Origin of the sequence: Trichococcus sp. ES5 (genome assembly GCF_900067165.1) — a bacterium.
Taxonomy (GTDB): Bacteria; Bacillota; Bacilli; order Lactobacillales; family Aerococcaceae; genus Trichococcus; species Trichococcus flocculiformis.
Map to the genome: position 1 here is coordinate 407214 of NZ_FJND01000001.1, position 57671 is coordinate 464884.

The 57671-nt window shown below is 48.0% G+C and carries 56 protein-coding genes and 2 other annotated features; of the genes, 14 read left to right on the forward strand and 42 right to left on the reverse strand.

Annotation, left to right across the window (positions count from 1 at the left end; genetic code table 11):
* The first annotated feature begins 118 nt into the window (after window positions 1-118).
* Window positions 119-1459, forward strand: coding sequence for a DUF1576 domain-containing protein (locus tag TES5_RS01845; RefSeq protein ID WP_068559125.1), 1341 nt, complete (start codon window positions 119-121; stop codon window positions 1457-1459).
* A gap of 84 nt (window positions 1460-1543) precedes the next feature.
* Here TES5_RS01845 and TES5_RS01850 read toward each other — a convergent pair whose 3' ends face one another.
* Window positions 1544-2284 (reverse strand): sulfite exporter TauE/SafE family protein, encoded by a 741-nt coding sequence (locus TES5_RS01850; protein ID WP_068559127.1) that lies wholly within the window; start codon window positions 2282-2284, stop codon window positions 1544-1546.
* 438 nt (window positions 2285-2722) lie between these two features.
* Between TES5_RS01850 and TES5_RS01855 the strand changes: the two genes are divergently transcribed.
* From TES5_RS01855 to TES5_RS01865, 3 genes are all read left to right on the forward strand, one after another.
* Window positions 2723-3880 carry an ROK family transcriptional regulator gene (locus tag TES5_RS01855; RefSeq protein ID WP_068559129.1) on the forward strand — a complete coding sequence of 386 codons (1158 nt, stop codon included), beginning with the start codon at window positions 2723-2725 and terminating at the stop codon, window positions 3878-3880.
* Between the two features lie 247 nt (window positions 3881-4127).
* On the forward strand, window positions 4128-4418 hold the full coding sequence (locus TES5_RS01860) for an MFS transporter (protein ID WP_068559131.1): 291 nt from the start codon (window positions 4128-4130) through the stop codon (window positions 4416-4418).
* 6 nt (window positions 4419-4424) lie between these two features.
* Entirely contained in the window at window positions 4425-4871 is a 447-nt protein-coding gene (locus TES5_RS01865) for an MFS transporter (protein ID WP_369813480.1), read from the forward strand.
* Between the two features lie 168 nt (window positions 4872-5039).
* On the opposite strand, the gene TES5_RS01870 is transcribed toward TES5_RS01865, so the two are convergent.
* The 12 genes from TES5_RS01870 to TES5_RS01925 all read right to left on the reverse strand — a co-directional run bounded on the left by TES5_RS01870 (window position 5040) and on the right by TES5_RS01925 (window position 15376).
* Window positions 5040-6230: a YcjF family protein gene (locus TES5_RS01870; RefSeq protein ID WP_068559136.1), complete on the reverse strand. Its 1191-nt coding sequence runs from the start codon at window positions 6228-6230 to the stop codon at window positions 5040-5042.
* 49 nt (window positions 6231-6279) lie between these two features.
* Complete coding sequence (locus tag TES5_RS01875; RefSeq protein WP_068559138.1) at window positions 6280-6885, reverse strand: TetR/AcrR family transcriptional regulator; 606 nt, start codon at window positions 6883-6885, stop codon at window positions 6280-6282.
* 211 nt (window positions 6886-7096) lie between these two features.
* On the reverse strand, window positions 7097-7795 hold the full coding sequence (locus TES5_RS01880; RefSeq protein WP_068559140.1) for a zinc metallopeptidase: 699 nt from the start codon (window positions 7793-7795) through the stop codon (window positions 7097-7099).
* 235 nt (window positions 7796-8030) lie between these two features.
* Entirely contained in the window at window positions 8031-9230 is a 1200-nt protein-coding gene (locus TES5_RS01885; protein ID WP_068559142.1) for a MalY/PatB family protein, read from the reverse strand.
* 148 nt (window positions 9231-9378) lie between these two features.
* Window positions 9379-11046 carry an FAD-dependent oxidoreductase gene (locus tag TES5_RS01890; RefSeq protein WP_068559145.1) on the reverse strand — a complete coding sequence of 556 codons (1668 nt, stop codon included), beginning with the start codon at window positions 11044-11046 and terminating at the stop codon, window positions 9379-9381.
* A gap of 31 nt (window positions 11047-11077) precedes the next feature.
* Window positions 11078-12163: an ACR3 family arsenite efflux transporter gene (gene arsB / locus TES5_RS01895; protein WP_068559146.1), complete on the reverse strand. Its 1086-nt coding sequence runs from the start codon at window positions 12161-12163 to the stop codon at window positions 11078-11080.
* A 41-nt stretch (window positions 12164-12204) separates the two neighbouring features.
* Window positions 12205-12558, reverse strand: coding sequence for an ArsR/SmtB family transcription factor (locus tag TES5_RS01900; protein WP_068559148.1), 354 nt, complete (start codon window positions 12556-12558; stop codon window positions 12205-12207).
* A 97-nt stretch (window positions 12559-12655) separates the two neighbouring features.
* Window positions 12656-13180, reverse strand: a complete 525-nt coding sequence (locus TES5_RS01905) for an arsenic metallochaperone ArsD family protein (RefSeq protein ID WP_068559150.1) — start codon at window positions 13178-13180, stop codon at window positions 12656-12658.
* A gap of 176 nt (window positions 13181-13356) precedes the next feature.
* Entirely contained in the window at window positions 13357-13590 is a 234-nt protein-coding gene (locus TES5_RS01910) for a thioredoxin family protein (protein WP_068559151.1), read from the reverse strand.
* A gap of 32 nt (window positions 13591-13622) precedes the next feature.
* Window positions 13623-14627 (reverse strand): permease, encoded by a 1005-nt coding sequence (locus tag TES5_RS01915; RefSeq protein ID WP_068559153.1) that lies wholly within the window; start codon window positions 14625-14627, stop codon window positions 13623-13625.
* A 200-nt stretch (window positions 14628-14827) separates the two neighbouring features.
* On the reverse strand, window positions 14828-15061 hold the full coding sequence (locus TES5_RS01920) for a thioredoxin family protein (protein ID WP_068559155.1): 234 nt from the start codon (window positions 15059-15061) through the stop codon (window positions 14828-14830).
* A gap of 24 nt (window positions 15062-15085) precedes the next feature.
* Window positions 15086-15376: an ArsR/SmtB family transcription factor gene (locus TES5_RS01925; protein ID WP_068559156.1), complete on the reverse strand. Its 291-nt coding sequence runs from the start codon at window positions 15374-15376 to the stop codon at window positions 15086-15088.
* A gap of 563 nt (window positions 15377-15939) precedes the next feature.
* Between TES5_RS01925 and TES5_RS01930 the strand changes: the two genes are divergently transcribed.
* A complete protein-coding gene (locus TES5_RS01930) occupies window positions 15940-17058 on the forward strand; it encodes a 5-methyltetrahydropteroyltriglutamate--homocysteine S-methyltransferase (protein ID WP_068559367.1) in 1119 nt (372 codons plus the stop codon).
* Between the two features lie 94 nt (window positions 17059-17152).
* Here the strand turns inward: TES5_RS01930 and TES5_RS01935 are convergent, their stop codons facing one another.
* Together TES5_RS01935 and TES5_RS01940 are read right to left on the reverse strand one after the other, a co-directional pair.
* A complete protein-coding gene (locus TES5_RS01935; protein WP_068559159.1) occupies window positions 17153-18475 on the reverse strand; it encodes a uracil-xanthine permease family protein in 1323 nt (440 codons plus the stop codon).
* A gap of 396 nt (window positions 18476-18871) precedes the next feature.
* Window positions 18872-19894: a serine hydrolase domain-containing protein gene (locus tag TES5_RS01940; RefSeq protein ID WP_068559161.1), complete on the reverse strand. Its 1023-nt coding sequence runs from the start codon at window positions 19892-19894 to the stop codon at window positions 18872-18874.
* Window positions 19895-20108: 214 nt separating this feature from the next.
* On the opposite strand from TES5_RS01940, the gene TES5_RS01945 reads away from it, so the two are divergent.
* Complete coding sequence (locus TES5_RS01945; RefSeq protein ID WP_068559162.1) at window positions 20109-21299, forward strand: MFS transporter; 1191 nt, start codon at window positions 20109-20111, stop codon at window positions 21297-21299.
* Between the two features lie 74 nt (window positions 21300-21373).
* On the opposite strand, the gene TES5_RS01950 is transcribed toward TES5_RS01945, so the two are convergent.
* From TES5_RS01950 to TES5_RS01960, 3 genes are all read right to left on the reverse strand, one after another.
* Entirely contained in the window at window positions 21374-24010 is a 2637-nt protein-coding gene (locus TES5_RS01950) for a cation-translocating P-type ATPase (RefSeq protein WP_068559369.1), read from the reverse strand.
* 415 nt (window positions 24011-24425) lie between these two features.
* Window positions 24426-25664 (reverse strand): peptidase U32 family protein, encoded by a 1239-nt coding sequence (locus TES5_RS01955; protein WP_068559164.1) that lies wholly within the window; start codon window positions 25662-25664, stop codon window positions 24426-24428.
* A 34-nt stretch (window positions 25665-25698) separates the two neighbouring features.
* Window positions 25699-26619: a peptidase U32 family protein gene (locus TES5_RS01960; RefSeq protein ID WP_068559166.1), complete on the reverse strand. Its 921-nt coding sequence runs from the start codon at window positions 26617-26619 to the stop codon at window positions 25699-25701.
* A 247-nt stretch (window positions 26620-26866) separates the two neighbouring features.
* Here TES5_RS01960 and TES5_RS01965 point away from each other — a divergent pair, with 247 nt between their 5' ends.
* Window positions 26867-28414, forward strand: coding sequence for a bifunctional ADP-dependent NAD(P)H-hydrate dehydratase/NAD(P)H-hydrate epimerase (locus TES5_RS01965; RefSeq protein WP_068559168.1), 1548 nt, complete (start codon window positions 26867-26869; stop codon window positions 28412-28414).
* Window positions 28415-28556: 142 nt separating this feature from the next.
* Here TES5_RS01965 and TES5_RS01970 read toward each other — a convergent pair whose 3' ends face one another.
* Window positions 28557-29162, reverse strand: a complete 606-nt coding sequence (locus TES5_RS01970) for a cob(I)yrinic acid a,c-diamide adenosyltransferase (RefSeq protein WP_068559172.1) — start codon at window positions 29160-29162, stop codon at window positions 28557-28559.
* Window positions 29163-29375: 213 nt separating this feature from the next.
* Between TES5_RS01970 and TES5_RS01975 the strand changes: the two genes are divergently transcribed.
* Window positions 29376-30662 (forward strand): AI-2E family transporter, encoded by a 1287-nt coding sequence (locus TES5_RS01975; protein ID WP_068559174.1) that lies wholly within the window; start codon window positions 29376-29378, stop codon window positions 30660-30662.
* Between the two features lie 43 nt (window positions 30663-30705).
* On the opposite strand, the gene TES5_RS01980 is transcribed toward TES5_RS01975, so the two are convergent.
* Together TES5_RS01980 and TES5_RS01985 are read right to left on the reverse strand one after the other, a co-directional pair.
* A complete protein-coding gene (locus tag TES5_RS01980) occupies window positions 30706-31701 on the reverse strand; it encodes a sodium:calcium antiporter (RefSeq protein WP_068559176.1) in 996 nt (331 codons plus the stop codon).
* A gap of 137 nt (window positions 31702-31838) precedes the next feature.
* A complete protein-coding gene (locus TES5_RS01985) occupies window positions 31839-32462 on the reverse strand; it encodes a hypothetical protein (RefSeq protein ID WP_068559177.1) in 624 nt (207 codons plus the stop codon).
* 193 nt (window positions 32463-32655) lie between these two features.
* On the opposite strand from TES5_RS01985, the gene TES5_RS15750 reads away from it, so the two are divergent.
* Window positions 32656-32805, forward strand: coding sequence for an NRDE family protein (locus TES5_RS15750; protein WP_369813481.1), 150 nt, complete (start codon window positions 32656-32658; stop codon window positions 32803-32805).
* A 50-nt stretch (window positions 32806-32855) separates the two neighbouring features.
* Here TES5_RS15750 and gpmA read toward each other — a convergent pair whose 3' ends face one another.
* The 6 genes from gpmA to trpD form a co-directional block, all read right to left on the reverse strand.
* The gene (gene gpmA / locus TES5_RS01990) at window positions 32856-33542 is read right to left on the reverse strand and encodes a 2,3-diphosphoglycerate-dependent phosphoglycerate mutase (protein ID WP_068559372.1); all 687 of its coding nucleotides are present in this window, start codon (window positions 33540-33542) and stop codon (window positions 32856-32858) included.
* 74 nt (window positions 33543-33616) lie between these two features.
* On the reverse strand, window positions 33617-34393 hold the full coding sequence (gene trpA / locus TES5_RS01995) for a tryptophan synthase subunit alpha (protein WP_068559179.1): 777 nt from the start codon (window positions 34391-34393) through the stop codon (window positions 33617-33619).
* Window positions 34386-35567, reverse strand: a complete 1182-nt coding sequence (gene trpB / locus TES5_RS02000; RefSeq protein WP_068559181.1) for a tryptophan synthase subunit beta — start codon at window positions 35565-35567, stop codon at window positions 34386-34388. Before trpB ends, trpA begins: the two co-directional genes overlap by 8 nt.
* On the reverse strand, window positions 35564-36175 hold the full coding sequence (locus TES5_RS02005; RefSeq protein ID WP_068559183.1) for a phosphoribosylanthranilate isomerase: 612 nt from the start codon (window positions 36173-36175) through the stop codon (window positions 35564-35566). The genes trpB and TES5_RS02005 overlap by 4 nt, the downstream gene beginning before the upstream one ends.
* Complete coding sequence (gene trpC / locus TES5_RS02010; protein ID WP_068559186.1) at window positions 36175-36957, reverse strand: indole-3-glycerol phosphate synthase TrpC; 783 nt, start codon at window positions 36955-36957, stop codon at window positions 36175-36177. Before trpC ends, TES5_RS02005 begins: the two co-directional genes overlap by 1 nt.
* Window positions 36954-38021: an anthranilate phosphoribosyltransferase gene (gene trpD, locus TES5_RS02015; RefSeq protein ID WP_232309255.1), complete on the reverse strand. Its 1068-nt coding sequence runs from the start codon at window positions 38019-38021 to the stop codon at window positions 36954-36956. The genes trpC and trpD overlap by 4 nt, the downstream gene beginning before the upstream one ends.
* A 51-nt stretch (window positions 38022-38072) precedes the next feature.
* Window positions 38073-38315, reverse strand: a binding site (T-box leader).
* Between the two features lie 207 nt (window positions 38316-38522).
* On the opposite strand from trpD, the gene TES5_RS02020 reads away from it, so the two are divergent.
* Window positions 38523-39005 carry a DNA-deoxyinosine glycosylase gene (locus TES5_RS02020; protein ID WP_068559188.1) on the forward strand — a complete coding sequence of 161 codons (483 nt, stop codon included), beginning with the start codon at window positions 38523-38525 and terminating at the stop codon, window positions 39003-39005.
* An 84-nt stretch (window positions 39006-39089) separates the two neighbouring features.
* Here the strand turns inward: TES5_RS02020 and TES5_RS15120 are convergent, their stop codons facing one another.
* The 4 genes from TES5_RS15120 to TES5_RS02030 all read right to left on the reverse strand — a co-directional run bounded on the left by TES5_RS15120 (window position 39090) and on the right by TES5_RS02030 (window position 42098).
* Window positions 39090-39230, reverse strand: coding sequence for a hypothetical protein (locus tag TES5_RS15120; RefSeq protein ID WP_157080382.1), 141 nt, complete (start codon window positions 39228-39230; stop codon window positions 39090-39092).
* Window positions 39231-39282: 52 nt separating this feature from the next.
* Entirely contained in the window at window positions 39283-40500 is a 1218-nt protein-coding gene (locus TES5_RS02025) for an MFS transporter (protein WP_068559190.1), read from the reverse strand.
* A 70-nt stretch (window positions 40501-40570) separates the two neighbouring features.
* On the reverse strand, window positions 40571-40702 hold the full coding sequence (locus tag TES5_RS15675) for a hypothetical protein (protein WP_255356026.1): 132 nt from the start codon (window positions 40700-40702) through the stop codon (window positions 40571-40573).
* Between the two features lie 115 nt (window positions 40703-40817).
* Window positions 40818-42098: an O-acetylhomoserine aminocarboxypropyltransferase/cysteine synthase family protein gene (locus TES5_RS02030; protein WP_068559192.1), complete on the reverse strand. Its 1281-nt coding sequence runs from the start codon at window positions 42096-42098 to the stop codon at window positions 40818-40820.
* A 153-nt stretch (window positions 42099-42251) separates the two neighbouring features.
* Window positions 42252-42495 (reverse strand) — a binding site (T-box leader).
* Between the two features lie 121 nt (window positions 42496-42616).
* Between TES5_RS02030 and TES5_RS02035 the strand changes: the two genes are divergently transcribed.
* A complete protein-coding gene (locus tag TES5_RS02035) occupies window positions 42617-42949 on the forward strand; it encodes an iron-sulfur cluster biosynthesis family protein (RefSeq protein ID WP_068559194.1) in 333 nt (110 codons plus the stop codon).
* Between the two features lie 136 nt (window positions 42950-43085).
* Here the strand turns inward: TES5_RS02035 and TES5_RS02040 are convergent, their stop codons facing one another.
* From TES5_RS02040 to TES5_RS02065, 7 genes are all read right to left on the reverse strand, one after another.
* Window positions 43086-43940, reverse strand: coding sequence for a creatininase family protein (locus TES5_RS02040; protein ID WP_068559196.1), 855 nt, complete (start codon window positions 43938-43940; stop codon window positions 43086-43088).
* Between the two features lie 24 nt (window positions 43941-43964).
* A complete protein-coding gene (locus TES5_RS02045) occupies window positions 43965-45428 on the reverse strand; it encodes an MFS transporter (protein ID WP_068559198.1) in 1464 nt (487 codons plus the stop codon).
* 182 nt (window positions 45429-45610) lie between these two features.
* Window positions 45611-45805, reverse strand: coding sequence for a hypothetical protein (locus tag TES5_RS15755; RefSeq protein WP_369813476.1), 195 nt, complete (start codon window positions 45803-45805; stop codon window positions 45611-45613).
* A 57-nt stretch (window positions 45806-45862) separates the two neighbouring features.
* Window positions 45863-47134, reverse strand: coding sequence for an MFS transporter (locus tag TES5_RS02050; protein ID WP_369813477.1), 1272 nt, complete (start codon window positions 47132-47134; stop codon window positions 45863-45865).
* Between the two features lie 948 nt (window positions 47135-48082).
* Window positions 48083-49951, reverse strand: a complete 1869-nt coding sequence (locus TES5_RS02055; protein WP_068559200.1) for an ABC transporter ATP-binding protein — start codon at window positions 49949-49951, stop codon at window positions 48083-48085.
* Window positions 49948-52164 (reverse strand): ABC transporter ATP-binding protein, encoded by a 2217-nt coding sequence (locus TES5_RS02060; protein WP_198143278.1) that lies wholly within the window; start codon window positions 52162-52164, stop codon window positions 49948-49950. Before TES5_RS02060 ends, TES5_RS02055 begins: the two co-directional genes overlap by 4 nt.
* Before the next feature lie 37 nt (window positions 52165-52201).
* Window positions 52202-52687, reverse strand: a complete 486-nt coding sequence (locus TES5_RS02065) for a MarR family winged helix-turn-helix transcriptional regulator (protein WP_068559204.1) — start codon at window positions 52685-52687, stop codon at window positions 52202-52204.
* A gap of 154 nt (window positions 52688-52841) precedes the next feature.
* On the opposite strand from TES5_RS02065, the gene TES5_RS02070 reads away from it, so the two are divergent.
* Window positions 52842-53228, forward strand: coding sequence for an MmcQ/YjbR family DNA-binding protein (locus TES5_RS02070; protein ID WP_068559206.1), 387 nt, complete (start codon window positions 52842-52844; stop codon window positions 53226-53228).
* 36 nt (window positions 53229-53264) lie between these two features.
* Here the strand turns inward: TES5_RS02070 and TES5_RS02075 are convergent, their stop codons facing one another.
* Window positions 53265-53984 (reverse strand): 16S rRNA pseudouridine(516) synthase, encoded by a 720-nt coding sequence (locus TES5_RS02075; RefSeq protein ID WP_068559208.1) that lies wholly within the window; start codon window positions 53982-53984, stop codon window positions 53265-53267.
* Between the two features lie 228 nt (window positions 53985-54212).
* Between TES5_RS02075 and TES5_RS15310 the strand changes: the two genes are divergently transcribed.
* Window positions 54213-54506, forward strand: coding sequence for an antibiotic biosynthesis monooxygenase (locus tag TES5_RS15310; protein ID WP_068559210.1), 294 nt, complete (start codon window positions 54213-54215; stop codon window positions 54504-54506).
* Between the two features lie 186 nt (window positions 54507-54692).
* Here TES5_RS15310 and TES5_RS02085 read toward each other — a convergent pair whose 3' ends face one another.
* The 3 genes from TES5_RS02085 to TES5_RS02095 all read right to left on the reverse strand — a co-directional run bounded on the left by TES5_RS02085 (window position 54693) and on the right by TES5_RS02095 (window position 56133).
* Window positions 54693-55235, reverse strand: coding sequence for a ferritin-like domain-containing protein (locus tag TES5_RS02085; RefSeq protein ID WP_068559212.1), 543 nt, complete (start codon window positions 55233-55235; stop codon window positions 54693-54695).
* A 139-nt stretch (window positions 55236-55374) separates the two neighbouring features.
* Window positions 55375-55710: a DUF1622 domain-containing protein gene (locus tag TES5_RS02090; RefSeq protein ID WP_068559213.1), complete on the reverse strand. Its 336-nt coding sequence runs from the start codon at window positions 55708-55710 to the stop codon at window positions 55375-55377.
* 45 nt (window positions 55711-55755) lie between these two features.
* On the reverse strand, window positions 55756-56133 hold the full coding sequence (locus TES5_RS02095) for an iron chaperone (RefSeq protein ID WP_068559215.1): 378 nt from the start codon (window positions 56131-56133) through the stop codon (window positions 55756-55758).
* Window positions 56134-56582: 449 nt separating this feature from the next.
* On the opposite strand from TES5_RS02095, the gene rlmN reads away from it, so the two are divergent.
* Window positions 56583-57647, forward strand: coding sequence for a dual-specificity RNA methyltransferase RlmN (rlmN, locus tag TES5_RS02100; RefSeq protein WP_068559217.1), 1065 nt, complete (start codon window positions 56583-56585; stop codon window positions 57645-57647).
* The last annotated feature ends 24 nt before the right edge of the window (window positions 57648-57671 follow it).

Consider the following 57671-nt stretch of genomic DNA (forward strand, 5'->3'; position numbering starts at 1 on the left):
ATGTAAGTTAACGTTTACATGATTTTATAAGCTTGAATTTACTTCCTTAAGACAAACAGCAATTTCCATATTTCATTTTCATTAATTAGTTTCAACACAATAAGATTGGGGGACACTTATGATACAGAAAAGACAGCCTACTATGAGTGGCGCAGAGGAACTCTCCGAGCGATTAAAATACGGTTTATTGGCCGGCTTCGCCTTATTGATGGGCGGAGTGGCTTTCTTATTCAACAGTCCAAGAGAAATTTATGAAGGCAACCTTACCATCTTGGCCTCTCCGGCTAACCTGTTGACGGACTATATGGCTTTGACGAACGTTGGATCGGCATTGTTCAACGTTTCACTCATGACGCTGCAAGCCATCTGGATCGTCCGAATGGCAGATGCAAAGATCAACGGTCCGGTCATAGCCGGTATTTTAACGATTGCGGGATTCGCTTTTTTTGGCAAAAACTTATTCAACTCCATGCCGATCAGCATCGGCGCTTTCACTTATGCAAGGGTCACAAAAGTACCGATACACAAATCTTTGCTGGCCGCCCTTTTCGGAACAGCCTTGGCACCGCTGGTCAGTGAGCTCTCCTTCAAACTAGGCATCGGTCAACCCTATGGTGTGTTTCTGGGGCTGGGCGCCGGTTTTGTTTCCGGCTTCCTGATTCCCCCACTGGCGCATCATTTCGTTACCTTCACAAGAGGATTCAGCCTCTATAACGTCGGCTTCACCTGCGGCATCATCGGAACGGTCTTCATCTCTATGATGCGCAATTTCGGCTTCGAAATCGAAACGGTAAATATCCTTGCCAGCGGCTATAACGGTCCATTTTCAGTGCTGTTGTATTCACTGTTCAGTTGCATGTTCCTGATTGGCCTGCAGATCAACGGATGGAGCTTCCATGGGCTGAAGCGCATCATGCGCCATTCGGGCCAATTGTCCACCGATTACCTGGAACTTGGCGGTTTAGGTGCGACGCTCATCAATATGGCATTGCTAGGATTCCTGGCTACGACATACATTCTGTTGATGGGTGGAGAAATCAATGGTCCGGTCCTGGGTGGCATCTTTACTGTCATAGGCTTTGGCGCTTTCGGGAAAAACGTCAAGAATGTCTTGCCGATTCTGATCGGGGTCACCCTGATGGGCAGACTTAACTATCAGGACAATCAATCAACAATCGTCCTTATTTCAGCACTGTTCGGAACAACTTTGGCACCGTTGGCCGGCCGATACGGGAACATTGCGGGCATCATCGCCGGAGCCATGCATCTGACTTTAGTCATGAATATCGGTTATCTTCATGGTGGCGTAAACCTCTACAACAATGGATTTTCGGGTGGACTCGTCGCTTCGATACTGGTCCCCATCCTTGAAGCATTCCAACTTCACCGGACCAACCAACGCGCCTTGCGCAGACCAGTCGATCCGGCTGATGAAGTTGAAGTAGATCGCACTAATTAACAGAAATATCCAGTCAGATTTTTTAATCCAGAAAAAAGAGATACCTTACGAGGGGACTAAAGTCCATTCATAAGGTGTCTCTTTTTAAATGAACAGACGCATCGCCGCAATCGCGGTCATGATCATGATGATGCGCTTGTACCACACTTCGTTTATCTTCCGGACGAATCTGATGCCCATCCAACTCCCCAATGCGATAAAAGGAATCATCAGCAACATATACCGTAGTGTTCCCCAAGTGACGGTCCGCCACATAAAGATATGGAATGGCAACTTCACAATATTCATCAGCAGAAAAAACCAAGCCGTCGTTCCGATCATCTTATTCTTGGTGAGATCTTGTGAAAGCAAATAGACATTGAAAATGGGTCCTGCGGCATTGCCTACCATCGAAGAAAAACCGCTGACAGCCCCGACCATCCAATGGAAGATTGGATTTTTTGGAAGCGGCAAAACTCTTTTGGCGATCTCTCTGTAAATCAAAAGTCCTAAGCAAATCAATACAACTATGCCCAATAAGGCTTTGAACTGCTTGTCATCAAGATAATTACCCGTGATGGCGCCTATAGCGATACCCATTACGGCGGCAGGCAACAATTTCAGCACATCCCTGAATTTTCCCTGTTTGCCGTACTGAAAGATGGCAATCAAATCCCCCAGCATCAGCATCGGCAACATGATTCCGGCTGACGCCTTCCCACCGAAAAGAATGGCAACGAGCGCCACCGCCGGAATTGTCGCGCCTTGTATGCCGGTTTTCGAAAAACCGATGATGATTGCCGCAATGATCAGCATCATCCATTCAATCCCATTTAAACCCAACATTCTGATATATGCCCCCTCCCGTGGTTCCTTTCATTTTACCGATTTTCTAATTAAATAACAATGACTCAGAGCCCACGATCCAGAAAACGCTTAACCTCTTGGCCTCCTTGAAAAAAAGTGCGCGATGTTTGGGTTAGGAGGTCATCCAAACCTCGCAATTGCCAGTGAAAAGTGTTAAAATATAACCAAAGACGTATGCCCGCAACGACTGATTCCCTCAACCATCGCTCTTTATTGAGCCCACCTTGTTTTAAACAACTATATAAACGCATTCACCTCTAAGTTTCTGACTTCTATACAAGGTACTCCTGAGTCCAAGTGACTATCCGGAACACATTTTACCTTGCTCCAAAATAGCCCATCCTTGTATTTTTTTCAGATTCGTCATCTTTTTTTGCGCCCAAACCTCAAAAAAATCTGTAAAGGGTGTGACACACCATGATCGTCAACCGCAACACCATACGGGAACAAAATGAGACCATCGTTTTGACAGCCATCATCAATCATCCCAATACTTCACGAGCGGCCATCTCTCATGATTCCGGACTCAACAAGGCAACCGTATCTGAAATTGTCAAAAAACTTCTTAAGGAAAAACTTGTCGTCGAACTCGGTACAGGTCAAAGTTCCATCGTTGGTGGGAGAAAACCGGTGTTGTTGAAGGTGAATGCAAATGGCGGATACGCGATGAGTTTGACCATTACACAAACAAAGATTTCTTCCCTCGTCTGCAATCTGCAAGGCAAGATCGTCGCCCAATATGATTTGGTCAGAAAAGTTGAGGCCAGCAATATCATCGACAGCATCGAAGAAGTCGTTCTCTATCATAGGAAGAACCTCAATAAAACACCGTTTCGCTTCGTAGGTATTGTAGTGTCAATCGACGGCTTCGTGCATGAAGATGAGATAGTAGCATCAACTAACAAAATGTTGGAGCATCTGACGGCCAAACATCTGGAAAGCGACGCTATCGACTGTCCGATCTATCTGGAAAATCAGAATAATCTGGCCGTGATTGCCGAAGCGGTATTCGCCCACTCTCCGGGGAACATCATCAGTATCGATCTGGACGAGGGCATCGGCTCCGGAATTTTGTTGCAGAACCGATTGTTCCGCAGCAAAAATAGTCTGGCCGGGAATCTGGGGCACACGATTCTCTATCCATTCGGAAGAGCTTGCGACTGCGGCAAGCAGGGGTGCCTGAACCAATATTGCTCAACGGGAGCTTTGGTTGCGGAAATCAGAATCCTGAAGAACGATTCCTCACTGCATTTGACCGACCTGATTGCCCTGTACAAGACAGGCGATGAAGATGCCAAAAATGTAGTGGGACATCTCGTGCTGCATATGGGCGTCGCAATCAGCAATGTGGTCAGCCTGTTCGATCCTGAAAAAGTCTATCTGAATGGTGATCTATTCCGTGCATTACCGGAATGTGTGACAGAAATCCAAACGGAATTGAACCGAACATCCGGACATAACATTCCGGTAAGTTTGTCCTCGCTCGGAAAAAATGGAGCTCTTTTAGGCGGAATTGCATTAGCACTCCAGCATTTCTTCCAAGTTCCTCAGCTGCAGCTGCATTTTGATGAATAAAGTTTCGGACAATCTGCAGAACAATACTCATAATGAATCAGCCTCTTTCTGTCGTCACATCCTTTCGGGTGTGACGTTTTTTTTGACACACTATTGCTTTTTGTTGATTATTAATATAACATTTTATACGCAGATACATGTATCCGGTTTCATGAAACGAAATTCCGTACTGTGGTATACCTTTTTGTTATACGAAAATCTAATAAGAATCATCTTTGACCTATTTGATGTAGAGAGGAATTATCATATGACGTTACGCCACTTTTTATCCTTCTTTTCTGCGGCCTTCTTGATCATGGCCATGTATATTGCCGGGAATGCCGTCGGTTTCTTCGTCGAGCCCATCACTTCGGAATTAGGATTCACGCGCAGTGCCTTTTCGCTTTACATCAGCCTGTCGACTCTGACCGGCGTTTTCGTACTTCCTCTGATTGGACAATTTCTCCCTAAATTTGGGGCAAAGCGCTTGCTTATTGGAGGAGGACTCTGGGTTTCGCTTGGATTTGTGCGGCTGGCATTCGCCACTCGTTTATGGTAATTTTATCTGGGAGGCATCTTCCTCGGTTTGTTCATGATGCCGATCACTATGTTTCTGGCGATTTTGTTGATCAACAATTGGTTTACCGCCAAAAAAGGATTGATGATGGGCTTGTTGAATGCCTCTGGAGGACTTGCGGGAGCTATCATTTCGATGATCATGCCGACATTTCTGGATAACTTCGGTTGGCGCATGGGTTACTTTTTGATTGCAGGACTTTTCGCGCTTCTGACTGTCCCGAACGGACTCTTTTTGTTGGTGGAAAATCCCGGAACTGTAGGCCTGAACGCTTATGGTGACCAACTGCCCGCTTACAACGAAAGCAATCAACCTATACACGATCTATCATCCATCACTTATGAAGATGCCAGAAAGATGAAACCGTTTTATATCCTGTTCATCGGCATTTTCCTTTCAGCTTGCGGGCTGGCGCCTTCTCCGGTGAAGGGTTAACTGTCCGGAGAAGCGACGGCCATTCTGCCGGTGTTCTCCGGTGGGGGCGTTCTGGCCGGAGTTCCGGCCTTGTTTCTTCCGGTATCCTCCGGCGAAGCCTGCCTTAACCGGAGTTCCGGCCCCCAACACAAAAACGCGAACAAGAATTGTCCGCGTTTTTGTGTTCTTCTATTTCTTCAGCCATTTTTTCAATGGATTGCTCTTCTTCAGGTTCTCCAGGACTTCTTTGACGTCCTGATCCTTGGTTCCCATTTTCAAGCGCTCCTGCATTTTTTCGCGCATCAGCGTCTCGATGTTGCTGAGGTCCGGATACTTGCCGTCCTTTTCGCCTTTGGCAACAATCGACAGCACCTCGATGTAGCTCATCGCTAGCGCGGTCGTCAGTACGGCCGCCGTCGCGCCGCTGATGACCCCTCCGACGATTGTTCCTGCACCCGGGATCATCTTCAGCAGGTTGGAGACGATGTACCGCCCTAAATAGGTTGCTCCCCCTGTTCCGCCGACCGCACCGATCACACTGGTGATGGTGGCTTTATCAATCGATATGCCGAAGATAGCAGTGATATGGGCAAGCATGCCGATCTGCATCGGCACCAGGACAGTCGCATCGGAAAAAGGAATCGGTGTGAACCCGACGCCGAATGTGGTCACGATGTATTTGGTCGCCCAACTTCGGGATGCTTTCGCTTTACGCGCGATATCCACCTGTTGGGCATTGTTAAAAGCCTCTTTCGTCTCCTCCGGCAGCACCGCAAACGTCCGCTCAATCAATTCCTTCAATCCGCTTTGTGGAATCACCAGCTCATCCGTGATGGCATACGGTTCCGCCATCACATTCAATATCCCGGCTATCGGTAAGTTCAGGTTTTCGATGTATTTCTTTAACTCGTTCGCAGGCTGACCAATCGATTGCGTCAGGACAATCAACACCGGCAACAAACCTGAAAGTTCTTCCATGAAGGCAATCTCGGATTCCTCAATGCGGGAGGAATGCGCATTGATGCAATAGTAGACCAAATGGATTGCCTTATCGGAGCCTTCCTTTTGGCTCTGATTGATGACCTCGATGATTTCCCGCTTGACTTCGGTTTGGATCGGATGGCCCAATTCCAGCCCGCGCGTATCGTACAGCACGATCGGCATGCCTTCCTTCGCGATCCGCCGCAGATGTTTCGTGATAGGTTTCCCGATGCCGGTCTCAGCCATCCGTTCCCGGAAGACGTTGTTGATCAGCGTACTTTTCCCGACCCCCGTCTTCCCCGCAAGCAGGATATTGACGGGATGCATGTTTTCCACTTCTTCTTTTGTCTTGTTCAGTATCTCCTGGACCACATTCAAATCAAGGTTTCCTCTTCCCATGACGCTTCCTCCTGTCGCTCGAGCGCAAACATACTTTTTTACGGAACGATCACGTTCCTCTGGTTATCTCCACCACACTTTGGGAAATGAAATAATACCCATACTCTCCCATGCGCTCCGGCGCGTCTTTCATACCATTCGTCACCCAAGAGTAGATCATCCCTTGATAGGCGAAGGCAACGGCTGTGATCCAGTGTTCATAAGGAATGACATTTTTTTTCGTCTGGACCTGTTGCTCCAGACGTCCTCTCAAATAGGTGTTGAATTTGAGCGGAAAGGAATAGCTGCTTCTTCCGTTGAAAAGAACGCTGAAGAAGCGTTCATTTTCTTTGATGTAACTGAAGATGTCCGTGAACGCTTCAACTGTTTTTTGTCTGAACTCCGTTTCCGTAGCATCGGACAAAGCCGTTTTCGTGATGGCTTTCCCTCTGTCCTGAAGTTCCTGGATCAGCGCATCGATATTTTTCTCCAATAAATCATGCTTGTCTTCATAGTGCAGATAAAAAGTTCCCCGATTCACTTTTGCACGTTTCGTAAGTTCCCTCACAGTCACTTCTTCGATGGATTTTTCTTCCAACAGTGTTATCAACGCATGCAAAAGATTTTTCTTTGTAGCTAAAACACGTTTGTCTTTAGATTGTTTATCAGGATTCATTATTAGCTCCTATTTTCAGAGTCTGGTCTGGAATTCTTTTCTGATATATACTTCCAAAATGCTAAGATTATTATAGTATAGCAACCCCAAGATAACAAGTGTAACGACTAGTCTCAAAAGGTTCATGGACCTAAAAAAACTGCTCCGGCCCGTTGAAATAGACCTAAGCAGTTTTTCAGGATGAAATTAGGACAATTAGCGTACCTAACGACTAATCGTCATTGTTTCCGCCACCGAAAAGCAAGAGCAGACGGAGCAGTTGCAAGAAACTCATGAAGGCAGCTGCGACATACGTCATGGCAGCTGCGACAAGAACTTTGCGTGCTTTCGGCACTTCTTGTGCATTCAGGATGCCACCATTCGAAAGAATTCTCAAAGCACGCCCGGATGCATTGAATTCGACTGGCAATGTGACCACTTGGAACAGGAAGCTGAACGAGAAGAAGAGGATCCCCAAATTGAGGAATGTCTGGTTCATGCCAGAGAAAACACCGATCATAATCATCGGCATGGAAAGTGTCTGACCAAAATTAGCGGCCGGAACCAGAGCGGCACGCAACCGCAACGGAATATAGTTTTTTTGGTCCTGTATTGCATGTCCGACTTCATGGGCAGCGACGCCGATGGCCGCGACCGAAGTCGAGTTGGCTGTCGTATCGGAAAGACGCAAAACTTTAGCGCGCGAGTCGTAGTGGTCCGTCAGATCTCCGCGGACGCGTTCGATCCGCACATCATGGATGCCCGATTGTTCGAGGATGAAGCGCGCTGCATCCGTAGCGGTGTATCCGTTTTGGCTTTTCACTTGGTTATATGTATTGAAGGTACGCTTGACGAATCCCGAAGCAATCATGGAAACCGCGATGCCGAAGATGATCAATATATAGGTGCTATCGAAGAATGGATACAACATGTATCATCAACCTTTCTTTTATTTATTCTACAGTATAGCATCCGATTGTGAAGAAAGGATGAAGGATGCTTACGTTGGGATAATTTTATAGAATTCTTTAGATATTATTGTTTGCAAAACCGGATTCCGCTTGGACGAAGTAAATCAACTGAAGTGGGAGCAGCGCGCTGCTGTCCGTGGGTTTCCACCAAAACTCTAGGGCTGCCTCGAAAAATCGAGACAGCCCTCAGTTTTTCTATTGATTTTGTGTCCGGTATTTTTTCATGACTGTTACCAAGCGCTCCATCGCTTCCATCAACGTTTTCGTAGGTGCCCCCAGACTGATCCGCTCATATCCTCGACCCTCGTCCCCGAAGATGTAGCCTTCATCCAGGAACACTTGCGCTTCCTGCTCCATGATTTCTTCCAACTGCTTGTGCGACAACCCAAAGGCACTGAAATCCATCCATTGCAGGTAGGTGCCTTCCAGATCGAAGACAGTCACTTCCGGCAGTTCCTTCGCCAAGAACTTCTTCAGCGTCTCATGGTTGTGCCAGATCAAAGCTTTGAACGCCTCCAACCAGTCCTCGGCTGCCGTGTAGGCGATCTCTGTCGCCTTCAAGCCGATAACATTGGTTCCTCCGCCAATGCCGGTCATTTCCATATCCATCTTGAAAGCCGTGTGGAGCTCCGGATTCGAAATGATGACATTGGAATTGCGCAGGCCCGCGATATTGAAGGACTTGCTGGCGGCGGTTGCCGTGATGCAGATGTCCGCAGCTGATTCGGATATGGATGCCATCGGTGTGAAAACATGGCCGGGCATGATCAGATCATGGTGGATTTCATCCGCCAAAATCACAACATCATTGGCGGCACAGATGTCGACGACACGCTCCAATTCCGCTTTGGTCCAGACGCGGCCGACTGGATTATGCGGGTTGCTGAACAGCATCAGCTTTGTATTCGGTTCTTTGGCTTTCTCAGTCAAACCCTCAAAATCAATTTCATAACGATCACCGTTGCGGATCAAAGAATTGTTGATAAGCTTGCGTTTCGTATTTTTGATTGACTTCATGAACGGATAATAGACCGGCCCCATGTAAAGGACACCGTCGCCTGGATCGGTATACGCTCGAATAGCGGAATAGAATGCCGCGATGATGCCTGGTGTACAGATGATCCATTCCTTCTTGATTTCCCAAGCATGGCGGTTTCCCATCCAATTGATGATTGCGCGGTAATAGTCTTCGGTCGGCAGATCATAGCCCATTACGGCTGTTTCAATGTATTCCTGCAAACCCTCGACGATTTCCGGCGCTGTCTTTATGTCCAAATCCGCAACAGAAAAAGGAAAAACATCCTTTCCCACATTCGGATTGCTTCTGTACATGGCTGCCCATTTTTCGGACCCTGTATTGCTCCGATTGACGGGTGTTTCGAAATCATACTTCATCTATTCATCCTCCCAACATTTTACTTACTTTTCATTTTATCACTCGTTTTCACAATTGCCACCCCTAATCAGATTTTAATCCAAAGAAAATGGAGAATCCATTTCGGAGATTCTCCATTTTTCTCACATACAATCAAAGACTCACCTTTTAGTTTTTTCTCTTCAGCATTATGAGGTAACTTTGATAATTTTTGTTGCCGCCTGAAAGGTTGTAGACTTCCTTGAAGTCTAAATTGATCAGGATATTCTGGGCGGCATTTCCGGTCACACCTTTGTTGCAGTAGGTAACTGTCGGGATATCTTTGGAAAGCTCACCGGCGCGTGCGCGCAGTTCCCCTAACGGGACGTGGATCGCATCTTGGACGTGGCTCTTCTCGAAGTCTTTGGCGGAACGCGTGTCGATGACCTGGATAGATTCGCCTTTTTGCTGCATTTCGACCAGCCGGGCTGGCGTCATCAAAGGATTTCTGTGTAAGGCGTTATCCAATGCCATGCCTGTATAATGGATAGGATCTTTTGTCGTTGCAAATGGCGGTGCATAGGCCAAATCCAGATGGAACAGGTCTTCCGCTTTCGCCTTGAAAGTGATGGCAGTGGCGAGGACATCGATCCGTTTGTCCACACCTTGCGATCCTAAAACTTGTGCGCCTAAGACTCGTCCGGTGGCTTTATCCGCCAATGCCTTGATGATCAGTTCCTTGCCGCCAAGGTATTCGGCGTGGTCCGGCTTGATGTTGTATAGGACTTCCACGGCATAACCGGCCGCCTTCGCTTCTTTTTCAGTCATGCCCGTCTGGCCAACATGCAGATCGAATACGCGGAAGATGCCGGTACCCAGCACCCCGCGATGTTCCAGATTTCCGCCTGTGATCACATCTCCGGCGATACGTCCCATCTTGTTGGCCGTAGAGCCTAATGGACGGTAAATCGGTTTGCCTGTAATGGCGGAGAAGCTTTCGGCCACATCACCGACCGCATATACATCCTGGATGTTCGTCTGCATTTTGCTGTTGACGGCAACCGCACCCTTCGCTCCGATCGTGACGCCGATTTCTTTGGCGAGCTCAGTGTTCGGTCGCACGCCGGCAGCCAGGATGACGATATCCGTTTCGATGGTGGCACCATTTGTCGTCACTACTTTTTTGACGGTCCCCTTACCGTCGATGGTCTTGACCGTATCCCCGAGGTGCAAATGCACCCCGTTGGCCATCAGCACTTCTTCCACCCGGAAAGCCATATCCGCGTCCATCGACGGCATCACTTGATTTTCCAGCTGCACGATAGTAACATCCCAGCCTTTATGCACGAGCTGTTCGGTCATTTCCAGACCGATGAACCCGGCACCGATGAGCAGCGCTTTTTTAGGTTGGTTCGTTTCCGAGTAACTTTCAATCTCACGAAGGTCCTGGATATTGCGGACGTGGAAGACATTATCGTATTCAGCCTGATCGAACGGTGGAGGCGTCAGCGGAGCCGCACCTGTCGCGAAAACCAACACATCATAAGCGTCCTCTTTGACTTCGCCGGTCTTCAGATCTTTAACTTGAATCTTTTTGGCTTCATGATCTACTTTCGTCACTCTGTGTTCTGTAAAGATGGAGACATCATATCTCTTTTTGAACCATTTCGCATCTCGTGGTGTCAGGCGATCCACTGAATCGACTTCCCCGCCAATTTTGTAGGGGATCCCGCAGACAGAATAGGAAATGTCCTTTCCTTGGTCATAGACGACAATCTCCGCTTCCTCTGTGTTTCTGCGCGCTTTGGCTGCAACGGAGGTGCCCGCCGCTACCGAACCGATTACGATGATTTTCATAATTCATTCTCCTTTTCAGTTAAAAGATGGCTTATTTTACCGCCTTTACAGGATTCACTGCACTATTTTCTTTTTCCGGAAACCAATGTCTTGTTGAATTGGCTATTTTCACCAAAATCAGCATCACCGGCACTTCAGTCAAGACACCCACAACCGTCGCCAATGCTGCTGGAGAATCCATTCCGAACAACGCGATGGCAACCGCCACCGATAATTCAAAAAAGTTCGATGCGCCGATCATCCCGGCTGGCGCGGCGATTGCGTGTGGAAGCTTCAAGGCCTTGCTTGCAAAATAGGCAATGAAGAAAATCAGGAATGTCTGCAGGATCAAAGGTACTGCGATCATCAAAATGTGCAACGGGTTCTCCAGGATGACCTCTCCTTGGAAAGAGAACAATAAGACCAGCATCAACAACAACCCCGCTGTAGTTACGCCATCAAATTTCGAAAGAAAATCCTTCTCGAAATAAGTGACGCCTTTTTTCTTTGTGACGAAGATCCGCGTCAAAACACCACCGACCAACGGAATCACGACAAACAACACAACGGACAAAATCAAGGTATCCCAAGGCACCGTTACATTGCTGACGCCCAATAAAAATTTGACGATCGGAATGAAGGCAACCAGGATGATCAGATCATTGGTGGCTACTTGGACGACGGTGTACGCCGGATTGCCTTTTGTCAATTGACTCCAGACAAACACCATCGCTGTACAAGGTGCAGCTCCCAGCAGAATCGCACCGGCCAAATACTCCGTCGCCAACTCAGGCGTAATGAAATTCTTGAAGACGACAAAAAAGAAAAAAGCGGAAATGGCGTACATGCTGAACGGTTTGATCAACCAGTTCACTGCCCATGTGACATAGAGTCCTTTCGGATTTTTTCCGACATCCCGGACACTTTGGAAATCCACCTTCATCATCATCGGATAGATCATGACCCAGATCAACACGGCTGTCGGGATCGACACGTTCGCATATTCGAATTTACCGAAGAATTCAGGTATGGCGGGCAGATATTTACCGATCAAAACCCCCACCACCATGCAACTGGCTACCCAGACGCTCAAATACTTATTGAAGAACGAAATGCTTGTTTGCTCTTTTCCACTCATTTTATTATACCCCCATTTATTGTTTTACGCTCTTTACAGCTCTATTTTTGCGTCACCTGATCAGCTCTTTTTTCTATTGCACACACCACTTTTGACCGTACAGGTTCGCAGATGCAGGCCGGTGTATCAGCCGTCAGTTCCGCTGTGTCCGTCTTGAATTTTTCAAAGGCGTTTTTATTCAGATCGTAATAATGCCACGTGCCGGATTTTTCCGTCGTCACCAATCCCGCCTTCACCAAAAGATTGATATGATGGGATAAAGTTGGCTGGGTAAAATCGAAATGTTCCAGTATGTCGCAGGCACACATGGCTCCGCAAGAAAGCATATCGACAATTTTGACGCGCTTCGGGTCGGCCAAAGCTTTTGCGACTTTTGCATAATTTTCATAATCCATGATTGCTGATGCTCCTTTTATATAGAAGTTTTTCTATCTATGACTGAAAAAGAAACTCGATCCGGAAAGTCCCGAGATACGAGTCTTTTTTTGCGTGTTAGCAACAGCCGCCCTGTCCACAACCGCATGAGCCCTTACTTGCTGTTGCAGCTTCCTCATGTTTATGGTGATGATGGTGCCCCTGTCCACCGCAGCCACAGCCGCCTTTTTCGCCATGGCCGCCGCAGCAGCCGGATTCTTCTTTTTCTTCTTTTTCCGCTTCGGCAAATTCCTCCGAACCGCCACAACCACAGCCGCCGCAACCACATGAACCTTCCGTTTCTTCAATGAAGCGGACGCCGATGTAGCTTGTGATTTCATCGTTGGTCGGATAGTTGCCGCTTTTCACGATTGCTCCATCCACAACAGTGATCGGCAATACGCTATTGCCTTCAGCCTCGATTTTTTCTTTAACGGCCTTGTTGAGCGTGAATTGATCCGCATCATCGGTTAAATTAAAAAGCAATGCCTCGTAATTCTCCAGTCCTTCCAAGGCCTGCATTACTGCTGCAATGCGCATGGCATCCTGACTGCTGAACAAGCTGCTGCTTGTTTCCGGTTCAAAAATAGTGATGTTTGTCATTTTTCGTATCTCCTCATTCTCTTTCTATTTGAAGATGAATCTTGTATTGTTTTCATTTAAATATTGGTACTCTTATAATATAGATTTTCTTCTATCTATAGTCAATGCTGAATTCAACATGAAACAAAAAAAGTGCGGGGATAAATGTGTCTATTCCCGCACTTTTGGTAACTTGCTTATTTTTTCAACAATTCTGTAATTTCTTCCGTACTGGCGACTTTACCGTAGGAAACAACTTTTTCGTCGATGACCAATCCCGGAGTGCGCATGATGCCGTATTTTGCGATGTCCTTCATGTCGGTCACTTTTGTGATGGTTGCTTCCATCCCCAGTTCCTTCAATGCCTCTTCCGTGTTCTTAGCCAAATTCACGCAATTTTTGCAGCCTATACCCAAAATTTTGATTTCCATGATGATATTCCTCCTGTTTATTATTTTTTTGATCACATAAAAATAGGTCCCAAGAAATTGAACACATAGCCGATGATGATGATGCCGACTGCCACGATTCCGAAGAAAAGGCCCAACAATTTCGGTTTTACGACCTGTTTCAGCATGACCATCGACGGCAAGGACAATGCCGTCACGCCCATCATGAAGGAAAGTACGGTTCCCAATCCGACCCCTTTTGCGACAAGTGCTTCGGAAATGGGCAGCGTCCCGAAAATATCCGCATACATCGGAATCCCGACGAATGTTGCCACCAATACTGAATACCATTTATCCTGACCCAACAGAGCTGTGATGACGGATTCCGGAATCCAGTTGTGGATGGCCGCCCCGATACCGACCCCAAGGAGCACGTAAAGCCATACTTTTTGGACAACTTCCTTCACCTGATCAACTGCATAATCGACACGATCTCTCCTTGTCAACTCGGCTTCCTCAAGTTCAATTGTCGGGCTACCGAACACAAAAGATTCGACCTGGTCCTCCAGATGCGCTTTCCCGATGAAGGTTCCGCCGACAACCGCAAGAATCAATCCCACAACAACATAGGCGATGGCAATCTTCCAGTTGAAGATGCTGGCCAAGAGGATAATCGATGCCAAGTCAACAAGCGGTGAAGAAATCAGGAACGAAAACGTCACACCCAACGGCAGTCCCGAACCGGTGAAGCCGATGAAAAGCGGAATCGAAGAACAGGAACAGAATGGTGTGATCATCCCCAGCAACGCCGCCAGAATATTGGCGGTGATCCCATCAAAACGTCCTAGAATTTTCTTCGTCCGCTCAGGCGGGAAAAAGCTTTGCACGTATGAAATCGAGAAAATCAGCACCGACAACAGAATGAAGATTTTGATGACGTCGTAGATGAAGAAATGGATGCTGCCGCCTACCCTACTGGCGAGGTCCAATCCGAAGACATCCCGGACAAGTATACCAACCAAATCGCTTAGCCACTGCATTTTTAATAACTGATCATTTAACCATTGAAAAATTCCCATAACGAATTGCACCTTCTAGTTTGTATTTTTACTACCCAAGACATTGATGTTTATCTATATATCAGTATACGCCCACACATAGATAAGTGTCAATGTGTTGTTTTTGGGTAGTGAAAGGCTTCAAAAAAGCTGCGATAATGCAGGAGCAGAACCCCAGTTTCGCAGCTTGTTCATCCAAAGATAGGTGTTTTCTCTGTTCTTCACTTTTGCAGCAGTTCTGCAATGTGTTTGGGTGTCAAGATCCGCCCATAGGAGACGACCTTCTCGTTGATGACCAGCCCTGGAGTCTGCATGATGCCGTACTTTGCGATTTCTTTCGGATCCTCCACTTTGATGATGGTTGCTTCCATGCCGATCTTCTTCAGTGCTTCATTTGCATTGGCCTGAAGCTTCTCGCAGTTACGGCAGCCCAGCCCCAAAATTTTGATCTCCATTTCCATCCCCTGCTTTCGAATGAATTATACCGTGGTGTTTTGTTTGGCCATAGTCTGGAAAAAGTCCTTCAACTCATCCAACTTTTCATGATTCACGGAGTATTTGACCCAAATGCCGTCTTTCCTGCTGTCCACCAAGCCACAATCCTTCATCATTTTCATGTGATAGGATAAAGTCGGTTGTGTGATCGAAAACTGATCCAATAACGCACAGGCGCACATTTCCCCTTCCGACAGTAAATCCATGATTTCCAATCTTGTTTCGTCCGATAAGACTTTCAGGCATTTTGCGTATGTTTTGTATTCAATCGTCATATTCAGATCCTCTTTTCTTGATGCCCTTTGAGGCACTCCAGCGCACTCTTTCAGCCTTGAGCCCTTCACATAGACATCTATCTATATGAAGTATATACCCTCACAGCATGAATTGCAATTTCCTTCTTGAACAGAAAGAATCGAAATGAAAATACACCAAAATGAAAAATTAATTAAAAAAGGTTTGACTCATTCTTATTCGCTTGTTATTATATATATAAATTTCAAAATAAATTCACATTGAAAAGAGAAGTACGGGTGGACGAAATGCACAGAGAACCTCGGCAGCTGAAAAGAGGACAGGGATGCTATCCGGAAAATGGTCTTCGAGTGAGTGGACGGCGAACGCTCTTTTTAGAACCTTAGCTCTCCACGGGAATGCCCGTTACAGCATCACAGTATCCCGGAACAGCGATTTGTTGCGGCGTACTGGTTAAGGGGAAAATCGAGAGGTTTTTCTGAATCAAGGTGGTAACACGGTGAATTTTTCATACGTCCTTGCGCAACATATTGCGCAAGGACGTATTTTTTTACAAAAAAACAAACGAAAGAAGGAAAATATCATGACAACCCAAACAACTTTAAGCAGAACGAAGGCGCCATTCCGCGCAGACCACGTAGGAAGTTTCTTGCGTCCCGAAAGCATCAAAAAAGCCCGCAAAGAGCTGGCTGAAGGCAAAATCACGAAGGAAGCCCTGCGCGAAATCGAAAATGTTGAAATCACGCGCATCGTCGACAAACAGATTGCGCTTGGCTACAAAGGCATCACCGACGGAGAGTTCCGACGCTCTTATTGGCATTTCGATTTCCTTGAGAACCTCTTGGGCTTTGAAGGTTACCTTGCGGCTCAAGGCAAACAATTCCACAACGTTGTGACCAGCGCCCACAGCGTCCGCAACATCGGCAAAATCGCCTTTAATCCGGAACATCCCTTCTTTGCGGACTATGCTTTCTTGGCTGAAGCAGTCGGCGATAGAGCCGTTGCGAAAGTATCGATCCCGAGCCCGAACCAATTGATCCGCCTCGGTTTCCGCAATGAAGAAATTTATCCTACATTGGAGGAGTATGCTGCCGATCTGCAGCAAGCATACCGCGACACCATCCTGCACTTCTACTCGTTGGGTAACCGTTACATCCAGATCGATGACACTTTCTGGGGCGACCTTTGTTCGGACAAAGCATTGGAAATCTTCGGTTCTCAGGAAACTTACGATGAATTGAAACGCGTCGCTACTGAAAACGTCAAAAATATCCAGATCGGTCTGCCTGAAGATCTGGTCGTCACGACGCATATCTGCCGCGGCAATTTCCGCTCGTCCTACTCGCAAGAAGGCGCTTATGAGCCTGTTGCGAAAGAATTGTTCGGCGAAACCGGCTTTGACGGCTTCTTTCTGGAATACGACACTGACCGTGCTGGTGGGTTCGAACCATTGCGCTACTACACAGGCGACGGCCAAATTATCCTAGGCTTGATCACTTCAAAAACACCGGAATTGGAAGATATCGCCGAAGTCAAAGCACGCATCACTGAAGCAACCAAGTATGTGCCGTTGGAGCAATTATGCCTGAGCCCGCAATGCGGCTTCGCTTCGACCGAAGAAGGAAACAATCTGACGGAAGAGCAACAGTGGGCGAAATTGGCTTTGGTCAAACAGATCGCTGACGAAGTCTGGGGCGACTGATAGTTCGCATAGTTTTTTTGGTCTAAGCACCCAAAAATCCCAATATAAAAAAGGCATCGCCGCTCTGTAATTGAGCGGCGATGCCTTTTTTGCATTAATGTTTGTGCTCTTCTTTTTTATGAATCGGATGTTTTGGATTATACGCTTCTTCATGCGGCAGAACCAAGTTCAACGCAATACCGGTAATAGCGCTCAATGCTGTACCTGACAAGGTAACCACGCCTGCGATATCCAGAACCGCGCCGCCCAGTCCCAGCACTAGCATCGAGCTGGCGATGATCAGGTTGCGGACGTGGTTGAAATCGATTTGTTCTTCGATCAATACTTTCAGGCCATTACTGGCGATGACACCATACAACAGAATGGACATCCCGCCCAATACAGATGTTGGGATGGTTGAAATCAGCGCAGTGAATTTTCCGAAGAAGCTCAAACCGATTGCGATGAAGGCAGCGTTACGGATGACGGAAACGGATGCGATGCGCGTCATCCCGATGACGCCGGTATTTTCACCGTAAGTCGTATTCGCCGGTCCACCGATGAAAGCTGAAACCGCAGTCGCTACACCATCGCCCATAAGCGTCCGGGAAAGACCCGGATCTTTCAGGAATTGACGGTTACAGATTTTGCCCAAAACAGTATGGTCACCGATATGTTCAGAAATCGTAACCAATGCGACTGGGATGATGGCCAATGTTTCCGGTCCGAAATACAGATCGTAAGAATTGAACCAAGGTGTTTCAAACGGTAGATAGAATCCCGGCAGTTCGAACCATTTCGCATCCAATACAGGTTGGAAATCGACCAGACCCATGAAAAGTGCGATGACGTATCCTCCGATGATTCCGATCAGGAAAGGTATGATTTTGAAAAAGCCTTTCCCTTTCGTGTTGATGAACGAAGTGATCAGGAACGTTGCAATCGCCACAATGATATGACGGATATCCCCATCCGCCACGAAGCCGGCATTGGTTACTGCAGACGAAGCCAGTCCCAATCCGATGACCATGATCATCGGTCCGATGACGATCGGCGGCAGCAATTTGTCGATCCATTTCGTACCCAGCATTTTGACAATTCCAGCGATCAGGACGTAGACAAGCCCCACCATGATGACGCCTGTCTGTGCGGCCTTGATGTCCCCGCCCATTTGTTCAATGGCCACAGCCATTGCTGTAATGTAGGCGAACGAAGATCCCAGATAGACGGGAACTTTCGCTTTTGTTGCCACCTGATAAATCAGGGTGCCGATTCCGCTCGCGAACAAAGCGACCGAGACGGGCATCCCTAAAATTAACGGAACTAATATCGTTGCTCCGAACATTGCAAAAACGTGTTGAAAACTCAACAGAATGCCTTTCAGAACTTCCGGTTTTTCGTCCACGTCCAATAATAACGGTTTTTGGTTGATTGCCATACCTTTTCCTCCTAGTTTTTGGGCAAAAAAATACCCTTTTGACGTTTATTTGCAAAAGGACCTAAGGTATCAAATGTATGTGATTTGTTACCCTTCATGATCTCTCTGAATCATATTAAAGGACTTTGCTTTCACTATCTTATCAATTGTCGGTGGAATTTTCAATAGCAGTTTTCATGTGAATTTTCTCATTTGATACTATCCAAAATGTTAATCAGCTGTCATACTATATTCAGAGTATCACTGTATACTCTCTAGTTACTGAGAGAAACTACTCTTTTTCTTTGGATCTCCGAACCGGATCGGTGAAGCTGCAACTTCGCCGCCCACTTTCTAAAGAACTTTGTCCATCCAAGGACAGCAAAAAAACGCCATCCTAAAAGTGGCGTTTTTTTGCTATTCTGCTGTTTCCTTCTGGGCTTCCTTCCTATATATGGCGATCAGCTCGTCGCGGACCGCGATCCACTCGGGTCTGTGGTCTTTGAGATGGACCCGGTTCGAAAGCAGTATGAACGCTGTTTGCTGGTTCAGATCCAGTATCATAAACGTTCCGGTATAACCGGTGTGCCACAATACAAAATCTTCCCCTTCCTGAATCAGATTCCATCCCAAAGAGCGTGGCTGGCTCGGGACATTCCCCCAATCCCTCAGCAATGTACGGATACTCTCTTCACGCAAAATCCGTTGGCCTTCCCATTCCCCAAAATGCAGCATCATCCGGGAGAAGCGGATCAAATCTTTCATTGGTGCGAACAAGCCGGCACTCCCGCAATGTCCTCCCAAAGACAGCGCTTTGGGGTCATGCACAACGCCCCGGATTAAGCCTCTTGTCGGGTGGTTCTGCGTAGGAACACAGCGCATCGGATCGGTCGGATGGAAGGTACTTTCCGTCATGGCAAGAGGACGTTTGATGCGTTCTTCAAAATTTTTTTCCACCGATTTTCCGGTCAGCTTCTCGATGATGAAGCCCGCAAGGAGCAATCCGGTATCGGTATAGACCACATTTTTGCCTAGGTTCTCTCCTGGCGTAAGGGCGATCAAGGCGGCAATGAGTTCATCGGCAGTCAACGCATCGCGATTTTTGATATAGCCTTTCAGATCTGAAGTATGCGTCAGCAGATGGCGGATCGTCACCGCAGCAGAAGGGAACTCGGGCAGATACGCCTGCACCGGATCTTCGAAGTTGATTGCCCCTTCTTCTTGTAGCTGGAGCAGCAGCGTCGTCGTGACGATCACTTTTGTTAAAGATGCCACATCATAGAGCATGCCTTCCCGTAAGGATTCCCGTTCAGGCAGGATCGCCGCCGATCCGACCATTCGCGTTTCTGTTTTGTCCATGTCGATGAAGGTGTAGCTCACTCCTGGGAAAATATTGCCTTTCAGCATTTCAGCGATTTTCTTTTGGGTTTGTGGATACATCAGCAGACATCACCTTTCCGTTAGTATCGTTGTCTATCATTATAGCGCATCCCTAGCTTGATGCACGGCCGATTTCGAACGCTTTTTACAATTTTATGGAGAATTGGTGTGAGATTTGCGAAGCACTTTTCAAATTAAGAAAGAAACAGCTTTATCACCGGATCATGTGTTAGAATATTGTATACTAGTGAACTTATTGGGGGAATGTAATTCGATGGGGTATTTTAAGGAGCGTTTGTATCAGCAATATGTGATATTATTCATCTTCTACTTTATGTCCATGGCGGCTTTGTCATCATTGATCACCGTCTACATGCGCGACATAGGAAAAAACGGGTCGGAAATTTCATTCATCCTGATCCTTTCAAACATAATCGCACTCATCATCCAAGGACTGATCGGTTATTCAAACGAGCAATGGGGAACGCGTAAAACGGTGACCATCTACGTCCTGATCTCAGCCGTCATCAGCATGGGACTCTTTTTCTTCACAGGCAACTGGCTCTTTGGGCTCGTTTACGGATTGGCGAACGCCATCACCTTGGGACTCGCACCTCTGTTTGATGTGCTCGCGGCCAACAGTCCTTACAGATTCGGCCAAATTCGCCTCTGGGGAACAATCGGCTATGCGGCCGGGCAACAAATTTCAGGGATCATCTATGATTTTCTGTCTCCAAAATCCATTTTTATTCTCTATCTCGCCTGCTACTTCGCAAGCATCGTGTTCCTTTATACGTTGCCAAAACCGGAGCAACCGATTGTCTCTTCAGAACAGCCAGCCGAGAAGAAAGAAGAAATTTCCGGGGGGCATACAATCAGAAATATATTCCAGAACAAACTTTTCATCACTTATCTGCTTTTGGCGTTCATCATTTTCGGCACGAACACGGTCAACACCAGTTATCTTCCGCTGCTTTTGACCGATACGGGAGCCCCGGTCGCAATTGTCAGCACGACCTTGACCGTAGCCCTGTTTGCGGAAGTCATCGCGATGGCTTTTTCACACCGCTTCATGGACCATTTCACGAATAAACAGCTGCTTCTGGCCGTTTTGTTCCTTTCAGGAACGGAATATCTGATCAATTTCCTGTCGGATGACTTTTTAGTGCTTTCGATAGCGACCGTATTGACCAAGTTTTTCGCTTCCGGAACCTTCATCATGCTGAACCTCAAGATGGTCTCTACCTTGCTGAACCGGAAACTGATCGCTACAGGAACTGCAGTCGTCGCCATGCTTTCCAGGAACATCGGCACCATCTTCTTCCAATTGATGGCGGGTCCGGTAATCGATAATGTAGGGCTCAATTATCTCTACTTGATCCTTTTCGTCTTTACGGTTCTCGCTGCGGTGATTGCCTTGCTGTTCAAAGTACCGGCTCAGCCGAAAGAACGCCTTTTTTCTTGATGATAGCTTTAATCGCAAAAAACGACCAGGGAATCCAATTTCCCCGGCCGTTTTTTTTTAATTTCAGGAATTCATCAGTTTCTGACTCGTTTGATGATCAGTTTCGTCGCTTCCATCAACGCGACGGCGGTCAAGGACAGTCCTGCTGCTATCCCGAAATGCACCAAGCCGAAGTCGGCCGGTATCGAGAAGATGCCGCGCACCGCCGGCAACAAAGTCGCCGCATACAATGTGCTGCAGAAAGCTACAGCATAAAGGACATATTTATTCGAAAAGAAACCCGCTCCGATAGCTGTCTGGGAATTAGAACGCGCTGGAAACGTCTGTAAAGTACGCGCGATGATCAAAGTTGAGAAGGCCATCGCCACACTAATTTCGGCAGAATAAACCATACCGATGAATTGCGAAAGGATGACGGCTCCCCCGATCAGTATCCCTCGGTAGATGACAGAAACGAGCGTATCTCCGGAGAAAATGCCCTCGTTTGGATCCCTTGGTTTGCGACTCATCACATCAGGCTCGCCCTTCTCCATACCCAATGCAATCGCGGGAATCGAATCATTGACCAAGTTGATGAACAGCAGTTGCAGGGCTGTGAATGGATTTACCCAGTCCATCAGCAGCGCTGCGATGATGGCGATGATGGCCCCCAAGTTGCCCGAGAAGAGATAGGCGATGGCTTTCTTGATGTTGTCATAGACGTTGCGGCCTACTCCGACCGCGCTGACGATGGAAACGAAGTTATCGTCGGTCAGCACCATCGCTGCCGCCTCTTTGGCGACATCCGTTCCGCTGCCCATGGCGATGCCGATGTCTGCTTGCTTCAAAGCCGGAGCATCGTTCACCCCGTCACCCGTCATCGCAGTGACATGACCTTTATTCTGCCATGCGCGGACAATCCGGATTTTGTTCTCAGGAGATACCCGAGCATAGACGGATACACGTTCCAAAACAGCATCCAATTCCCGATCACTTAGGTTGTCCAGCTCCTGTCCGGTTAAAGCAAGGTCGTCCTCTCCCGAAATGCCGATATCGCGGGCAATCGCGCGCGCTGTCGTTTTATGGTCGCCGGTGATCATCACCGTTTTGATGCCTGCTTTCTTGGCTTCCGCAACAGCGCCATAAACCTCTTCGCGCGGTGGATCAATCATCGCCATAAGCCCGACCAGAATCAGATCATGCTCCGCATCGAAATCGAGCGCCTCTGCTGCCTCCATCGGCCGATAGGCGAAAGCCAATACGCGGAGGGCACGATCCGAAAAATGTTCATTCTTTTCCTTGATGTTTTCAAGGATTTCATTCGTCAACGGCACCACTTCTCCATCAATCAAAACTTTGGTACTGCGCCCGAAAACCACATCCGGGCCGCCTTTCGTCAGCAACAGATGCTCCCCGTTGATTGTGTGGACCGTCGACATCAGTTTGCGTTCCGAATCGAAAGGCAAGTCCGCCACACGCGGATAAGCTTTCCTTAGCTCATCGTATGGCTGATTCATTTTATTGCTGAAGGCGATCATGGCTACTTCCGTGGGGTCCCCCACCTCGTGTCCGTCCATATTGATGTTGGCATCATTAGCCAAGACGGCGACCTGCATCAAGCGCTGCTCATCGGATGACCAGGTCTGCGGATGAGCATTGAAACTACCGGATTGGCCGTTCACCAAATAATGGTCGACGATTGTCATCTTATTCTGGGTCAAAGTTCCTGTCTTATCGGTGGCTATGATGCTGGTCGATCCCAACGTTTCTACTGCAGACAATTTGCGGATGATCGCATGTTTCTTGGCCATCTTTTTCGTCCCAATCGAAAGGACAATCGTCACGATCGACTGCAGGGCTTCCGGAATCGCTGCAACCGCGACGGCGACAGCGAACATGAAGGCGCTCAGTACGCCGGACCCGATATCCGTCGTTCCCTCCGCCATCATACGGATGAACTGGATTCCGAAAATAAGTCCGGAAAGCATCAGGATGCCCACACCCAATTTTTTACTGAAATGCTCCAGATTCTTTTGCAGCGGCGTTTGCTTTGCCAACGCATTATCCAATAAGTTCGCCACCTTACCGATTTCGGTGTCGTTGGCGATGGCGGTGACGATGAATTCTCCCCGGCCGTACACAGCCAGCGTTCCGCTATGGACCATATTCGAGCGATCGCCCACCGGAACTGCTCCGTTGATATCCATCACTTCTTTATCGGCGGGGATGGACTCCCCGGTCAGCATCCCTTCATCCACCTTGAGCGCACTCGCTTCAAACAGTCGACCGTCTGCCGGGACATAATCACCAGCATCCAGGCTGACGATATCTCCGATGACCAATTCCCTAGCAGGAACGGTCATCCTCATACCGGCCCTTTTAACTTTTGCCATCGGAGCGGACAAACTTTTCAATGCATCCAGCGAGCCTTCTGCTTTCCTTGTCTGGATGACGCTGACAATCGCATTGATCATCAGAACTGCAAAGATAATCAATGATTCTGCTGCATGCCCCATCACCATCTGAATGGTAGCAACAGCCAGCAACACCAGAACCATTGCATCCTTGAACGTCTCAACAAACAACTTCAGGACCGAATCTCGTTCCTTCGTTTCCAATTCGTTGAACCCGTGCTCCGCTTGCTTCGTTTTGACGGACTGTTCATCGAGACCTTCTTTAGTGCTGCCCGTTTCCGCAAAAATATTCTCCAAGCTTTTCTGGTATGCCGCCAAGGAATCCCCTCCAGGTTTGTTATTGTGCGGGTAGCCCGCATTCTTTTTTGCCGCTATCGTTTTCGTGGTTGTTCTTTCGTTTTCCATCTGAAATCCCCCTGTTATTGGATATCTATTTTTAACCAGCCGTTGCTCCCTTATCTGTTTCCTGCTTCAAGTTTTCGCCGCGCTTCCCTCCTTGTTTTCCGCAAATAACTAATAAAAAAGAGACTTATGCACTAACGTCTCTCTCAAGAAACGTTAGGCATAAGTCTCACTATTTAAGGCAACACCAGAAGACCCTCTCGGATCTACTTATTGTTGGCATTGCCACAGCAAAGCTGCTAGTTACTCCCTTACGGAAAAACTTCTATTCAGTTCTTAATCAATATAAACGGTAAGCCCGAAAAAAGCAAGTCTTAAGCTTACACTTTTTCTATTTCTTTTTGCGGATCATATCGAAACGTTCAACCGCGAAAGGAACTTTCATCTTCACGATCATCATGGCATTGGGTGCACGGTCGATCGCTTCATCGTGTTCGTTCCAGATGGCTTCCACAGTCAGCTTATTGTGGCGCAGGCCGGGACCGTAAAATTCGATTTCGTCCCCGACACCGAAATTGTTCCGTTGCTGAATTGTGGCCATCTGCGTTTCCGGATCATATGCCATCACTTGGCCGACGAACCCGTAGCGCGGAATTTTGCGGCGTTGGCCGAAGAGCTGTTCATCCTCGGTAGGATCTTTGTAGAAGAAGCCGGTCGCCAATTCGCGTTGGGCGACTTTCCACAATTCATCCACCCATTCCTGCTTCAATTCGTAATGATCTGGATCGGCGCAATAAGCATCCACAGCTTTGCGGTAAACATTGACTACCGTAGACACGTAGTGGATCGATTTCATGCGCCCTTCTATCTTCAGGCTGTCTACGCCGCTCTCGATCAGGTCGGGCAGGTGTTCCAGCATCGACAGATCGACGGCACTCATGGAGAATTTCTCTTCGATGCCTTCTTCGCCGGCACCTACAGGGTTCTGTTGTCCCAACAACGGCATATCGAACAAGCCATATTTCCAACGGCAAGACTGCGCGCAGCCTCCGCGGTTGGCATCACGGTTCGACATGTGGTTGGAGAGGACACAACGGCCCGAATAGGAGATGCACATCGCCCCGTGGACGAAGGCTTCGATTTCAACATCGGTCTTCTCATTCATTTCCTGGATTTCTGCCATCGATACTTCACGGGCCAAAACAACGCGTTCCAAGCCTTCGCTCGCCCAAAAATTGAGCGTCTGGTAATTGGTCGCGGAAGCCTGTGTCGACAAATGGATCGGCAAGCCGGGTGCATCGGTCACCGCAATTTCCATCAGCGCTGGATCCGAAATCAGCACCGCATCGATGCCGATATCGCGGATTGTGCGGAAGAATTCGCCTGCACCTTCCTCGTTGCCTTCATGGGTGACCATGTTCGCGGCGACATAGATCTTCGAACCGTGGCTATGTGCAAAAGCGACTGCTTCAGCCATTTCCTCATAGTCGAAATTGCCTGCGCGGCTGCGCAATCCATAAGCTTCTCCACCGATATAGACGGCATCAGCTCCGTAGTGGATGGCTGTCTTCAATTTTTCTAATGTTCCGCCCGGGGCCAAGACCTCGGGCTTCTTTGTTATTGTTCGCATGTGTGTACACTCTCTTTCTTTCAGTATCAAAGTATCAGACAACTTCGTTCGGATCCTTGGAATAGAATCCGGTATCCAACTCACGGTTGGCGGGATGCAAAGCACGCAGTTCGGCATCCAAGCGTTCCGCCAATGCTTCCGTCCAGTTCCCTTCAGCCAGGGCTTCGCGCGCCTCAACGAACAGCTTCGCGATTGCGACAAAATTTTCTCCCGGTGTGAACAACCCGTCCAACATCCATTGCGAGACACCGATAGCCGTCAGTTCGCCCAGATGAGGCATCAAATCAAGATCATTGTTGGCGAAGATGTGCGTTCCGTTGCGGTCCTGATAGATGGAATAATGGGAATCCACTTTTTTCGGCTCGGAAATGAACAACCCGCGCTCTTTGTTCACCGCTTCCTCTTTCTCGATGAAATTGAAGTAGTTTTCAAGCAAATTACGTTTTGATTGGTGGATGCAAGTAGCACCGTACACCAATACTTCGACCGGAACCAAAGCGCCCGGAATGAGTTTCTTCATTTCCTCGAAAGGCACTTCGCGGGCCAGCACGGAACCGACCGCTCCCCTTTTCGCCCAGAAATTGATCTGTCCGCTTGAAGTCACCATGACTTGTGCGTCATAACGGTAAGGGATGAACAAATCCTGTTCCCGCATGACCTGCACGACGCCGGGGTCGCCCAACGTGATGCTGTCGACTTCCGCTTCACGCAGGAAAGCCAGATATTCGGCCACCTGGTTGATCCGATCGTTATGGAAGATCGCGTTCACCGCGGCACTGACTTGCGCGCCTTTCTCATGCGCATAGGCAATGACCTCACGTTGTTCCTCTCTGGTGAAGGAATACGGCAAACGAAGGCCGTACTCATCCTCTCCTATATATAGTATATCTACACCGCAATCCACCAATTCCTTGGCTTGCGCTACTGACTCGGCTGTTGCAATCAGCTCGATCATCCTACATTCCTCCCTTATTCGAGTTCCTTGATAAGATTATCACATTACTTATAAAAAGTGAATGACTGTTTTCCCTAAGTTTTTAGAAATTTACTGTGCAAAAGTGCTGTGGCTTGTTAAGACAATCATTAGATTCCGCCTATATATAGCTATATCAGGCTCCCCGTATTCTTTCCAGCACTAAGAATGGTATAATAGCAAATGTGAAAATGGAATGACATCCATCAACGTTCAGGAGGAATATTTAATGAAAAAACTTGTCAACAGCCAACAGATGAAGAAAATCGACGCCTTTACGATCGATGAAATCGGCATCCCAGCCATGGTGCTGATGGAAAATGCAGCGAATGAGGTCGTCGCAGCCATGGAAGAACGCATATCAGGAGAGGACATCATCCTCGTGATCTGCGGTTCAGGCAATAACGGCGGCGACGGAATGGCGGCAGCCCGCATTTTGTTGAACCACGGCTTCCAGGTGGATGTATTCCTGATCGGTGAGCGTGACAAATTATCGCCTGAGTCCAGAAAACAACTCGATATCATCGAAAACCTGGAAATGGTCATCTGGGATGACATCAGCGAAATCAATTTCAAAGGCTACACCGTCTTGGTCGATGCGATTTTCGGCATCGGGTTGGACAGGCCGGCAGAAGGAAAATACGCGGAGACGATCCAACTCATGAACGCGTTCCAAGGATATGTCTTTGCCGTCGACATCCCATCCGGCATCTCAGCCGACAATGGACAAGTGCTCGGGACCGCTGTCCGGGCGGATGTGACCATCACTTTCGGAATCGAAAAAATCGGCCAGCTGCTTTACCCAGGTTCTTTGCACACCGGAAAATTGATCGTCAGCGACATCGGTTTCCCGCCAAGCGCCATGGATGTCATTTCTTCGAATGTGCTGTTCTATGAAGAGAGCGATCTTTTTTCGCTTCCGAGACGCGCGGCCTATTCGAACAAAGGCACTTACGGCCGGGTCGTGATCATCGCCGGATCCGCAAACATGAGCGGGGCTGCCTTCTTGGCGGCAAAAGCCGCCTACCGTTCCGGCGCAGGTCTTGTCCAGATCATCACACCGGATGAGAACCGCGCCATCCTTCAGATGCAGCTGCCTGAAGCCATCCTGACGACTTACCAGCCGGATGGATTGGATCAGGAGAGCGAACGCCTGAAAATCATCGACGCAGTGTCCAGCGCCGATGCGATTGTTGTCGGACCTGGAATCGGGAGGTCCGATGCAGCCCGCACTGTAGTTGATTTGGTTCTCGAAAACAGCCAGATCCCTTTGATCATCGATGCGGATGCTTTGAATATCCTTTCCGATCGTTTCAACGACGCAGCTTTACCGGGGAACGATTCCCGTGCCCGTATCAGCGCAGTGGCGCAGGCCGTTCCAGTGGGGAGCATCCTTACCCCGCATTTGAAAGAACTGGCGCGTCTTTTGGCTAAGGACATGGTGGAAATAAAAGCGGACCTCCTGGGGTCTGCGGCGTTCTGCACGGCTGATTCAGATTTGACCTTTGTCATGAAGGATGCCCGGACTGTGGTTGCCCATCAGGATGAGCATTACATCAACGCGAGCGGCAACAACGGCATGGCGACAGGCGGTTCTGGTGATGTCCTGACCGGCATCATCGCCGGCTTGTTGGCTCAAGGTTTGGCCCCTTCCGAGGCGGCTAAATTGGGCGTCTACATCCACGGTTTGGCAGGGGATATCGCAGCCCAAGAAAAATCCGAATACAGCTTGATGGCTTCCGATCTCATCGAAGCTTTGCCGGCGGTATTACGCTGATTTTTTAACTTGCTACAAGTAAAACGCACAATGATACCGGCCGTCTGTGGCTGGTGTCATTGTGCGTTTTTGATTTGATTCATGTGTGACTATTCTTTCGTGGGCTGTGGCCGGAGGAAAAACCTGGCCTTGGCCGCCTCCTTTATTCCGTTTTCTTCTTGGAATTGCCCGCTTCACCGGAAATACGGAATACTTTTTCACTGCGCTCGTATGGCACGTCAGGAACGCCTTTGCGGGCATTGGCGACCCGGGCCACGACAAACAGATAATCAGAAAGCCGGTTGATGAACTTCAGGACGAACGGATTCACTTCTTCCGGCTCTTGCTCCATGAAGGTGACGATCCGGCGTTCCGCGTCGCGGGTCGTCGTCCGCAAAATGTGGAACCAGCTGGCCAGTTCCGTTCCGCCCGGTATGATGAAGTACTGAGTCTCCTCCGGCTCTTCGCTGTAGCCATCGATTTTCTTCTCCAACCAGTCGATGTGATCCTGTGCGATCTTGTACTCCCGGTGCCCTTTAGGGATCGACAGATCTGAGGAACAATCGAACAGGAACTGCTGGATGAGCGCCATGTCCTCCTGGATGTCCTCGCCGCAATCATTTTTCGTACCGACTAGCCCGAACCATGAGTTCAGACCGTCCAGCGCGCCGAAAGCTTCGATCCTCTCGGCGTTTTTCGGAAGAGCTTTGCCACCTCCGATACGTGTGTTGCCTTTATCGCCTGTGCGTGTATAGATGCTGTATTTCATTTGTTGCCGTCCTCCTCTGGTGTTGTTTTTTGTTCTGTCATTTTAACACATTTCATTCCGGGACCACTCAAACGAGCAATCGTATGACAGAATTTCCCGGAAATAGGACCTTTGCAGTATGGATTTCAAAGGGAACTCTGGTAAACTAAAAATAGAAACCCGCTATGCCGCTATACGGGCCAAATCCGGCTACGGCATAAGAAAGGACAGCATATGCAAAAGAAAGAAACGAAAATAACAATACCCGAAGATACGCGCCTCATCTCCTTTTTGGGCGGCAAGACAATCATCTATATCCTGTCCGCCCTGATTCTGATCGGCATACTCATCTTCACGATGGATACCATCTCCTTCATCTTCAAACCGCTGCAGATCATGTTTTCAACAGTCGTAGCACCCGTGATTTTAGCAATCGTCTTCTATTATATCTTCAATCCGCTGGTGACCTTCCTCGAAAGAAGGAAAATCAACCGGGGAATGGCGACATCGCTCGTCTTCGTCCTCTTCATTTTTATGTTGGTCTACGGATTTGTGCTTTTGGTTCCGATTTTATCGAATCAGCTGACGAATCTGGTCAATGAATTTCCTACCTATATCGAACAAATGAATGCCTATTTCGACAGACTGCTCGCAAACAGCACCTTCAAGGATTATTATGAACAAGCGCAAAATTGGTTGGACAGCACCGTGGGCAGCATCCCTGAAATGATTCTGGCCTGGATCGGCAATTCAAGCGAAAAAATTATGAACATCTTTTCCACAATTTCGAGCGTAGTGGTCGTGACTGTCACTTTCCCGGTCATCCTTTTTTTCATGCTGAAGGACCAAGGGAAGTTCAAACCATTTGTCATGAAGAACGTCCCGCCTGTTTTTCGTGATGATGTCGAAAAAATATCCAGACAGATGTCGCTTCAGGTCGGATCCTATGTCCAAGGCCAGTTGCTAGTTGCCTTGAGTCTGGGCGCTTTGTTGATAGTCGGGTACTTGATCATCGGGTTGGATTATGCCTTCGTCCTTGCCCTGATCGCTACCTTGACAGCGGTCATCCCTTTCATCGGCGCCACTATTGGCGTTATACCAGCCTTGTTCGTTGCAGCCTTCACTTCACCAGCCATGCTCCTAAAAATGGGCGTCGTCTGGGCATTGGCACAGTTCATCCAAGGCAACATCATCGAACCGAGCATCATGGGTCGAAATTTGAAAATGCATCCGTTGACGATCATCATCGTTTTGTTGATTATGGGCAATCTTCTGGGTTTAATCGGTATGATTCTGGGCGTGCCATTGTTCGCGATGCTGAAAATACTGCTAGAGCATGTACTCGAAAAGTTCAAGATTCGGTACAATCGTTACTTTGCTGAAGTGGCGGGTCCTTTCGAGCTGGAAGAGGAAGAGCCTGTCTTGGTGAACGGCTCTACCCCCGTTAAGGATTTCGCGACCGTTGCTGTGGTCCAGGATGTTCCTGATAATGATAACGAAAACGGTACAGAAGAACGATAACCAAAAAGGTTCGCGATCCCCGCGGGGATCGCGAACCTTTTTTCTATAGAAAATAGTTCCATATCAAATACACGAGATAGAAAAAAATCAAAATCCGCCCTTCTTTTCTGCTGATTACTTCCCGTTTATTGTTGTAGGAAAAGTACCCCAAAACTGCCAGGAGAATAGCCAAAGCCGGAAAATGGATCTGATAGAAATCCGAACTGACGACCATTCCTCCCGGTGTCAATCCTAATGCCACACCAAGAACGAACAAAGTATTCAACAGATTGGACCCCATGATGTTCCCCATCGCCAATGCGCCGTAGCCTTTTTTTACGGAAACAATCGTCGTACTTATTTCCGGCAGTCCGGTTCCGAAGGCAACGACCGTGGAAGCGATGACCGATTCAGGGATACCAATCCGGAAAGCTCCGATTTCAACCGTACTCACCAAAACAGAGGCACTCGCAATCACAAACCCCGCACTGATGAGCAATTTAATCAATTTGACCAGAATTGACAGGTCTTTCTCCTTGTCTTCCTCTATGATAGCCTCTTGATCCGACTTCTTTCCTTCCCGCACTGTCCAGTAGAAATAAACCGGAGTGAGCAAAAGGAAAACTATACCCAGCCACTGTGGTATCTTGCCTTGTCCATCCGCATGAAAAATCGGCAAGGAAGAGAGAATCAACAAGAGCGAAAGCGCCGACAAAACAGTGTGTTTATATGCCGTCTTCCGGTTGACGGGTATGCTACCATAAAGCGCGCCGATCCCCAGAATGAAGCTGGTATTCACGATCGTCGAACCAATGACATTACCCAAAGAAAGAATCCCGTTGCCCTTCAAGGACGAAGAAATCGACACCGCTAATTCCGGTAGGGAGGTTCCCAAAGAAACAATTGTTGCGCCGATGACCAGTTCGGACATCCCCCACTCCAAAGACAATGAAATGGCCTCATCAACTAAAATATCCGTCGCCTTTGACAACACCAAAATACAGAGGACAAGCACTGCAACCAGCACATATCCGTTCATTTGTTCCAATAGCAGCTGCATAGTCCCCTCCCTTAACATGATAATCTGATCTTCTCATCTAATAAGTCACTTGCTGATAATCTGATGGTATTTCAAAAGCATCCTCCGAAACATTATCTGACAATTCGAGAATTTCCATGATCGATTCAAAGGACTCATCAATCGTCTTGATTTTTTTTCAGGTTGGAGCCATCAAAATAATAGAATATCTGAGTTCCGCCCTCAGTGCGGTATTCCTCGTACACCAGACCGTCTTCCTCACCACTGCCGATGTACTCGATGTCATCCACCTCGACCGGCTCGCTTGATTCCGGCATTTCCGGTAGAGTCTCATCACCCTCAGCCGTTGTCTGGGGCATAACAATCACCGTTTTACTGACATGGTCGATCATATAGATATTGCCGTCCATCATCACCATTTCAGTTTCGGTGTCTGCGGATTTTGATTGCATCGCGGTTCTGTCGCCCGAAACGGTCATCATCGTTTCGGATTCCATCATTTCACCTTCAAATGTTGTAGTGGAACGAAAAGCCATATAGTAATTGCCGCTTTCCATAATTTCTATGTAGCTTTTTGAAAGTTTACCCAAACGGTCGCCGATTTCAGTGGATTCTGCCGATGCGTTTTCCTTGTCGCTGCTCGTGGTATCTGCCGCCGAACTGCTCTGCGCTGTCGCTTGAGTTGAACTTTCGTCTTCAGCTGTTTCCTGTGTTTGGTTGCAACTTGCCAAAAAAAGACTGGCCAACAGTACTGCCCAATATTTTTTTCTATCTTTCAGCATCTTAAAACAACTCCTTCGAATAGTGTTGATCCTTTCGCTGCAATTCCGATTGGCGTGATGCTATTTCCTTTATCCTTATTATAGCTCATATCCTGCGCGTTTTGAAATTTGGCATAAGCGTTCGAGCATCCGACAAAAGACCTTACACAACGCGATTTTTCATTTCAGCCTAACATTCGGTGCGTGTTATTTCATCCGGACGGAACGCTACGGCACTCGCTCCACGACACTGATCCTCATCGACCATTGCGATCAGGTTACTTTCGTGGAAAGATGTTACCTGCCAGATGGAACCAGCAGTGACGTCCGTTTCAACTTTCTATTGATGGCTGAAGAAAAATGATGCAACAAAAGATGCGGCCGGGATTCCGATTCCTGGCCGCATCTTTTTTGTTAAAGATAGTATTTCCTGATAATCGTCAGGTCATCATTCAATTCATAGACCAACGGTTGCCCGGTAGGAATTTCCAAGGCCATGATCTCATCATCGGGTATTTCTTCGATATATTTGATCAAAGCCCGCAACGAGTTTCCGTGGGCCGCCACCAAAATCGTCTTGCGATCCAATACCGCCGGAGCGATCTGGTCTTCCCAGAATGGGATGACGCGGTCCAAAGTGGTTTCCAAATTTTCCCCCATCGGAATGACACGCTTCTGCAGGTTGGCGTACCGTCGATCCCTGACCGGTGACAGCGGATTATCCGGATCCATCAGCGGCGGCAACGTATTGTAGGAGCGTCGCCATTTCAGGACTTGGTCTTCTCCATATTTTTCGGCCGTTTCCTGTTTGTTCAGTCCTTGCAGATCGCCATAGTGCCGTTCATTGAGCCGCCAACTCTTCACTTCCGGTATCCATAATTGATCCATTTCATCCAGAACAATATGGCACGTTTTGATCGCCCGCTGCAACACGGACGTGAACGCCATATCAAATTCAATCCCGGCTTCCTTGAGTTTCCGTCCGGCTTCTCTCGCTTCCCTAACGCCCTGTTCACTCAAATCGACATCCGTCCAGCCCGTAAACAGGTTCAATAAATTCCACTCGCTTGCGCCATGACGAATCAAAATGATTTTCCTCATCACCATCACTACTTTCCGCCTATATTTTTCTTTCATTATACTGCTACAAGCGGTCTGGTTCACGTTTAAGGACTTCAGTTACCGCTGCGGATGGCCCCCACCATTTCCGCCACGAAGGCTCCGACCGGTTTGGGCGAATCCTTCCCGTACTGTTCCATGATGTTGATGATTGCGGAACCGATGATGACGCCATCACCGACTTCGCTCATGGCTTTGGCTTGTTGCGCGTTGGAAATCCCGAAGCCGATGGCGCAAGGGATGTCGCTGATTTTGCGGATTTCCGCCAAAATGCTGCCGATATCGGTCGTGATGTCGCTGCGCACGCCGGTGACTCCTAAGGAAGAAACGACATACAGGAAGCCTTCAGCTTCTTTGGCGATCATGGCGATCCGTTCCGCAGAGGAAGGTGCCACCATGGAAATGTAAGTGATGCCATGATCCCGGCAGGCTTCCTGGATGAAGCCCTTCTCCTCGAACGGAACGTCCGGGATGATGACGCCGTCGACGCCGGTCTCTTTGCAGCGCGCCATGAATTTATCGATGCCGTAGACGAACACCGGATTGATGTAGGTCATGAAGACGAAAGGCGTATCGATTTCGGTGCGCAATTCAGTCACCATTTGGAAAATATCGTCGGTATTGATGCCGTTCGCCAAAGCCCGCTCATCGGCTTTTTGGATTGCCGGGCCTTCCGCAACGGGATCGGAGAACGGGATGCCGATTTCGACGATGTCCGCTCCGTTCGCAACGATTTCCCTGATGATTGTTTTCGTGGTTTCCAAGTCTGGATCCCCTGCAGTAATGAAAGGGATGAATGCTTTATGCTTAAAGGCTGCTGTGATCTTATTCATGGATGTCAACTCCCTTGTATCTTGCGATTGCTGCAACGTCCTTATCGCCACGGCCCGACAAACAAATAACGATGATTTTTTCGGGATCCAGCGTCGGCGCCAAAACCATAGCGTGCGCGATTGCATGTGAACTTTCGATTGCCGGGATGATGCCTTCCATCCGCGCCAGATATTCAAAGGCGGCGACAGCTTCGTCATCCGTCACTGAAACATACTCAGCGCGGCCCCGGTCATAGAGGTCCGCATGCTCAGGCCCGATGCCCGGATAGTCCAGTCCAGCCGATATCGAATAAACAGGAGCGATTTGGCCGTATTCATCCTGGCAGAAATAGGATTTCATGCCGTGGAAAATGCCCGGCGTACCGGTCGCGATTGTCGCAGCCGTATCTTGGGTGTGGATGCCTCTGCCGGCAGCTTCGCAGCCGATCAAGCGCACGCTTTCGTCGCCGATGAAGTCATAGAAAGTCCCGATCGCATTCGAGCCACCGCCAACGCAAGCCATCACGACATCCGGCAGCTTGCCTTCCGCCTTGGCCATCTGAGTTTTTGTCTCTTCCCCGATGATTTTCTGGAAATCGCGGACCATGGTCGGGAATGGATGCGGCCCCATGACCGAGCCGATGCAGTAATGCGACTCTTCGAACGTTGAAGCCCAATCCTTCATCGCTTCGTTGACCGCGTCCTTAAGCGTGGCAGTGCCGCTTGTCACAGGAATCACTTTCGTGCCCAGCAATTCCATTCGGAACACGTTCAAGGCTTGGCGCTGGGTGTCCTCTTCGCCCATGTAGACGACGCACTCCATGTCCAAAAGCGCAGCTGCTGTGGCAGTAGCCACGCCGTGCTGGCCGGCGCCGGTCTCAGCGATAATGCGTTTCTTGCCCATCTTTTTGGCCAACAATACTTGGCCGAGCGCATTGTTGATCTTATGCGAGCCCGTGTGGTTCAGGTCTTCGCGTTTCAGGTAGACTTTTGCTCCGCCGAGGTTCTTTGTCATCTTTTCCGCGTAATAGAGGCGGGATGGCCGGCCTGCGTAGTTGTCCAACAGATCGTTCAATTCTTTTTTGAAGTCCGGATCCTCTTTGAGTCGGAAAAAAGCCTCCGATAGTTCCAAACAAGCGTTCATCAAGGTTTCGGGAATGAACTGTCCCCCATGTGCTCCAAAATAACTTGTCATTTTTTTGACCTCCCAATGATTTCCATTACTGCTCTGATTTTTTCAAAATCCTTCACGCCGTCCGTTTCGACGCCGCTCGAGATGTCCACTGCGTATGGCTGCATCTGCTTGATGGCCCCCTCAAGATTGCCGGCGTGCAGGCCGCCCGCCAGGAAGAATGGCTGAGTTGCTTCCTTAAGCAAATCCCAGTTGAATGTCTTTCCGGTTCCACCTGCCACACCGCTTTGGTATGTGTCATAGAGGAGAATATCGGCAGCGTATGCCTTCTTGACATCAGCGGCGTCCTTGACCGCAACCGCTTTGATGATCGGAAGTGTGATCCACTTGCCCAACTCTTCTATATAAGCGTTATCCTCATCGCCGTGGAGCTGCACGATCTGGATTGCCCGGCTCTCCACGATTGCGACGATGTTTTCGATCGGTTCGTTGACGAAGACGCCGACTGCCGGAATGGCTTCGTCTAGGGCGGCCCTGATTTCCAGCGCCTGTTCCAACGATATCTGGCGCTTGCTGGGAGCGAAGATGAAGCCTGCAAAATCCGGGCGTAGCTCGTTCAGCATTTCAGCATCCTCGACTCGTTTCAGACCGCAGATTTTTACTTTAACCATCAGCCGATTCCCCGAAGGCGATCGAGCATGCCTTTTTTGTCTGGAGAAACCATCATCGTTTCGCCGATTAGGATCGCATCGACGTTTCCCGCTTCCAATTCGATGACTTGCTGTCTTTCCGAGATGCCGCTCTCGGCCACGAAAAGGATGTCATCCGGCACCAGTGCGCGCAGCCTGATGGACTGTTGGATATCCACTTTGAAAGTCTTCAAGTCTCTGTTGTTGACGCCGATCATTTTTGGGTTCGTCCGCAACGCTTTCAGGAGCTCTTCTTCGGTGTGGGCCTCCACCAGGGCCGAAAGTCCCAGTTCGCGGGCCAAGCGTTGGAAAGCATCCAACTCTTCTTCCGTCAGGATGGTCGCGATCAACAGTACGGCATCCGCGCCGATGAACTTCGCCTCATAAATCTGATAGGCATCGATGATGAAATCTTTCCGGATGACCGGAAGCGATACTGCCTGTTTTATCTCCGTCAGGAAGCGATTTTCGCCTTGGAAAAAATCGGGCTCCGTCAATACCGATAGCGCGGATGCGCCTGCTTCTTCGTAGGCCTTGGCGATTTCGAGGTATGGGAAATCCTCCACAATCACGCCTTTCGAAGGGGACGCCTTCTTGCATTCGCAGATGAAACGGATCCCTTCACCGGTCAGCGCCTTTTCGAATGGGAAATCCTGATTGGTCGGCATCGCCAAGGCGGCTTGCTTCATTTCTTCCAATGGGATTGCCTGTTTGGCTTTTTCCACGCGTATTTTTGTCGCTGTTATGATCTCGTCCAATATCATTTTGTCGCCTCCTGTGATGCAGTGATGAATTGCTTTAATTTCCCCAGTGCCGCTCCGCTGTCGATGAGTTCGGCTGCACGTTTGATGCCGTCAGCGATCGTATAATCGTCGTTGGCCAGATAAATGGCCATGCCGGCGTTCAACAGTACGGTATCGCGCTTCGGTCCTTTTTCGCCACTTAGGATAGCCAAGGCGATTGCGGCATTTTCAGCCGGTTCCCCGCCAACCAGATCTTCGTTGGTGCAGTACTCGAAGCCGTAATCTTTCGGATCGAATGTGAAGTGGGTGACCTTGCCGTCGCGGAGCTCCGCTACTTCCGATGTTGTGGTCAAAGTTATTTCATCCAGACCGTCATTGCCACCGAACACCAAAGCTCTTTCCATCTGCAATTGGTTCAGCACTTCAGCCATCGTGTCCACCAGCGCGACATCATACACGCCGAGCAACTGCATATTCGCATTTGCCGGGTTCGCCAATGGCCCCAGAACGTTGAAGATCGTCCGGACGCCCATTTCTTTCCTGACGGGTGCCGCATGTTTCATCGATGGATGGTATTTTTGGGCGTACATGAAGCACATGCCGATTTCTTCCAACATCGACTCGCTGTGCTGCGCGCTGGCTTCGATGTTCACACCCAACGCTTCCAGCACATCCGCGCTGCCGCATTTGCTTGAGGAGCTGCGGTTGCCGTGTTTCGCCACCGGAATCCCTGCGGCTGCGATGACAAAGGAAGATACGGTCGAGATGTTGAAGGTGAAGGATTGATCGCCGCCGGTTCCGACGATGTCCAATGCATTCTTCTTAGTCTGCACCTTATTGGAAAAATTCCGCATCACTTCTGCGGAAGCACTGATTTCTCCGGCTGTCTCGCCTTTCATCCGCATCGCTGTCAGATATGCCGCGATCTGGACCGGGCTGGCTTGACCGCTCATGATCTGGTGCATGATAGTTTTCGTCAATTGCGGGGAAAGTTCTTCTTTTTTCACCAGTTTGTCGATAGCCGCCTTCATGCTGTCTTGCGGGAGAATTTCTTCGGTCTGTTTCGTCTCTTTTATCTCTAGCATATCCTTCACCTCGTCATTTTTTGTGTACAAAAAAAGCCCTTGTCCCCCCTTTAAAGGGACAAGAGCTTGCATTCTCCTGCGATACCACCCAAATTGACGAAATGAATCGCCCACTCGTTCACATACCAACATATGTGCCTGTCTGTTAACGGACCAGGTTCCCCGTTTGCCCCTACTCTTTTCAAGGCAACCCTCTCAAGTCCATTCGGCATCCCCTTCGCTATCGCACTCTCACTGGCGGCGACTCTCTGGAAACAAGGTATGATGCGTACTCCTCTTGATTATCGGTTTGATTAGATGGAAATGATTTTTCTAACGTTTTCTTAATGTTGGGATTATTTTAACGCATCGCCATCCTTCCGTCAACTGTTTTTATTTTATATTTTAAAAAAATCGGCAAGCGCGAATGTTTCCAGCTCCGGTGCGGTTTTGGTAGAATGGAGACAAATTTGAATTTGAAAGGATGCGTTCCGACTGAAACAATCCGACAAACTTTACTCAATGCCGCCTGTCATCGATTCTCAAGCCCATATCCTGATTCTGGGATCGATGCCAGGCGCGAAGTCGCTGGAAGTACAGCACTATTACGGCAATCCCAGGAACCATTTCTGGGAAATCATTTTCTCCCTGCTCGGTGAGGAGGATCCGGTGACCTACGAAGAGCGCCTATCGCTGCTGAAAAAGCATCATGTCGCCCTCTGGGACGTCATCCACTCCTGTTACCGAGAAGGCAGCCTCGATTCGGCCATCAAAGAGGAATATCCGAACGACTTGAAGACTCTTCTGCGCGAACATCCCCAGATTAAGGCCATCGCCTTCAACGGCGGAAAGGCGTTCCGTAGCTACAAAAAGCACTTCGGTCTGGACGAAAACTCCGGCTTGGTCTACCTGCCGCTCCCCTCGACCAGCCCGATGCGCGGCAAGCATGTCAAAACATTGCCCGAAAAACTGGAAGCCTGGTCAGTGCTGGAGGAATATCTTTGATGCAGACGGAAGATTTCCGAAGATGTCCGATATCGCCGATGAATCGGACATCCGGCAGCAGGCTTGGGCGCTGATTGTCCGATATTACTGATGAATCGGACATCCGCTGTTCAGCGTCGTTGCTGATTGTCCGATATTACCGATGAATCGGACATCCACTGATCGGCGTCGATACTCGTTGTCCGATATCGCTGATGAATCGGACAACCACAGCCCAATTACCATGCAAAAAGGCTGCCTCGAGAGACAGCCTCCTTCTTCATCTTACTCAATCCGCTTATTTTCGGTAATATCGTTTTTTAGCGACCACTGCGAAAGTTCCACCCAAAACCATAATCGATAGCCCCATCGTAAGGTAGGCGATCCGGAAATCCAACAGATCAATGACGCCACCGACCACCGGGAAAAGGATGATCATACAGAGGCTATAGGCCATGCTGTTCGCACTCAAAAGCGTCGCTCGTTCTTCGGAAGGGATCAACTGGTTGATGTAGGCGCTCGCGATGGTCGGCGACACCGCGGAAAAAATGATCGAAAGCACAAATCCAACAAAAATCAGCACCTGATTCCCCAAAGCTGAGAGCAGTAATGCCGACGAAACAACTATGGGAAAAACATAGAGAATGCGGTTCTTTTGGAGTTTCTGCTCAATGGATGGAGAAAATTTTGCTCCGAAGATGCCGAACAAGGCAGCCGCAAACAGGTAGAAGCTCGTAGCTTTACCGTTATACCCCAACACTGACAAGTAGTTCTGGAAATAAAAATAATAAGTCGCTGCGAAGCTGTCCATCAAGGCAAAAAACAGGATCCAGCCCCGAAGCTCTTTATGCCGCTTCAGCAACCGCCAGGCATTGCCCAGTATCCGGGTGTAGGATTGCCCCACTTTTTCGGATAATCCGACTGTTTCATCCGATTGTGGATCCCACCTTTTGATTGGCTCTGCCATGCGGTAAATCAGGAAAATATTCAGTAAGCAAAGCATGATATGAACCCTATATACGGCCGGAAAATAAGCATCAGCCAAAATCCCGGCAAGGATCACGCCGCTTTGGGCACTGATCTCGATCAGGAAATTGATGTGGGCCAGCTTGTCCAGATAGCCACTTTCTTCGTCCAACCCCTTCATGCTTTCGAAGACCAGTGCTTCATAGGTCCCCGAGTTGAAATTGTAGGAGAGCGCCGAGAACGCGAACGCAACCGCAAAGTGCGAGAAACTCTGGCCATAAATCATCCCAATCGAGCTGATGATGGCCATCACTTTCCCGAACAACAGGATTTTTTTGTAGCCAAAACGGTCCGCCAAAGCACCTGATGGCACTTCGAAAACAAAACTCGTTATATGGAAGATAGCCTCCAGAAAGCCTATTTGCACCAATGTCATCTCTTTGAATGAACTCAGGTAAAGGAGCCATAACGAGGTGATGCCAAAGTATTGGATGAAAGCATATTTTTTCGCCAACGAGATATTTTTATGTAGTGATATGTGATTATGCATTTGATAGTCCCTTCTTATCTTGCAAAAAAAATAGCTATGGGAGGCACCATAGCCGGACTTATCGCTTTGTTTAGGATAAGCAGCAAGAAGCGTATTGTTGGTTGAATTTATTTGATTTTTGGACAGACTCCGCCCCTTGGACTGCCGCATTGGAAAAAATACCATGCATCAAAGTCAAAAAAATCCGCAATTTCGCTCTCATGACCGCTCTCCTCTCTTTTTAATCATAACTAGCAACAGTATATCATTCCGTCGTTTGGTCAGCAAATAATGTAAAAAAAGTGCAGCCTGATTTTCAAGGCTGCACCTCTATTTTGTTAGATTTGTCCGAAAGCTTGATCCAAATCTGCGATGATGTCGTCGGCATTTTCGATCCCGATCGACAGACGGATCATGTCCCCGGAAACACCCGCCGCGACAAGGTCCTCTTCGCTCAGTTGCGCGTGGGTCGTGCTGGCCGGGTGAATGACCAGAGATTTCGCATCGGCAACGTTGGCCAGCAGCGAGAACAATTCCAGCTTGTCGATCCACTCGATGCCGGCTTGCTTGCCGCCTTCGATGCCGAAAGTGAAGATCGATCCGGCGCCTTTAGGGAAGTATTTATCGGCAAGCGCCTTGTATTTGCTATCCGGCAATTCCGGATAATTTACCCAAGACACTTTCGGGTGGTTCGCCAGATAAGCAACAACCTTGCGGGTGTTTTCGACATGGCGTTCAACGCGCAATGACAACGTTTCGATCCCTTGCAGCAACAGGAAGGAATCGATCGGTCCGATGCAGGCTCCAGTATCGCGCAGCAACTGCACGCGGATTTTGGTCGTGAAAGCACCCGGCCCCAAATCCGTATAGACCAACCCGTTGTAATGCGCATCCGGCGTCGTGAAGCCAGGATATCTTCCGCTGGCGGCGAAATCGAATTTACCAGATTCGACGATGACCCCGCCCATTGTTGTACCGTGCCCGCCTAGGAATTTAGTGGCAGAGTGGACCACCACATCGGCGCCGAATTCGAATGGACGGATCAGGTAAGGTGTGCCGAATGTATTGTCCACGATTAAAATGATGCCATGCTTATGCGCAATTTCAGCGACTTTTTCGATATCAATCAGATTGGTGCTTGGATTTCCGATCGATTCGATGAAGAGGGCTTTTGTCTTTTCCGTGATAGCCGCTTCGAAATTAGCCGGATCTTCAGGATCAATGAAAGTAGTTTTGATGCCCAAATTTGGCAAGGTCGCGCTGAAAAGATTGTAGGTACCGCCGTAAAGCGTGCTGGCAGCGACAATCTCATCGCCTGCATGCGCAACATTCAGGATAGCGTACGTGATCGCAGCAGAACCTGAAGCGACCGTAACCGCTGATGTTCCGCCCTCAAGCGCCGCAACGCGTGCATCCACGACTGCGGTCGTAGGATTCGTCAAACGGGTATAGACATTCCCGGCATCCGTCAAAGCGAAACGGCCGGCAGCCTGTTCGGCGCTATCAAAAACGAAAGCGGTAGTTTGGTAAATCGGCACTGCACGGGCTCCGGTAACGGGGTCCGGTACTTGGCCTGCATGTACTTGCAACGTTTCAAAACTGTAATTTTTCTCTGTCATTTGTCATCTTTCCCTTCTGGTTTTGGATATATTCTTGCATGGCAGTTGCTCTTCTGGGTCATTTCCGATTTGCCGAGGTTGCTTCTTCTGTTCATTTCTCTGATTTTGCAAAAAGTAAAAAAGCCCTCGTCCCTATATTCCAACTGATTGAAATACAGGGACGAAAGCTCTTCGTGTTACCACCCATGTTCGTAGGGACCTCGCGATCCATACCTTAAAAAGTACGCAAGCTCCCGCTTGTTATACTCTTGTGCGCTATCGTGCACAAACCGAAGCAACACTATCCGCATTGCTTTGCTCCGAGACCATCTTCGCTTTTTTTCATCATACCCCTTTTCACCTACCGGGGCTCTCTGGAATGACGATCGAAAGGTACTCTTCTCTTCATCGCTCTTCTATTAAAATTTAATTAAATATAACATCTTTTTCTCACCTTGTCAAACATTTTGTTGATGTGAGCATATCCGATCTGATTCACGTTGTCATGCTCTATAATGAAAGGCAAGAGGTGATTTAAATTGAAATTGACATTCACAGAAAATGCCATACAACGACTGGAAAAATTGGGGATGACAGAGGAACTTTCTTTGCATATGAGTACCATCTACGGCTGCGGCGGACCGGACAGCAGCATGTTCACGATCCGTGCGTATGATGCGAAAAACCCGAACTACGACACTGTTCTGGATACCAACTTTGGCGCGATAAAAGTCACCAAGGACAGCCTGCAACAACTGGATGAGGACAACATCATCGACTTCAACGACAGCAGCTTCTCTTTCGTCCTGAAAAGCAATCGCGGACTTCTGAACCCGCACATGAACTACGAAAATATGAAGTTGAAAGATTAAAAAAACGGCAACAGATTAAGTGCGCATTCCTTCTGGCAGAAATTCCCGGCGAATCCTGATTTCGCCGGGAATTTTTTGGATAAATCAAATCCAAAAAAACTGCCCCCACATTTTGGAGAGCAGTCTATGAAACTATTTAACTATTTTTGTGTCGGTTGTAGGCGGCCGGTACGTGCGGGAAACGTTTGTAAACATCGTCAAGATACTCTTCCTGAATCGCCATTTCCTTCAGTAAAGTTGGAAAATCAATTGCATCCACCATCTTATTAAGCAGTACCAGTCCTTCTTCTGCCATTCGGTCTCGTGTTTCAACATCAGGTATGGCAGAAGTTGCCATATGGTCCGAATGTTCCTTGAAATAATAACCGGTTGCTCCGGATTGAAAGGCTTGGGCACTCAGGTTACCGAAAACCGCTGGTGTCTGGGTAACCGGCTCTGCATAATCAGATGTCAGCAAAATATCATCCAAACGATTACGCAGCTTGTAAGCCCCAAGAATCATCTTATCCAAATTGAGCATCATCGCTTTCGGATCTGAAAAGACACCGGATTTCTGCGCTGTTATCATGCCGTCGATATAGAGAATGGCGATCCCGGTTTCATCAAAGAAATCCCGGACAACTGGGTTTATTGAGATATGGGCTGGGCCATGCAAACTGATATAGATCTGTTTTTTGAAGCCTGACCGCAGTAAGGAATGTGCAAGACCTTGCAACATATCAGCACTTTCCCTACCGGTTAATTGGATGGTTCCCTTACCTGAAGCGGTTGCCCCAGAATAAACATACGGTACATGCGGAAGGACAAGTGAGTTTGTCCTTTGGGCCATCAATAAGGCAATCCCTTCAGCCAAGATCGTTTCGCAATCCAATGGTAGGCCGCCATGGAGTTCGGTTGGTCCAAAAGGCACGATGATAACATCGTTCTCCTTTAAGTAAGCCTCCACTTCATCATTGATCAATACATTTAATAAGTGACTTCTTAATTTCATGAGTGCACCTCTCTAACAATCTTATTATTCAGCTTGTTTCTTAGCAAATTCATCAAGTCTTGCTTGACGAGCTGAAGTCATTTCCGCACGAGTTTCATCGGTAATGTTCCAAATGAATTTGAAGGAAGCCCATGATAATAAGGCACATACTGCAGGACCAATAAGATTCAATAGCATCAGTCCTTCAACCGTTTCAGCTGTTTGTGCTTGGCCGTTTTGAGCTGCCTGTTGGCTATAACCAATCCAACCGATCATCAAGACAACAAGTGATTGCGCCAACATTTGACCAACACGTCTTGTCAGTGAGAAGTTCCCATAGATTGAACCTTCTGAACGTTTTCCTGTGATGTATTCGTTGTAGTCAATGGATTCTGAAACAAGACCCCATTGCAGTTGAACGGACATCATCATGAAAGCGATCCCTAAGCTGGCACCAATCATATAGAAGACTGGCGATAAGTCGCCAACTAATTTCCAAACGTACAAACCAACAAAAATAACAACACTCAGCAATAAATATGTACGGATTACCTTAACAGTCGATCCAATTAATGTTACCAATTTTGGAGCGATAAGCAACAACACTACTGGTAAACCCATACCGATTGCAGAAGCGGATGCCATCAAGCCCAGATCACCAAATACATCGCCGTAAATGTAAGGAAGCGTTGCATTGAATAGGTTTTGACCGAAAACGATTACAATGGAGTGCAAGCAAAGCGACAGGAAAGCTTTATTTTTGGCTAATGTAACAAAAATATCAGTAACTTTTGTCGGCTCGGCTTGTTCCTCTGCGGCAAGTTTTGCTGCAACATTCCGTTCCTCCGTTCCCCAATAGTGGAAGAAGACCAGCAAACCACCTAATACAGCTACGAAGATACCTGCAACCATATAACCTGTTGTATTTTCGCCTAAACGCGCAAGAATCACCGGTAAAGCCATGGAACCGATCAGACCACCGAGCGTTGATCCCATACCACGAGCTGAAGATAAAGTCGTTCTCTCTTTATCATTTAAGGCCATCACCCCAAGAACGGATCCCATAGCAATATTCATCATGGTGTAACCTAACTCGTAAATAATTTTCAATAGAAAAATTGCTACCAAACGCATGGTTCCTTCAAACATTGAAGGTACAGAGAAGAATGCAATAAGGCCTATCACAATTAGCGGGATAGAGCGCAACATCCAAGGACGGAACTTATCTTTTTTGCCCTGTACCTTAGAGAAAGACTTATCCATAAAAGTCCCCATCATTGGATCGTTGACCATATCCCAAATATTCCAAACAAGCAACAGTACAGATAGCGTCGCAAATGATACGCCCAATATATTTGTAATATATCGGTTCATGAACGTTCCGATCAGCACAAGGGTAACAACCCCACCGGCATCTCCGGCTCCATAAGCTAATCTATGCTTCAGGGTTAAGTTACTTTTCATATCGTTTGCTGGATTTTGCTGCTTAACAACTTTTTCTTCTGCCATAAGATTTTCCTCTTTTCTCTACAATGGTTAGTGAACTATTAAGAGAAGATGACCCCGATAGCTTATCATCATCTTCTCGGGCTTTATAATACAGTTATTTTTGTTATCCGGTGTAGGCCGGCTCCCTCCGTAACCGCTAACATTATTGTCCTTGCCTTGCTCAAAAATGAAAAATCGTAGCTTTAGTCATTTACTGCAGGGATTGCATTAGGGATCGCTTGAGGCATTTCTGCTTCATTATCGTGATCACTTGGGTCTGCTTGTTTCATTGCTGCAATTTTAATTTGAACACTTTCCATCGTTTCTTTATCCAATGGGTAGAATTTCATGAACATTAATGCAATAAGTGTACCGACTAAAGGCAAAACTGAAATCATTACAATACCAGCCAGGCGCAATTGTGGCGAAAGCGGTGTGTCAGCCGTTGGATAAGCTTACGCAAATCCTACAGCGGCTAAGATCCACCCGATCGACATTGGAGCGAACGATGATGCTACAGAGTCAGTCAATGAGAACATAGTGCTCAACATACCGGAAACATAACGCCCGGAAACACTTGTTTCATAGTCGGAGACATCAGCTGCCATCGTCAAGGCCAAGCCTGATGGTGTGGATGTGAAACCTTTCGCACAGGCAAAAATGATTGTGAAGGCAACTGTCCATAACGTTACATTAGAGAAGCTTAAGTCTCCTGGATTTGCAAAGAAAAGCAAGCCGCCTAATAGGGCCAATGAAACAACGGCACCCTGCAAGTAACGAACGTAGGAGTAACGCAATCCTCTTTTTTGAGCAATGGTTGCCGCAAAGGTTGTGAATAAAAGGTTAGGCAAAATCAGCACTAACGAGATTGTTCCTGACAAACCAAAGTTACCGAAAATAATACCGAACAGGATCATCAATACAACTTGGTCTCCGAACATTTGTGCATTGAATTTCACAAAAGCTGCTGCCATGGTCAACATTTGCAAAGGTCTGTTGCCTTTGATGATTGCCCAGTAATCTTTGAATGATGTTTTGGTTGTTTTTTCACCGATACCGAAGTATTGTTTGTTGTCTTTTTCCGCAATACCAATGATTGCCAAAATTCCTAGAACAGCTGAAATGATCATGACTCCTGGAATAAATACTTTGAAGAATTCCGGAGTAAAACCGCCGTATTTCGGCACTAGGAAGTTTGCGACAACAATTTGACCACCCGTAAACAATAATGTCGTTACCCAACCATCAACGATATTGAAGATAGGACGCTGTTTCGGATCGCTTGTCAACGCTGCTTGGCCGGCTTTTGTAACCGTTGCTTGCAAGGAGTAGCCGATTTTATGCACGACTAATGCAAGTAAGAAAATCGGAATTTTCATTCCTTCGCCCAGACCATGAATATTAAATAATACCAAGAAGGAAATAACAGTAATAAGATTGCCCAAAACCATAATAGGACGATACTTGCCGAATTTAGTATCTGTTTTGTCAATCAAAACTCCAATAGCCGGATCGATTACACCATCAAAGATACGGATATACCCCATAATTTGACTGACGAACAACGCGGTTAAGCCTACAAGCCCTGTGGAATAGTAGACGACAAAACCAAAGGCGAACAAGTATATATTTGTTGATGAGTTATTCAAAGTGAATAACACGATCTGCCATAGTTTGGCTCGATTGAGTTTCGTTTCGTTCAGAACCGTTGAATCCTTTTTTGACATATAATTCCCCTCCAAATTAAAAATCCAGAACTTATAAACAGGTTTTTATTATCACATCGTGAAACTTAGTTGCTTTAAAAAGAATTCGCAACGTATTTAATAAAACCTGGTTGTAAGACCTAAGGAAAGAATATCACCGAAAGGTAACCGGTTACAACTCTTTTATTATTAACAATTTGTGAACGCTATCATCCTCGCCGAGATAAGTGCCTTACGATGCCATTTCTTGATGGTTTAGACTCCTCTTGCGGATGCTCCAATTTCCATTTGGGACCGCTTCGATAAGCATTTTTCAAAATCTGTATTGACAAATCCACTTTAACGACTATTTTTTGGAAATTGGGCAAAAAAAATAAAGAAGATGATCCCGATTGCGGCTTGGGATCATCTTCTTTAGACTGCATGATGCAGTTTTATTGTCATAATAGAGAACTTTTATAGAATCAAAAGTGCATCACCGTTGGTGTTTTATAGAGTTTCAAAATATTCTATGCACCCCAAAGCATTGGCTAGCTGCACGGGTTAGCCCTTCGGAAAAAAGAATAAGGAACCTCTTGTCTCTGCGAGCCAAGACATACTATTCGACTTGTCATGGTTCTTGCCATCTTTGATGGCTTAGAAACATGATACAACTGACCGGTACGGTCACGTTGATTCCTTTGTTTCGGAAGTCTCTCAGCAATTGCGCTCTACGATGCTCATTTGCATGGGACTCTTAGGGATTCATCCCTTAGAGCACCAGTATAAGGTGACCGTAGGGAACGTTGCGAGGCCAGATTTCCTAAATTGTCATGACTCTTGCGATTTCAATCGCTTAATCCTGTCATCAGGCCATCCAACTGATTTCGTAGTGAGGCCCTCTGATGTCGCACTGTGACATCAGAGTACTTGACCGATTAGGTCACAGTGTTTCCTTAATCAGGGCTGAGCGAACCCGTTTCGCTTTTCTTATACTTCTTCGCCTTCGTCGAATTGGCTGTTGTAGAGTTCGGCGTAGAAGCCGCCATTCGCCAGCAATTCTTCGTGGGTTCCTTGTTCGACGATGTCCCCGTTGTTCATGCAGAGGATCAGGTCGGCATTTTTGATGGTCGACAGACGATGCGCGATGATGAAGCTCGTCCTGCCGTGCATCAGCGTGTCCATCGCTTTCTGGATCAGCACTTCCGTCCGCGTATCGACCGAACTCGTCGCTTCATCCAGGATCATGATCTGCGGATCGGCAAGGATGGCGCGCGCGATCGTCAACAATTGCTTCTCTCCCTGAGAAACGTTGTTGGCTTCCTCGTTCAGGACCATGTCATAACCATCCGGCAATGTCCGGACAAAGTGATCCACTTGCGCAGCTTTCGCGGCAGCGATGACTTCCTCATCCGTCGCATCCAGTTTCCCGTAGCGGATGTTTTCCATAATGGTGCCGTTGTATAGCCATGTATCCTGCAGCACCATCCCGAATTCCGTCCGCAGATCGCTGCGCGTGAAATCGGTAAGTTTGTGGTTGTCGATGTAGATGGCTCCACCCGTCAAATCGTAGAAACGCATCAGCAATTTCACCATCGTCGTCTTGCCGGCACCGGTAGGACCAACGAGCGCGACTTTTTGTCCTTCTTTGATATCAGCGGAGAAGTCCTTGATGACCAGATGATCCGGTTCATAACCGAACTTGACATGCTCGAAACGGACATTCCCTTTCACATCAGCGGTCGCCATTTCGATTTTTGCTTCGGTCACTGTCTCTTCTTCCTCTTCCAGGAATTCGAAGATTCGTTCAGAGGCAGCCACCATCCGTTGCAATTGACTCCCCACTTGCGCGACTTGCGTCAAAGGTTGGGTGAAGTTGCGCACGTACTGTAGGAAGGCTTGGATATCCCCGATCGTCATATTTCCGGCAGCCGCCATCGCACCACCCATGATGCAGACTACGACATACCCAAGATTTCCGATCAGGCTCAACAAGGGCATCATCAAACCGGAAAGGAATTCAGCTTTGAATCCGGCTTCGATCAATTGATCATTCTCTTTATCGAAAGCGGCAACCGATTTTGCTTCCCCGTTGAAGGCTTTCATAACCACATGTCCGCCATACATCTCTTCAACATGGCCATTGACCGCACCCAAGTATTTTTGCTGATTAGCGAAGTGCTTCTGCGACTTCGACATGATCAGCATCAGGAGCATCATGGACACAATCAGCACGCCAAGGATGACAAGTGTCAGCGACCAACTGATCGTCAGCATCATGATGAAAACACCTACCAGTGTTGTGATCGACGTGATGATCTGGGTGAGGCTCTGGTTCAGACTGGTATTCAGCGTATCCACATCATTCGTGATCCTGGAAAGCACGTCCCCTTGGCTGTTCTTGTGGAAATAAGCCAGCGGCAATTTGTTGATTTTCTCCATGATATCTTTGCGCAGTTTATAGGAAACTTTTGCGGAGACACCCGACATCAGAAACCCTTGCAGATAAGAGAAAGTGGCACTCAGCACGTACAAGCCCAAAAGCCCCAACAGTACGGTACCGATGTAATCGAAATCGATTTCGCCGGATCCGCCAGTGAATTTCAGCATGATGCCGGCGACCAATTTATCGATGGCCAAAGCCATGATTTTTGGTCCGACAATCCCGAATAGAGAGGACGAAATCGCCAAAATGAAGACAACTGCCATCAGCCATTTGAACGGCGACAGATACGCGGCCAATTTTTTGAATCCGCCTTTGAAGTCCTTCGCTTTCACCACCGGAGCGCTCATCCCACCCATGGGACCATGGCCTCCGCCCGGTCCGCCTTGCGTTCTTCTTTGTTTCATTTCGCTCATGCTAATTCCTCCTCCGAAAGCTGAGATTTAGCAATTTCTTGATAAGTCTCACAGTTTTTCATCAACGCATCGTGAGTCCCTATCCCAACGATCCTGCCTTTATCTAGAACGATGATCTGTTCCGCATCCATTATCGTGCTGATCCGCTGCGCCACGATCAGGACAGTTGCGTTATCCGTGTAGGCATCCAAAGCCGAACGTAAAGCCGCATCCGTTTTGAAGTCCAACGCTGAGAAACTATCGTCAAAAATATAGATCGGCGCTTTTTTAACCAATGCACGCGCAATGGACAAGCGCTGTTTCTGCCCACCGCTGACGTTGCCGCCACCTTGTGCAATAGCCGTTTCGATGCCGTCTTCCATCTCAGAAACAAAGTTTTTCGCTTGGGCGACTTCGAGTGCTTTCATGATTTCATCCGTCGAAGCATCATCTTTTCCATACGCTATGTTGGATACAATATTCCCTGAGAAAAGCATCCCCTTCTGCGGGACATAGCCAATGTTAGCGCGCAGATCGGCTTGTGTCATTTTGCGGATGTCGATGCCGTCGATTTCGATGGCGCCGTCCGTCACATCATAGAAGCGCGGAATCAGATTGATCAATGTCGATTTACCGGAACCGGTCGAACCAATGATTGCCGTCGTTTCGCCTGGTCTAGCGGTAAAGGAAATGTTGTTCAACACGTTCTCGCTCGCCTTCGGATAATGATAAGAAACATCTTTGAAGGTGATAAGGCCTTCATTCTTTAAGCTCGGTTGCGCGTCGTTTGGATCCGTGATGCTCAAATCCGTATCCAACACTTCCCCGATCCGTGTTGCCGATACAGAAGCACGCGGCAGGAAGATGAACATCATTGAAATCATCAAGAAGGCCATGATGATCTGCATCACATATTGGATATAGGCCATCATATCCCCGATCTGCAGAGCAGAATCAGCGACTTGCTGGCTTCCGAACCAGATGATCAACAGCGAAACACCGTTCATGACGAGCATCATCGCCGGCATCAACAGGGACATCAAACGCTGCACAAAGCGGTTTGTGTAGGTGTAATCTTCATTGGCGTCGTTAAATCGGTTCTCTTCAAACGGTTCATTACCGAAAGCGCGGATGACCATCATGCCGGAAAGGTTCTCGCGGCTGACAAGATTCAATCTGTCCGTCAAGCTTTGCAGCACTTTGAACTTCGGCATCGCAATCGACAGGATTGTCATCATAATGCCGACAAGGGCGATAACCGCAACGGCAATCGTCCACGCCAGCGAAACGCTTTTGTCGATTGCCATAATCAGACCACCGGTAGCCAAAATCGGTGCGTAGCATAGCATGCGGATGCCTATCGTGATCAGTTGCTGGATTTGCTGCACGTCATTGGTTGTGCGCGTAATCAGGGATGCTGTTGAAAAATTATCGAACTCAGTGTTGGAAAAACTTTCGACTTTGGCGAAGACATCCCTTCTCATCCGACCGGACACTTTCGCGGCGATACGCGAAGAGAAATACGCGACCGCTACGGAAGCAACGGACACCGCAACTGCGATGGCGAGCATCTGTGCGCCTTTCGTCATGATGTATTGGTTTTGGAGCGCATCCATATCCGCTCCTAGATCTTGATAGAATAGTTTCGTGAACAGGATCCCGATTTGGCTGTAGAGCATCGGCTCGGCAGCATCGGCAACATCCATCGATGCAGTGAACGCTTCCTGTGGCAGCTGTTGCAGTTGCGGCACCAACGCGTACAGTTGATCCAAATCGACATTCTCGAAGCCGCTCTCGGCATCGACTGCCGCGGTACCGCCTTGCTGTCCGCCCATTTCCTGCATAAACGTCACGAAGCTGTAGCTTGCCTTGCTGAAGATGCTCTCCAACGAGATCAGTTGTTCCGGATCGGTTTCATCCAGCACGTAGAAATCCGTTTCCTGGCTTTCCGGAAATTCTGCGTTGTAGGCCTCGGCTTCCGCCGATCCACCCTCGAGCAGCTCATAGCTTTCCTGGAACGTTTCCTTATCCTCTTCATCCATGAACAATGTCATAAGCGCGAAACCTTCCGCCGGCAGTGCTTCAGGCGCTTCCTGTTCGACGCCTCCGTTCTGGATGCCCGTGTTGACGATGTCACTCATCAGATTCGGCAGGCTCAATTCGCCGATCGCCTGACCGAACAAAATCAGCAAGCTGACCAGTATCGTACCGGCAAAAGGTTTTAAGTACTTCATTATCACTTTCATATGCTTTCCCTATTCTTTCCTAAATTTAGTTGTTTTCTTTTTTATGCACATGCCCGTGTCCATGTCCATGTTGGTGGCTGCAGCCGCCTTCCAGGTTGTGCAGCATCCTTATGAAGCATTCTTCCAACACATTCAGTTCCTCTTCAGTAAAGCCTTCGAAAACTTTTTTATTGGCTTCATGCATAGCCCGCTTCATCTCTTCTGAGGCGGCGATGCTTTTTTCGGTCAGATGGATGCTCTTGGAGCGGGCATCCTTCGAACTGACCGTCCGTGTGACAAACCCCTTCGCTTCCAACCGTTTGATGATTCCGGTCACGGTCGGATTAGTAAGATTGAAAGTCTCCTCGATGTCTTTTTGGATCACTTCCTCGTCACCACGGCTCTTCAGAAAGAAAAGGATATGAATCTGGGAAGTGGTCAGGTCGATTTTACCCACCAGGAGGTTCATCTGTTCCTTGAATTGGTTATGAAGCATCGGGATATAGGCCCCCATCATCTCGCGTGATATCAAAATGTCTCCTCCTTTCCGAGCAGTTATACATAGCACGCTATCTATTATCGCATCATCCATCCATTTGTCAATAGATTCGATCCGATGCGAGCCATTTTCGGGAAAATTGAATATAATGGAGGTAGCATAAAATGAATTGGAAAGGAGGATCAGCATGGAAGAAAAAATTTCTGTCCGGGATCGGCTTATTGCCCTTTGCCAAGAACACGCGCATGTCATCGAAGATTATCCGTTCGGCGACTCGGAATGGACCGTCATGCGCCACGAAGGCAACCCGAAAACTTTCGCTTACATCTATGAACGGAACGGTGAAGTTTGGCTGAACGTAAAGAATACTCCCGAGCGGAACGAATTTCTGCGCGAGACGATTCCGGAAATCATGCCCGCCTATCATATGAACAAGACCCATTGGATCACCTTGCGGCTCGTTTCTGAAGAGCTTTACCCGATTGCGGACCGCATCATCACGGAAAGCTACCGGTTGACGCAGACCAAACCGAGGAAAAAAGCCTTGGCACGCCAAAAAGAGGAAGAGCTTTGATTAGCTCCTCCTCTTTTTGGTTGATTTGCCTTCTTTCTAGCGGAAATACGGCTTCAGTTGTTCCAATTCCGCTTCGTTGAGCGGCCGGTAGCTGCCCGGCGGAATCGATTCATCCAATTCGATCGGTCCCATCGTCAGGCGTTTCAGGTAAGTGACCTTCTTGCCGACCGAGAGGAACATCTTCTTCACTTGGTGGAATTTCCCTTCGCTGATGTCCAGCAGCACGCGGCTTTCATCGTCTCCGTGGCTGAGGATGGTCAACCGGGCAGGTTTGCAGGTCGTCCGTCTGTGGAAGACGATTCCTTCAGCGAAGGCTTCCTGATCGGCGGTAGTCACGCGCTCGTTCACGACGACTTCATAGCGCTTCATCACTTTTTTATGCGGCAGCAACAGCTGATAGCCCAGCTGCCCATTGTCCGTGATCAGCAGCAGCCCTTCCGTGTCCTTGTCCAGCCGTCCCACAGGATAGAGGCCCGGTCTGCGGTCGGACGGATCGATCAGATCGATGACGGTGCGGTTGCTTTCATCGGATACCGCCGTAACAACGCCAGCCGGTTTGTGCAGCATATAGTAGACATTGGTCCGGTGCACCAGCGTTTTCCCCGAGACGATGACCGTCTGGAGCTGCGGATCGACATTGCGGTTGTCCGCTAGCACGATTTCCCCGTCGATTCTGACCTGTTTGCTTCTGATCAATTTTTTCACTTGTCCTCGCGAACCGTAGCCGCATTCGCAGAGCAGTTTATCCAATCGCATCCAGCCTCTTCCTTTCTGTCCATATTGCAGTCCTTACATTCTAAGCGGAAAAGATACTTGATGCAAGTTCTCGCAAAAAACCAGAACGTGAATCCATTGTTCCCATATGCTCAGATTTTTTCCACATTATTTTCTAATCTTCCCCTCACACTTTCCAGCCAGTTCTGCTATACTATCCACTATATAAAAATAAGCTGTATTCATTATAAACGAAAGAAGGTTCCGTACATGTTCATCCAAGCCAGAAAATTATCGATTGCCCGCGGTTTCTCGGAGGCCGCTGTAAATAAATTCAAGAACAGTACCTTACTGCCTCAACAACCCGGTTTCGATAGGATTGAGACCTATGTCCGATCCGTCAACAAAGAGAGCGAAGAAGTACTCGTCCTGATCAAATGGGATTCCAAAAAGGATTGGCAGAACTGGGAAAAGAGCGATGCCCACAAAGCCGGTCACCGCATCAAGAAAGAACGTCCTGAGTATATCTTGGGTATGGAAATGAGCTACTACGAAAGTTTTTGACAATAGTCTTCAATACTTTCTTTTTTGAAATATAGCCTGTTGTACTTGCGTGTCGATTGCTTGTGGGTTGCTTGGAGGTTGTCCGATTCTTCGTTGTTATCGGACAACCAGCAGATCAAACACTCATACGTAACAAGCCCCGCGCAAGTTTATTCTGCGCGGGGCTTGTTACGTATGGGATTCACATCATTTTCTCCTGCCAGCTCCGTCGGGATTTCCATCAACGCCGCGTTCAAAGGCTGCCAAATGCTTTTCGGATGCGGTCATCAAGCGTTCAAAGACGCTTCTGACATCATCCGGCAAATCTTCGGCCCCAAGAAATTGCCCATAAACAGAGATGTTTTCGATTTCACCGGCCACGCCTTTTTCAAAGCTTTCCGCCAAAGACGCAGGCAACTCAATTCGAGCTTCCGCTTCATTTTCCGGAACTTCAAATCCATAAGTTTCGAACAGTGGTAACAATAAGGAAATGTGTGTGCCTTCCGCTTTGGAGATGCTCGTGAATGGCTTGATTGTTCCGTATGCATCCATGATTGCAAGGTAGGACGCTTCAGCCATGTATTCATCCTGGATGGCGTAAACCAACATTTCTTCTATTGTATACGTTTCGCCTTCGCTGACCGCTGCTGCGCCATATAACTCTTCGTCCTCGGATGCCATTACGCCTGTGCCGCTGAACAATAACACTGCCAAAGCCCCGCCTACAATTCCGTTCCGCCATTTTTTCATTTTGATTCGCTCCCTTTTTTGTATGTTTGATGATCCTCTTTTCTACAGGTTCAGTATAGGAAAAAAGTATGTCGAAAGGATGGCAAAAACGGGACGAAAAGAGAACGTTTTCATTCCATTTGCCAAGAGCGGGGAAAAATCACTCCCCTTCTTCTGAATTGGTGCTTTTGATTTCCCAATGAATGACGACCGTCAGCACAACCCGCAGGATGACGATGGCTGAGAGCACGATGAATTCGTCGATTGTCTGGATGATGACTGTCTTCAATATTTCCGCGGCCAGTTTGAACTCCAGACTGAACGCCAGCGCTTTGGCCAACTCGAGTTTCGGTTGGTTGTTGCTCAGATTCAGCTTGTCCATAATGAACAGATACAACGACTTGACGCATCCATAGAGGATGATCAGGACACCGATGCCTTCGATCAGACTTGCCAATGTCGGGATGACTTGGGTTAAAACAGCATGTAGATCCATCATATGCCTCCTTTTATAATTCAGATAATCCAGCAAGACGGCTCATTATTTGCTCTGTTTCTTTTTTTGCTTCGCTTCTTCGACCCGGAAGCGGACGATCCGGCGCACAAGCTCGTATGGGATAGGTTTCGTAAGCGGAAATTGGATGGCGCCTTTTGAGGTCTTGTATTCCGTCAATTCTTCCTTGAAAGCCGCAACGCCACTTGGTGCGGGATAGAAACCGATATGATTTTTCTGCACTGCAAAATGCACCAGGTTCCCGTTCAGGTAGAAGGTCGGCATCTGATAGCTGATTTTCTCTTTCGCATCGGGGGCTTCTTCCTTTATCACCCGGCGGAACTCCTGCAGGATTGCCTGGATATCCCCATCATAGCGGCTGATATATGCATCGATCGTTTCAATTTTTATAGCTGATTCTTCCATTTTAGTCCACCTCAACAGTCTGGATTTTTCGTTATTTGCGTTCTTGTCAATAGTATATCATATGGCAATGCAAGTGCTTGCAAGCTACACGGACTGACGATCAAATTCATCGGCAACAATAAAAAAGTGATGGGTAGCCATACGAATCGCCGTTTGGGAAATGTTGCCAGAGGCATTGCGACTTTGGTGATGTTCGGCATCGGCTTACTGTTCTTGAAGGATTTGTTCCGATTTTAGCGGACAACTCCGCTACGGCAAACACTTCTTTCGTCGGGAATTCCGGACGCTCCCGGCGGTGTTTTCCCGGCGAGCATTCCTTCACCGGGAATTCCGGGCATTTGAAGTGCTTTTTCGCTCCCTTTCACTTCTTTTACGGAAGCCATTCCCTTTTCATAAAAATGTGTTATGATATGGATTGAAAATTTGTACGGTAAAGAAAGGAAAGTAAAATGAATACACCTTCTATTTATGGATTGACTTTGGATCAGCTGGAAGCCTGGCTGTTGGAACAAGGCCAGAAAAAATTCCGCGCCCAACAGATCTGGGATTGGCTATATATCAAACGCGTCCTGGACTTTTCGGAAATGACAAACTTGTCAAAAGATTTGGTTGCCCTTCTCTCCGACACCTTCTTGCTGCAGCCCCTAAATCAAGTGGTCGTCCAAGAATCAGCGGACGGCACAACGAAATATCTTTTCCAACTGGAAGATAAACTGATGATCGAAACCGTTCTGATGCGTCAGGAATACGGACTGTCCGTCTGCGTTACGACCCAAGTCGGCTGCGATATCGGCTGCACGTTCTGCGCAAGCGGCCTGAAACGCAAACAACGCGATCTGACTGCCGGCGAAATCGTTGCACAGATCATGCAGATCCAGCACTACTTGGATCAAAAAGGCAATGGCGAACGTGTCAGCCATATCGTCGTGATGGGCATCGGCGAACCGTTCGACAACTACGACAATGTCATCGCCTTCCTGAACATCGTCAACCACGCCAAAGGTTTGGCAATCGGCGCTCGCCACATCACCGTTTCCACCAGCGGATTGGCTCCGAAAATTCGCGAATTCGCAGAAAACGGACTGCAAGTCAACTTGGCTTTGTCCCTACACGCGCCGAACGACGAAATCCGCAGCCGCATGATGCGCATCAACCGTAAACATCCTCTGAAGGAAGTCATGGCTGCCATCGACGAATATCTGGAAAAGACCAACCGCCGCATCACTTTCGAATACATCATGATTTCTGGTGTGAACGACAGACCGGAGCAGGCGCACGAATTGGTTGCCTTGTTGAAGGACAAGCGTCACCTTTCCTACGTGAACCTGATCCCTTACAATCCGGTTGCCGAACACATCAAATACGAACGCAGCACCAAAAAGGATATTTTGGCATTCTATGATATCCTCAAAAAGAACAACATCAACTGCGTCATCCGCAAGGAGCACGGCACCGACATCGATGCTGCCTGCGGCCAACTGCGCAGCAAGCATCTAGAAAAAGCAACCAAATAATCTGATTTTCGGCAGAGGTCGTCT

What these genes read in the sequence shown, in the direction of transcription:
- TES5_RS01965 (WP_068559168.1), top strand. Translation starts at nt 26,867, where the DNA reads ATGAAAAAACTTGTCAACAGCCAACAGATGAAGAAAATCGACGCCTTT.
- trpB (WP_068559181.1), bottom strand. Translation starts at nt 35,567, where the DNA reads ATGACAAGTTATTTTGGAGCACATGGGGGACAGTTCATTCCCGAAACC.
- TES5_RS01940 (WP_068559161.1), bottom strand. Translation starts at nt 19,894, where the DNA reads ATGTATCCACAAACCCAAAAGAAAATCGCTGAAATGCTGAAAGGCAAT.
- TES5_RS01860 (WP_068559131.1), top strand. Translation starts at nt 4,128, where the DNA reads ATGACGTTACGCCACTTTTTATCCTTCTTTTCTGCGGCCTTCTTGATC.
- rlmN (WP_068559217.1), top strand. Translation starts at nt 56,583, where the DNA reads ATGAATACACCTTCTATTTATGGATTGACTTTGGATCAGCTGGAAGCC.
- TES5_RS01925 (WP_068559156.1), bottom strand. Translation starts at nt 15,376, where the DNA reads ATGACGATTGAATACAAAACATACGCAAAATGCCTGAAAGTCTTATCG.
- TES5_RS01905 (WP_068559150.1), bottom strand. Translation starts at nt 13,180, where the DNA reads ATGACAAACATCACTATTTTTGAACCGGAAACAAGCAGCAGCTTGTTC.
- TES5_RS01980 (WP_068559176.1), bottom strand. Translation starts at nt 31,701, where the DNA reads ATGCAGCTGCTATTGGAACAAATGAACGGATATGTGCTGGTTGCAGTG.
- TES5_RS01900 (WP_068559148.1), bottom strand. Translation starts at nt 12,558, where the DNA reads ATGGATTATGAAAATTATGCAAAAGTCGCAAAAGCTTTGGCCGACCCG.
- trpD (WP_232309255.1), bottom strand. Translation starts at nt 38,021, where the DNA reads ATGCTAGAGATAAAAGAGACGAAACAGACCGAAGAAATTCTCCCGCAA.
- TES5_RS01910 (WP_068559151.1), bottom strand. Translation starts at nt 13,590, where the DNA reads ATGGAAATCAAAATTTTGGGTATAGGCTGCAAAAATTGCGTGAATTTG.
- TES5_RS01890 (WP_068559145.1), bottom strand. Translation starts at nt 11,046, where the DNA reads ATGAAAATCATCGTAATCGGTTCGGTAGCGGCGGGCACCTCCGTTGCA.
- TES5_RS01955 (WP_068559164.1), bottom strand. Translation starts at nt 25,664, where the DNA reads ATGCGAACAATAACAAAGAAGCCCGAGGTCTTGGCCCCGGGCGGAACA.
- TES5_RS01875 (WP_068559138.1), bottom strand. Translation starts at nt 6,885, where the DNA reads ATGAATCCTGATAAACAATCTAAAGACAAACGTGTTTTAGCTACAAAG.
- gpmA (WP_068559372.1), bottom strand. Translation starts at nt 33,542, where the DNA reads ATGAGGAAAATCATTTTGATTCGTCATGGCGCAAGCGAGTGGAATTTA.
- TES5_RS01975 (WP_068559174.1), top strand. Translation starts at nt 29,376, where the DNA reads ATGCAAAAGAAAGAAACGAAAATAACAATACCCGAAGATACGCGCCTC.
- arsB (WP_068559146.1), bottom strand. Translation starts at nt 12,163, where the DNA reads ATGAGTGGAAAAGAGCAAACAAGCATTTCGTTCTTCAATAAGTATTTG.
- TES5_RS02050 (WP_369813477.1), bottom strand. Translation starts at nt 47,134, where the DNA reads ATGTCAAAAAAGGATTCAACGGTTCTGAACGAAACGAAACTCAATCGA.
- TES5_RS01880 (WP_068559140.1), bottom strand. Translation starts at nt 7,795, where the DNA reads ATGTTGTATCCATTCTTCGATAGCACCTATATATTGATCATCTTCGGC.
- TES5_RS15310 (WP_068559210.1), top strand. Translation starts at nt 54,213, where the DNA reads ATGTTCATCCAAGCCAGAAAATTATCGATTGCCCGCGGTTTCTCGGAG.
- TES5_RS02020 (WP_068559188.1), top strand. Translation starts at nt 38,523, where the DNA reads ATGCCGCCTGTCATCGATTCTCAAGCCCATATCCTGATTCTGGGATCG.
- TES5_RS02085 (WP_068559212.1), bottom strand. Translation starts at nt 55,235, where the DNA reads ATGAAAAAATGGCGGAACGGAATTGTAGGCGGGGCTTTGGCAGTGTTA.
- TES5_RS02075 (WP_068559208.1), bottom strand. Translation starts at nt 53,984, where the DNA reads ATGCGATTGGATAAACTGCTCTGCGAATGCGGCTACGGTTCGCGAGGA.
- TES5_RS15675 (WP_255356026.1), bottom strand. Translation starts at nt 40,702, where the DNA reads ATGAGAGCGAAATTGCGGATTTTTTTGACTTTGATGCATGGTATTTTT.
- TES5_RS01870 (WP_068559136.1), bottom strand. Translation starts at nt 6,230, where the DNA reads ATGGGAAGAGGAAACCTTGATTTGAATGTGGTCCAGGAGATACTGAAC.
- TES5_RS01985 (WP_068559177.1), bottom strand. Translation starts at nt 32,462, where the DNA reads ATGCTGAAAGATAGAAAAAAATATTGGGCAGTACTGTTGGCCAGTCTT.
- TES5_RS01920 (WP_068559155.1), bottom strand. Translation starts at nt 15,061, where the DNA reads ATGGAGATCAAAATTTTGGGGCTGGGCTGCCGTAACTGCGAGAAGCTT.
- TES5_RS15120 (WP_157080382.1), bottom strand. Translation starts at nt 39,230, where the DNA reads ATGGTAATTGGGCTGTGGTTGTCCGATTCATCAGCGATATCGGACAAC.
- TES5_RS01945 (WP_068559162.1), top strand. Translation starts at nt 20,109, where the DNA reads ATGGGGTATTTTAAGGAGCGTTTGTATCAGCAATATGTGATATTATTC.
- trpC (WP_068559186.1), bottom strand. Translation starts at nt 36,957, where the DNA reads ATGATATTGGACGAGATCATAACAGCGACAAAAATACGCGTGGAAAAA.
- TES5_RS01935 (WP_068559159.1), bottom strand. Translation starts at nt 18,475, where the DNA reads ATGGCAATCAACCAAAAACCGTTATTATTGGACGTGGACGAAAAACCG.
- trpA (WP_068559179.1), bottom strand. Translation starts at nt 34,393, where the DNA reads ATGAATAAGATCACAGCAGCCTTTAAGCATAAAGCATTCATCCCTTTC.
- TES5_RS01885 (WP_068559142.1), bottom strand. Translation starts at nt 9,230, where the DNA reads ATGAAGTATGATTTCGAAACACCCGTCAATCGGAGCAATACAGGGTCC.
- TES5_RS02045 (WP_068559198.1), bottom strand. Translation starts at nt 45,428, where the DNA reads ATGGCAGAAGAAAAAGTTGTTAAGCAGCAAAATCCAGCAAACGATATG.
- TES5_RS01850 (WP_068559127.1), bottom strand. Translation starts at nt 2,284, where the DNA reads ATGTTGGGTTTAAATGGGATTGAATGGATGATGCTGATCATTGCGGCA.
- TES5_RS02095 (WP_068559215.1), bottom strand. Translation starts at nt 56,133, where the DNA reads ATGGAAGAATCAGCTATAAAAATTGAAACGATCGATGCATATATCAGC.
- TES5_RS02005 (WP_068559183.1), bottom strand. Translation starts at nt 36,175, where the DNA reads ATGGTTAAAGTAAAAATCTGCGGTCTGAAACGAGTCGAGGATGCTGAA.
- TES5_RS02090 (WP_068559213.1), bottom strand. Translation starts at nt 55,710, where the DNA reads ATGGATCTACATGCTGTTTTAACCCAAGTCATCCCGACATTGGCAAGT.
- TES5_RS01855 (WP_068559129.1), top strand. Translation starts at nt 2,723, where the DNA reads ATGATCGTCAACCGCAACACCATACGGGAACAAAATGAGACCATCGTT.
- TES5_RS02070 (WP_068559206.1), top strand. Translation starts at nt 52,842, where the DNA reads ATGGAAGAAAAAATTTCTGTCCGGGATCGGCTTATTGCCCTTTGCCAA.
- TES5_RS02060 (WP_198143278.1), bottom strand. Translation starts at nt 52,164, where the DNA reads ATGAAGTACTTAAAACCTTTTGCCGGTACGATACTGGTCAGCTTGCTG.
- TES5_RS01915 (WP_068559153.1), bottom strand. Translation starts at nt 14,627, where the DNA reads ATGGGAATTTTTCAATGGTTAAATGATCAGTTATTAAAAATGCAGTGG.
- TES5_RS02055 (WP_068559200.1), bottom strand. Translation starts at nt 49,951, where the DNA reads ATGAGCGAAATGAAACAAAGAAGAACGCAAGGCGGACCGGGCGGAGGC.
- TES5_RS02040 (WP_068559196.1), bottom strand. Translation starts at nt 43,940, where the DNA reads ATGAAATTAAGAAGTCACTTATTAAATGTATTGATCAATGATGAAGTG.
- TES5_RS01845 (WP_068559125.1), top strand. Translation starts at nt 119, where the DNA reads ATGATACAGAAAAGACAGCCTACTATGAGTGGCGCAGAGGAACTCTCC.
- TES5_RS02025 (WP_068559190.1), bottom strand. Translation starts at nt 40,500, where the DNA reads ATGCATAATCACATATCACTACATAAAAATATCTCGTTGGCGAAAAAA.
- TES5_RS01970 (WP_068559172.1), bottom strand. Translation starts at nt 29,162, where the DNA reads ATGAAATACAGCATCTATACACGCACAGGCGATAAAGGCAACACACGT.
- TES5_RS01960 (WP_068559166.1), bottom strand. Translation starts at nt 26,619, where the DNA reads ATGATCGAGCTGATTGCAACAGCCGAGTCAGTAGCGCAAGCCAAGGAA.
- TES5_RS01930 (WP_068559367.1), top strand. Translation starts at nt 15,940, where the DNA reads ATGACAACCCAAACAACTTTAAGCAGAACGAAGGCGCCATTCCGCGCA.
- TES5_RS15755 (WP_369813476.1), bottom strand. Translation starts at nt 45,805, where the DNA reads ATGATTTCAGTTTTGCCTTTAGTCGGTACACTTATTGCATTAATGTTC.
- TES5_RS02030 (WP_068559192.1), bottom strand. Translation starts at nt 42,098, where the DNA reads ATGACAGAGAAAAATTACAGTTTTGAAACGTTGCAAGTACATGCAGGC.